Below are 56,585 nucleotides of genomic sequence, written 5' to 3' on the forward strand. Positions count from 1 at the left end.
TGCGCGCGCTACGCACCCGGTTGAGGGTGAAACCAAGCCAGGTGCCGATTACCATCTGCATGGCGAGCGCGAGTCCATAAAGCACCCATGTCAGAATGAAGGCGTTGTGAAATTCCCCGTCGGAAAGCAGCTCGAGATAATTCGCAAGACCGACGAAACGGTCGTCCATGCCGAGCGAGTTTTCGCGCAGCGAAAGCCAGATCGCATAAAGAATGGGGAAAACGATCATCAAGCCGACGAATGCTACGGCGGGCGCCATCATCCAGCGAAAGGAAAGAACGGTCTGGCCGGGGCCGGAGATGCGGGAAGGCATCGGAGCGGTCATCACACGGGGATCCCTCATGAAAATGATATTTGTGTCTGCAATTGCCTGCCCCAAGCCGCGCCAGACCGCTCGCCGTGAAACTGACCAGCGACCTGTGCAGCGATTGGGGAGAGCAATATTTCCCGCCGGGGATCCGGCTCCGGACTTTGCAGCACGGAACCGGATTTCCCGGGAGGAATTCCTGGAGCCGGCGAATTACTGCAGGGCGAGCAGGGCCTTGTCCGCCTCGCAGGCGCCATCCTTGATCGTATTGTTGCCGAGCAGGTAATCCTGAACCACCTTGCCGATGATCTCGCGGGTCTGCGGCACCTTGTCGGTCGGCGATGCGTAGTCGCCGGTGCCGGTTTTGCTGATCTGCCTGATGGCGTCGGCCCAGCTCTTGCGGATCGGCAATTCGTCAGTGAACTTTTTCATATCCGCACCGTCAAAGACCGAGCTGCGCGGCGGCGCGACACCGGCCTGAATGAGACGGGCCTCGATCTCCGGCGACGTTGCCCATTGCATGAACAGCCAGGTGGCCTCCTTGCGTTTGGAGAAATTCGACATCGAAAGCCCCCAGCCGAAGGCAACGGGCTTGGAAATGCCGGTCTCCTTGCCGGGCGGTAGTACCTTGATGGCAAGATCTTCAGCGCGGCCGGGGAATTTGACGATATTGGAGAATTCGTTGGAGGACTCATGCGTCATGGCAATCTTGCCCTGACCGAGAAGCTCGACGACCTGCGGGAAGGAATGGTTGGAAGCACCGACGGCGCCATAGGTTTTCAGAAGATCGCCATACATCTGCAGACCGGCTATGGTCTTTTCCTGGCACAGGCCCGGCTTGGTCTTGTCCGCGGACTTGAAGTCGCCGCCAAGATTGAAGACGAAAGACGCCATCGGATAGGGGATCGCGTTGCGCACGCCGCGCGCCGTCCAGGCGTTGACCGACTTGTCGCATTCCGAGATTGTTTTTGCCGCGGCGGGAATATCTTCGAGATATTGCGGTTCCGGAACATTGCACTTGGCGAAAATATCCTTGCGCCAGTAGAACAGCGGACCTTCGACATTGATCGGTACGCCGGTCAGCTTGCCATCGAAAATCTCGTTCTTGCGCAGCCCCTCGCCGAAATCCTCGAAATTGAAATCCGGCGAGGTCAGGCTCGCATCCTTCAGCAGCGGGTTGAGATCGGCATACCAGCCAGCCTTGTTGTAGACCGCGCCCTCACGGATTTTCAGCGAAATGAAGGCATCGACATCCGATGACCTGGCCTGCATGAGCGTCGACAGACGCGCGCGGATCGGGTCTTCGTTGAGAATCTCGACGCGAACCTTGATGCCGGTCTTTTCCGTGAATTCACTGGTCATATCCTTGATGGCGTTCGGCCAGGGATGGTTCGTGAACAGGACATTTATTGTCTGGCCTTCCTGTGAACGCCAGTTGAAATCGGCGGCTCCCGCAATCGAACCTGTAAAAACGACGCATGATGCAAGGGCTGCCATTTTTGACGCCGCCGCCAGACTGTTTCTGAAAAATTTCATGTCAATCATATCCTCCCAAATCTCGGTTATTTTCCTCAATGACGTATCGCCCCCGGATGAGAATGCGGGCGCATACCTCTCCCTCCCGGTCGGCGCGGATTTGCTGCGCGACCGCATCTCCTCCCTCAAGACAGACGGAAGCTAGCAGGAAAATTTCACTGCCGCAATAGCTAACATGTTACCTTGATTGATAGTGACATTCCACCTGCGGCGCCCTTATGCATTCGGCAGCGGTTTCATTTGACGTCACGCTCTGGGGTGGCTGCCCCAAGCATGGGAAAACGGCCCGGAAAGCCCGCCAGAAGGGCGGCTACCGTGCGATCGCGCGGTTTTTGGCATTGTGAATGTGCTGTTCCATCGCTGCTGCTGCAGCGGCCGGATCGCGTGAGGCAATCGCATCGAGAAGGTTCAGGTGATCGTACATCGTGGGCAGGACGAGCGGAGGATTGAGCTGTGTATGCGCCTGGCGGATCAGCCGGATTTTTATGGCGTTCACACGGTAGATATTGGTGAGGATCGAATTCTGCAGGGAATCGATCATGCCGTGATGAAATCGGGAATCCAGCTCCTGCGCCCTGTCCACAAGGGCTCTGGAAACGTGATTGGCGTCCGGCTCGGCATTGCAGGCATCGATGATATCCAGATGTTCCCGCCGGATAGCCTCCAGCGTCTCGTCGCTAACCAGCCGCGCGAATATCTGGACCGCCTCCTTTTCCAGAAACAGCCTGACCTGAAATGCATCCTGCACCAGATTGAGATCGACCTGGGCAATCTGCATACCACGCTGCGGAACCGTCACCAGCAGCCCTTCGGCCTCAAGGCGCGGGATCAGCTCACGGATCGCCGCAAGCGGCAACTGGGTAAGCTCGACCAATTGCCGTTGCGAAACAAATTGTCCGGGGCGGAGCTGGCGGGAAAGAAGGTGCTCCGTGAAACTGGAATAGGCGCGGTCTCTCTGATTGACGTGCCCCTCCGCATTTCTCAGGCTACGGCCATCCTTTTTCTTTTTCTCTACCAAAGAGCGAACCTCCAATGCATGTACCTAACATGTTAGTAAGGTTGCCAATGAGATTCAATCACGGTCAAAAACGAAATTCGAAAATAGGCCATTCAGGCTCGAGGGGACTGAAATGCCCGGGTGATCCGTCGCAGCACGGCGTTCGCGTGATCGCCGGTGACCGCCGAAATCATCACCACGTCCAGTTTTGAAAGCTGTGGGAGCAGGCCTTCCCTCACCTCCCGCAGACCGGCAGGCGCCACACTTCGCGCCAGCAGTGCGACGCCGATCCCTGCTTCGGCAGCCGCTCCCACCGCCGTTGCCCCGGTTCCGACGAATACCTCACGCCAGGCGATGTCCGCCGCCTCCAGCGCCCGAAGGGCCATGGCTCGCAAATTGCAGGGCTCCGGTTGAAGCACCAGCGGCACCGGCAGGTTCGAAGACAGATCGAAATCCGCGCTGCAGTACCAGCCGAAGCTTTCCTGAATCAGCAATTCGCCATCGCGGCGGATGTCGTCATGCCGCAACACGACGATCGCATCGAGCGCGCCGGCATCGTAGAGTTCAAGCAGCGTCCTGGTGCCGGCCGTGCGCAGATGAAGCGTAACGCTCGTCTCACGCTCGCTGATCACCCGGAGTATCCGGGGCAGGTCGGCCCCGATCAAATGATGCGTGAAACCGATCGCCAGGCGGGTCGGCTCCTGCCCAAAGACATCGAGCGCCCGACGACCAGCCGCAACATAAGCCCGCGCGGGCTCCAGAAAGCGTTCGCCGGCGGCCGTCAAACGCACGCGGCGCGGCGTCCGTTCGACGAGACGATGCCCCAACATGTCCTCAAGCCGGCGCAGGCGCAGCGATATCGCCGCCTGTGACGTGTTCATCACGCCTGCAACCCGTGTGAACGACTGCAATTCGGCAACGAGAAGGAAAGCCTCGACGGCCTCGGGATCCAATGAGCGCATGTTTTGCATAACAAGCTGTTATCGCTGAAATGCGCAAGCCCCTAATTCTATCGGTTTCTCGCGAGCGCTATTGCACGAAAACTCTCGATAGGAGCTTTTCGTGTCTTCACAGATTTCCTCCCTCGCTCACGCCAGCCGCCGACCGCCGGATCTGGGCAGTCCTTGCCGTCGCCGTCGCAACGCAAACCGCCGGCTCGTTCGTATCGCAGGGGATTTACATCCTCGTGCCCTTCTGGCGGGAAGCATTCGGCATCTCCCTCGCATCCGCGTCCCTTGCCGTGACCGTCATGAACGGTGTGCAGATCGTGACGATGTTCACACTCGGCCGCGCCATCGATATTCACGGTGAGCGCCGCATTGTCGGCATTGCCATGCTCGGCATGGCGCTCGCGATGGCCGGCGCGGCGTCATTCGCAAACAGCCTGCCCGCGCTGCTTTTGTGCATCGCGTTTCTGGGCGGCACCTATGCTGCGGTCCAACCGGGCGGCACGCGGGCGATCATGCGCTGGTTCCCGCCTGCCAAACGCGGCATAGCGACAGGGTTTCGGCAGGCCGCGGTTCCTTTCGGAACGATGATCGCCGCCGCCCTCCTCCCGTTCATGGCGGTTCGTTACGGATGGCATGCGGCAGCATGGCTCTGCGCCGGTGTTTCCGTCATGGGCGCCGCACTCTTCTGGGGTCTCTATCGCGAGGGAGGCGATGTGACCGCAAAAACCGAGCGCCCGCTTCCCCTGGCAAGACTCGCCCGTGAGGTAGGGCAGAATCCGAGCTTCTGGCCTGTATTGCGGCTTGGTATCGCCATGTCGGCATTTCAATTCACCCTCACCGCACACGTCATCGGCTTCATGGCGGATGGATTGGGCCTTGGCCTTTTGCCGCATCGTCCATGTTTGCCGCAACGCAGCTTGCAGGCATTCCTGGCCGGATTTTGTTGCCATGGCTCAGCGACCGTTTCCGACCCGGCCTTCGCACGCAATCCTTCGGCCTGGTATCCGTCATTGCCGCAGGCGCTGCCGCAATCCTCGCGGCTCTGCCCATCGGCGTTCCGGCACCTATTATCCTCGTCGTGCTTGTCGTGCTGGGAATATTCGGGATCGGGTGGTTTCCACTTTATCTTCTGCAGATCGCCGAAAGCGCACCGAAAGGTTCGATAGCGTCGACGATCGCCTTCGCTTCCACGATCTGCCTGGGTGTCATGGCAATCGGCCCCTATATATTCGGCCTTCTGGTCGATCATTTTGGCTACGGGGCAGCATGGTCCGCATTGATCGTGCCGGTGGTCGCAACGGCGCTACCCCTCGCAATCTCATCGCCGCGCCGGCAGAAAGCTCAGATCGGCTCTTCATGAAACGGGATAGGCGCGGCGACAATCGAAGACGTAAAAGTGACGGCGGTCGCTGGGGAAACCTATGCGGCTGCCACCTTCCGAGGAAAGCGAAGGGCAGCGCAATCTCTCCCGAAATCGCCGATTTCGGGAACTGATTTTCTATAAAATTAGTAGATATAGAATGACCGGTCTTCCTCTATACCGCTCGAAGGCCTTACGATCCGTTCCAGACTGCTTCTGAACCGCATCATGCCACCGTCCTCAATCGCCGCCCGCACCGACCGCCGAACCAATCAATAACCGAAATCCTCCGGAAAATCCGGGGCGTAAAAGACAGGACGAAAAACGACAGATGCCACGTTACGTTATCATTGGCGCCGGCGCGGTGGGCGCGAGCCTTGCAGCACAATTCGCACTTTCCGGCATTGACTATGCGCTTTTCGGACGGGGCGCCCAGATCAGCCATATCAGGCAGCATGGCCTCACTTTCCAGCGCCCCGCGGAGACGCGGCAGATCGATCTGAATGTTTTCGACCTGACGGATCTTCCGGAATTGACGCCGGACGATATCCTCCTGCTCACGGTGAAAGCTCAGGATGCCGTAAGCGCGCTCGCCTTCTGGTCCTGGCAAAGCGTCTCGAACACGACAACACCGGCAGCGGCAAACCTGCCTATCGTGACTTTTCAAAACGGACTGGCGACAGAAGCGAATGCCCTGAGAACATTTGCCCGGGTCTATGGTGCAAGCATTCTGACACCGGCGCGGTTCACCGAAACCGGCAAGGTGGTGGTGGGCGGCGAGCCGCAATTGGGCATCGTGACAGTCGGGCGCTTCCCGCTTGGACAGGATGACGTAACCGCGCAGGTCGCGGCGGACCTGAACAGCGCAGGATATCTTGCCGAGGCAAGCGACGATATTCGCCGCTGGAAAGCAGCGAAGCTCCTTCACAACGTTCGCAACGTCCTCGAACTTTTCGACGGTCCGACCGATCTGAACGACAGGGTCAGCGCGGCTCTGGTGGATGAGGCCCGCCGTGTGCTGGAAGCGGCAGGCTACACCCTAGCTTCGCCCTCCGAGCGAACCGTCGACATTTCGAACTGGCGGGTGGCGCCGAACAGCGGAATTCATCCGGGCCAGCAATCGACATGGCAGAGTTTCAGGCGCGGAGCCTCCAGCGAAGTGGATTTCCTCAACGGCGAAATCGTTCTGCTGGGCCGGCTTCACAATGTTCCGACGCCCTATAACGAAGCCGTTCAAACGCTTGCCGGAAAACTGGCGCATCAGGGCGGGTTTTCAAAGCCGCTGCCACTCGATGCAATCACCTTTCTCATCGCCGCCCCGGACCGGACGGCACATGCCAATCCCGCCGCTTCTTCATGAGCGGCGGCCTGTAGCAGTGCGACTTTTGAAACGACAGTGTGAAACGATAATGCGAGAAGCCATATCAGACCATATCCTCGCCGCCGCTGGCACGCTTTTCTATCGAGAGGGCATCCGGGCTGTCGGCATAGATCGGATCATCGAAGAGGCGAATGTTGCAAAGGCGACGCTCTACCGGCATTTCCCGTCGAAGGATCATCTCGTTGCGGCCTATCTGGAAGCGCGTCATGAGCGCGTGATCTATTCGCTTGAGAAAGTGCTGGATGCGGACATGGCTCCGAAAGAGCAGATCCGGTTGATCTTCGAGCAGCTCCACGAAAAGGCCGACAGCCCGGATTTTCGAGGCTGCGCCTTCGCTCTTGCGGTTGCGGAACATGGCGAATCCGAGCGCGTCGTGGTCGTTGCGCGTGCCCATAAGGCGAAGGTCAGGGACGTGTTTGCCGCTGTTCTGGCAAGAGCCGGCAGCACCGTGGAGATTGCCGCCGCTCATCTTTCGCTTCTCTACGAAGGGGCCTTAGCAACTGTTGCCGTCGGGCGCGATCCCAAAGCGGTGCTGATTGCGCGTGACTGTGCGCTCTCCGTCTTCGACACGGCCGCCTCCACCGATCAACCCAACTGAAAGCAGCAGACAATGACAAAGACGATCGATTATTTTTTCAGCATCGGCTCTCCCTGGGCCTTCATCGGTCTTGAACCGTTTGCTGCGCTGACGAAAGAACAGGGCGCCACGATCCGCCCCCATGTCATTCCGCTGATCGAGGAAAACGGCGGCATTTATTCCCGAAACCGGCCGGAGGCCAGACGCGCCTACTGGATCAGGGATTTGAAGCGCTGGGCGGCATTGCGCGGAAAAGTGCTGAATTTCGACAATCGCGCCGCTCTCTCGGATCCCTCACCGGCCGGCCTGATGGTTGCCGCGGCGATAGAAACGGGCGAGGACTGGCTGAAGCTGGCAGCTGCGCTTCAGGAAGCCTTCTGGGTTCGCGGGGAAGACATTGGCAAGGCGGACGTCCGCCGGGCGATTGCGACAGTCGCAGGCTTTGATAGTGCCGCGCTTGATGAGCACGGCCAAAGCGATGCGGTTGCGGCATTGCAAAAGGCCAGCTTTGAGGCGGCCAGGACAGCCGGTGTGTTCGGGGTGCCGACCTATCGCTATCAGGATGAGCTCTACTGGGGGCAGGACAGCCTTCCGTTCCTCGAGCGTCATCTCAGGGGCAAAAAGCTCGCCGCCTGATATCGCCGCCAGAAAGCGGAGACAGTCCCGGCGTTTTGCGGGGCGGGCGCTTCGCCTTCAATGTTTGAAGTCTGTTGCAGCATTCTGTTGCCAGATTCCCATGGAATTTTCTTATGCCTGACCTCTCACCTCCTCTCATTCAATCGCTGCGGAACCTCCTCGGGGAGCGTCTTTCAACGTCGCTGATACTGCGCGAGCAGCATGGGCGCGGCGAAGCGCATCATGCAGCCGTGTTTCCCGATGCGGTCGCTTTCGCTGAAACCACGTCGGAGGTATCCGAGATCGTGCGGCTATGCGCGGCGGAGGGGGTGCCCGTCATCGCTTTCGGCGCCGGCACTTCGCTTGAGGGGCATTTGACGGCTGTCAATGGCGGGGTCTCGATCGACCTTTCGCGCATGTCGAAGATCGCCCGTATCAGCAGTGAAGATCTGGATTGCACGGTTGAGGCCGGTGTCACGCGGGAGCAGTTGAACACATATCTGCGCGACATGGGATTGTTCTTTCCCATCGATCCCGGCGCAAACGCCTCGATTGGCGGTATGGCTGCAACCCGCGCTTCGGGAACCAATGCCGTCCGCTACGGAACGATGCGGGAAAACGTGCTCGGGCTGACCGTGGTGCTGCCGACCGGTCAGATCATCAAAACCGGCGGCCGCGCCAGAAAATCTTCCGCCGGATATGACCTGACGCGGCTGTTCGTGGGTTCGGAAGGAACGCTGGGAATCATCACCGAAATAACGCTTCGTCTCTACGGAATTCCGGAAACCATCTCGGCGGCGCTCTGCTCTTTCGAGAGCGTCGAACAGGCGGTGGCGGCTGCCATTCAGGTCGTGCAGCTTGGCATCCCGGTCGCCCGCATGGAGCTTATGGACCGTGGCCTGATCAGGGCCGTCAACGCCTATTCCGGACTGGACCTGAAGATAGAGGATACGTTGGCTTTCGAGTTTCACGGCTCGCCCGCCGGCGTTCAGGAGCAGGTCGACATGGTATCCGCCATCGTGGAAGAAAATGGCGGCAAGGATTTCGAGTGGGCCAATGCGCCTGAAGAGCGCAACCGTCTCTGGAAAGCGAGGCATAATGCGTTTTATGCTGTCGTATCGCAGAGGCCAAACGCCAAAGGCTGGTCATCGGATGTCTGTGTTCCGGTCTCGCAGCTCAGCAATTGCATATTAAAGACCCGCGAACTTCTGCAGGATTGCAGCGTACCGGCGGCTATCCTCGGCCATGTCGGCGACGGCAACTATCATGTCGTCTTCGCGGTTGATCCCGGCAATGCGGAAGAACTCGGCGAAGTGGCGGCGATCAACAAGAAGATGGTGCGATACGCGCTGTCCGTCGGCGGAACCTCGACCGGAGAACACGGCGTCGGCACCGGCAAGATCGCTTATCTGCGCGAGGAACATGGCGACGCGGTCGAGCTCATGGCGCTCATCAAACATGCGGTCGATCCTGCCGGCATCATGAATCCCGGGAAAATCCTGCCGAACTAGAATTGCCACTTTGCAGTCGATGATCGTGAGGCCATGCGATGAATTCCTTCAAGACTCACAGTTCCCACTGGGGCGCATTTTCCGGACGCTTTGCAAATGGGCGACTGGAGATAGAGCCTCACCCGGATGACCCTCACCCATCACCACTGCTTGGCAATCTTCCGGCGGTGGCCCATAGCCCGGTTCGTGTCCGGCGGCCTGCCGTCCGGCGGGGCTGGCTTGAACGCGAGACCGGCCACGCGCAGCGACGCGGCGCTGACGACTACGTCGAGGTCAGCTGGGCCGAAGCGACGAGGCTGGTCGCGAATGAGTTGAAGCGGGTCTATGACCATCATGGCCCGAGCGCGATATTCGGCGGCTCCTATGGCTGGTCGAGCGCTGGCCGGTTTCATCATGCACAGAGCCAGATTCACCGCTTTTTGAATGTTCTTGGCGGATATGTCCGGTCCGTCAACACGTATAGTTCCGGCGCGGCCATGGTCATAATTCCCCATGTGCTTGGGCCGTATGACAGCTTCGACCGCAAGAGCGTGACCTGGGATGCGATCGAACGCAGCAGCGAGCTGGTGCTTGCCTTCGGCGGGATGGCAATCAAGAATGCCGATGTCCACGGCGGAGGGATCAGTACGCACACGGTCCGGCAGAAACTGGCCGGCGCCAAGGCTCGCGGTGCGAGTTTCACATTAGTCAGCCCGCTGGCAGACGATTTTCCCGCTGATGCGGGTGCCGAGTGGCTTCCTATTATTCCCGGTACGGACGTGGCGATGATGCTCGGGCTTGCGCACGTCCTCGTCACGGAAGGACTGCACGACCGGACATTTCTGGAGCGTTACACGGTTGGATATGACCGGTTCGAAAACTATCTTCTTGGCAGGGAGGACGGCCAGCACAAAAGCCCGGAATGGGCGGCCGCGATCTGCAACATCGCTCCGGAGACGATCCGCAAGCTGGCGCGAAAGATGGCGAGTTCGAGAACCCTGATTACGGTCAGCCACTCGCTTCAGCGGGCCGATTATGGCGAACAGCCGGTGTGGATGGGCATTGTCCTTGCCGCCATGCTTGGCCAGATCGGATTGGACGGCGGCGGATTTTCCTATTCCCTCGGCGCGTTGGGCAATATCGGCAAGAACCTGCTCGCCGTTCCCTTGCCAACGCTGCAGCAATTCAAAAACCCCGTGCCGGACTATATTCCCTGCGCGCGCATCGCCGATATGCTGCTCAATCCCGGTGCCGAGTTCTATTACAACGGGCACGCGCTTCGTTATCCCGATATCCGGCTTGTCTATTGGGCGGGCGGCAATCCATTTCACCATCATCAGGATATCAACCGACTGCGGGCGGCTTTCAGGCGTCCCGAAACGATCATCGTCCACGAATCCGCCTGGACCTCCACCGCGCGACACGCCGATATCGTGCTACCCGCCACGACCACGCTTGAACGTAACGACATCGGCGCCGCCGATCGCGATCCGCTGATGATCGCCATGAAGCGGCTGATCGACCCCATCGGCGAAGCACGCGACGATTATGAGATATTCGGCGGGATTGCGCGGGAACTTGGCAGGTTCGATGCCTTTACCGAAAACCGCAGCAGCAGAGAATGGCTCGCCTTCCTGTACGAGACGACCGGTCAGGCGCTTGCGGCGGGCGGCCACGACGCACCGGACTTTGAGACCTTCTGGAAGCGAGGGGAGCTGCTCCTTCCAGTCAAGCCAGACGACGGTGGCCCGGCGCGCGCTTTCCTTCATGACTCCGGGACGAAGCCGCTGGCGACACCGTCAGGAAAAATCGAAATCTTTTCCGAGACTGTCGAGAGCTTCGGATATGATGACTGCAAAGGTCATCCGCGCTGGTATCCGCCAAGAATGGAGACGCCCGATGATGCCCGCCTCCATCCCCTGCATCTCGTCTGCAATCAGCCATATCAACGTCTGCACAGCCAGCTGGACTATGGCGATTTCAGCCGTTCGACCAAGATCAGGGATCGGGAGCCCGTCCGTATCCATCCGGCCGACGCTTTGACCCGCGGAATAGCTGACGGCGATGTCGTCAGGCTTTTTAACGCACGCGGCAGCTGTCTCGCTGGCGCCGTCATCAGTGAAGACGTCATGCCGGGCGTGATGCAGCTTGCCACCGGTGCATGGTTCGAGCCACAGGATCCCGCAGTGGACAATGCCATCTGCATCCATGGCAATCCCAATGTCCTGACCCGCGACATCGGCACTTCGAAACTGTCCCAGGGTTCGACCGGCCAGATTGCGAAGGTGGATATTGAGCTTTTCACCGGCGACTTGCCGCCCGTCAGGGTTTTCGAAGCCATGACATTTACGCCACGTGACAGAGCGTCTTCGTCGCCAGACCATCATCGACCGCCGGAGCGAGACGGCAATTCAAGGGCGTCTGAAACGCCAATCCAAACAGTCGGCAAAATGGCGATAAAATAATTCACTAAATCGATAGAAAAAGAATAACCAGTCTTTCTCCCTCACGCCCGGCTGCTAGTTTATGGGCAAGATAAACACGCAAGGAGGCACCGCGTCATGACTGGAATATGTAGAAGCGGGCGCGCTCCTCAGCCAAGCGAACTCCCACGAGCCGCTCGCTAACCCTCGCGACGCCCGACCCGACTGCCCAATGAATTCAAGCATTCTCCCGCTCGGCTGAAAGGCCGGCGCGGCAACGGTTTGACATGCCTGCTGCCAATGACGGTCGGCGCATGTGCGTCCGCAGGAGATGCCGAAATTGCAACGAAAAAACTTTGAATTTTTCAGGATCATATCATGACAAGACGTTCTTTCTCATTCTCCCTGTCGCGTCGCCGGCTGCTTTTCACGGCTTCGCTCGCAGTCTCCGCCTCGCTGTTTTTATCGACAGCAGCGCCTCTGAGCGCACTGGCTGCGGATACGCCGCGCGATGGCGGTGACATCACCTTTCTGATCGATTCACTGGGCGACACGTGGATCCCCAACAACAGCGCGATCTCCAGTTTCCAAGGCCACATATGGGGTCATGTCACGGATAAGCTGCTTTACGTCGATGCCGAAGGCAAGGTCAGCCCATGGATCGCCGAACGCTGGGAGCAGAACGACACCGCAACGGAATTCACCCTCCACCTCAAAAGCGGCGTGACTTTCTCGGATGGCGAACCGCTTGATGCGAAGGCCGTCGTCGCCAATCTCGACATCTGGTATGCTGGCCGCAAGAACGAGGGGATCAACCCGATCGGCCTCTTCCCCAAGACCTACGATCACGCCGAAGCCGTTGATGCGACGACGGTCAAGGTTTTCTTCAAGAAGCCGACGCTGGGTTTCATTCCAACGCTTGGCTATCACGGTTCCATCCTGATCTCTCCGAAGAGCATCGCCCAGCCTGCCGGCCAGCAGGCCGACCTCAGCAAGACCGCCGGCAGCGGACCTTACGTGGTGGAGTCCTGGAAAGAGGGCGACCATGTCACTCTGGTCAAGCGCAAGGACTATAATTGGGGTCCGGCCGCAGTCGGCCATACCGGACCCGCCTATCTCGATACCATCACCTACAAGCTGGTTTCGGAGCCATCCCTTCGCGTCGCTTCCGTTCAGTCCGGTCAGGCGGATGTCGCCTACAATGCCTCGCCCCAGGAGCTGAAATCGCTCAAGGAGGAAGGCTTCACCGTCGCGACCCCGCGTTACCTCGGCTTCGTCAACGGCTGGGCGGTCAACACCAAGCTTCAACCCTATGATGACGTGAAGGTGCGCCAAGCGCTCCAGGCAGGCATCAACCGTCAGGAAATCATCGACACCGTCTATACGCAGGACTGGAAGCTTGCGACGTCGTTCATCCAGAGCAACGTCCCCGGCGCTACGGATCACAGCGATCTCCTCGCCTATAACCCGGACAAGTCGCAGAAGCTTCTGGACGAAGCCGGATGGGTCAAGGGCGCGGATGGCGTTCGGGTGAAAGACGGCAGGCCGCTGGAATTGACGATCCATTCCAATCCTTATCTGGCAACTTCGAAATCCGTCGATGAGCTGATTGCCCAGCAGCTCGGCAGGCTTGGATGGAAGGTCAACATCAGGGCTTATGATGTCGTGACCTACGGCGAGAAGGTCAAATTCGGCGGCACCGCAGTTCCCGCATATGAAGTCACGCGCAGCTTCATCGACGCCGGCACGGTCGCCAGCATCCTGACCAACGCCAACAATGGCGAGAACTGGTTTGCGCTCGATGAGCGCGATGCGACGCTCAACGATCTGCGCGACAAAATCGCCGGTGCAGGTTCCGTTGAAGACCGAAAGCCGCTTCTGGACAGCCTGCAGAAATATCTGCTCGAACAGGGTTACTTCATACCGCGCACACAAATCGTCCAGCGCATTTACGTGCAATCGCCGAAGCTGAAGGGCGAAGTCTATAACGGCGTCGCTTACGCCAGCTATTACACAGCGTTCATTGCCGAATGACGCCAGCACCCACCGAGTAACGTCAAGGAGGTGACGGCATGAGCAATGCCTACCTAACCTATGCCGCAAAGCGGCTCGGCCAGGCGATCGTCGTCATCCTCCTGGCCTATGTCTTCACCTTCGTGGTCGTCAGCGTTTTGCCTGGCGACCCGATTACCAACGTTCTGCGCAACCCGCAGAACGGTTTCACCGAGCAGGAGATCGCCGAGATCATTGCTGCACAGGGGCTGGACAGGCCGATCGTCGTGCAGCTCTGGCACTCCCTGTCGGCATTCCTGACGGGCGACCTCGGTATTTCCATGCGCTCCAACCGACCGGTCTCGACACTCATTGCCGAGGTGCTGCCATCGACGCTGGTTTTGGCCTCCGCCGGGCTAACGGTCGCCTTGATCCTCGCCTTTGCGGTTGCCTATGGCACACAGGTCGTGCCGAAGCGATATGGGCAGGGGTTGCTGCGGGCCTTCCCCTCGCTGTTCCTGTCGACACCCAATTTCGTCATCGGCCTGTTTCTGATCCACCTCTTCGGTTTTCAGCTCAGGCTGTTCCGGGTCATCGAGCCCGACAGTTTCTGGGCAACGCTGTTTGCGGCGATCACCATCGGCATACCGTTTTCCGCACAGATCGCGGAAGTCCTGATTGCCAATCTCGATCATGAAGCGGAGCAGGATTACGCGGCGGTCGCCCGCAGCCGCGGCATCGGGCCAAAAAGGCTTTTCACGACACATCTGCTCAAGCCCGCGTCGCTACCGGTGGTAACCGTTATCGCCCTTACCGTGGGCGAACTTCTGGGCAACTCGCTGATCACGGAAACCGTGTTCGGCCGCACCGGCATCGGCAGTCTCGTACAGCGCTCCGTCAGCACGCAGGACTTGCCGGTCCTGCAGGCCATCGTCTCGCTGGGAGCCGTGGTCTTCGTCATCGTCAACCTCATCGCCGATCTTCTCTATCCGCTGCTCGATCCGCGGGTGAAAATTATCGTTGGCCGAAAACGTCGTCTGGCAACCGTCGACGACACGCCGCTTGGCCTTGAAACGGGGGCCAAACCATGAGCCTTATCTCCAGCCCGGTCTCCGGCAGCAATCCGTTCGAGAAGCTGAAAGCTCTCAACATCACCGCAACGGTTACCCTTTCCCTCCTCGTCATCGCGATCGTCGTCGCCTGGTCGATTGCACCGCAGCTCTTCACAAGTCTGAGCCCGATCAACGGCGTTCCGGCCGACAAGCTTCTTCCGCCAAGTTTTGCACACTGGTTCGGCACCGATCATCTGGGGCGCGATCTCTATACACGGGTCGTTTATGGCACGGCTTCATCCGTATCGAGCGCCCTGGTCGCTGTCGTCATCGGCGTCTTCATCGGTGGGTTGATCGGTTTGCTCGCCGGATTTTTCGGCGGCTGGGTGGATATCGTCTTTGCGCGTTTTGTCGACGTGCTGCTGTCCATCCCGAAGTTCCTGCTCGCGGTCATCATCGTCACGGCCATCGGCTTCGAAACGATCAATGCGGCGATTGCGACAGGCATATCGGCCATCGCCTTCTTCGCCCGCGTGGCTCGCTCCGAGGTCATCAAGACCCGTCAGGCGACTTTCGTGGAGGCATCTTTTCTCTCGGGTGGTTCGCGCCGCTACATCGTTCTGAGACACGTCCTTCCAAACGCATCCCGCTCGATGCTGCCGCTGGCCGTGCTGCAATTCGGCGAGTCCATTCTGGTCATCGCCAGCCTTGCCTTCCTTGGCTACGGCGACCCTCCGCCTTCCTCCGACTGGGGCCTGCTGATTTCAATCGGCAAGGACTACCTCAAATGGCCCTGGCTCGTTTATGCGCCCGCGTTCGTTACGATCGTGACCGTCCTCTCTGTCAACAGGATCAGCCGATGGCTTCGCAAATCGCACTGAAAACAGCGCCAATCCTTCCCGAGTTCGTGGCAGCGTCTCCACAACACGCAACGCCCCTCCTCGCGGTCGAAAATCTTGCCGTTTCCTACGGGAGGCAGGAGGTCGTCCATAATGTCGGTTTCGAAATCGGGCGCGGCGAAAGCCTTGCCCTCATCGGGGAATCCGGTTCTGGAAAATCAACAATCGCGAAGGCCGTGCTGCGGCTTCTTCCCAACGGTGCGAACGCTACGGGTCAGGTCGTTTTCGACAGGCAGAATATTCTGGCATTGCCGGAACGGCGCTTCAGGCCGTATCGCGGCCGCGAAATCGGCTTCGTGCCGCAGGATCCCGGCAACTCTCTCAATCCCGTGAGAACAATCGGCTCGCAGGCGCTGGAGGCCGCGGCGCTGACGGAAGAGGCCAACCCTTCGATCCGCAAGACACTTATTCTCGAAACATTCGCCAAGGTGGGTCTCGACAATCCGCAACGGGTCTACGATTCCTATCCACATCAACTGTCCGGCGGGATGCTGCAGCGCGTGCTGATCGCGCTCGCAATATTGCCGCGTCCTGCCCTGCTGGTGGCGGACGAGCCGACCTCGGCGCTGGACGTAACGATCCAGAAACGCATCCTCGATCTTCTCTCCCGCCTGCGGGATGAGCTGAACATCAGCCTGCTTCTCATTACCCACGATCTCGCAATAGCGGCGGAGAGGGCAGACAATCTCGTCGTGCTGAAGAACGGCGTCGTGCAGGAAGCAGGCAGGACGTCGGCCGTTTTTTCTTCCCCCTCCTCACCCTATGCCAAAAAGCTCCATGGCGACGTGCCCGCGCTCAACCCGGAGCGTTATGCCAAATCCCGCGATCCGGGGTTCAGCCTTCTCGAGAGCGACAAATCGCCAAAGATCGCCGTCAGCGGCGTCACCAAGCGTTTCACCGTCGATGGCAAAACCCTGACGGCGGTGGACGATATTTCGTTTACGGTTCCGGCAGGCACAACCCATGCCCTCGTCGGCGAATCCGGTTCCGGCAAGACGACGACGATCCGCCTGCTGCTGGGGCTCGAAGAGCCGGAAAGCGGCACGATCACGGTTGCCGACGAGACCGTCACGAGCAAAAGCCGGGCTTCGCTCCGGTCCGTCTGGCGGCATCTTCAGCTGGTTTACCAGAACCCGTTTACGTCACTCGACCCGACATGGAAGGTGGGGCAGCTTGTTCGTGAACCACTCGACCGGTTCGAGATCGGGACGCCGAAAGAGCGCTCCGAGCGGGTACGGGAAGCTCTCGCGAATGTCGGCTTGAGTGAGCATTTGCTGGAACGCAAACCGTCGGCCCTCTCCGGCGGGCAGCGTCAGCGTGTGGCAATCGCCCGCTCGCTAGTCCTCAAACCGGATGTGATCGTGCTGGACGAACCCACATCCGCTCTTGATGTCAGCGTTCAGGCTGACATCGTCGAGGTTCTGCTGTCGCTGCAGGCCAAGCTCGGCCTGACCTATGTCTTCGTTTCGCACGACCTCGCCCTGGTCCGGCAACTTGCGCATAGCGTTTCGGTGATGCAGCGGGGACGCATCGTCGAGCATGGAGCCGTCACCGAGATTTTCGGCAATCCGGGACACGAATATACCGCGTCGCTGCTGAACTCCATCCCGTCGGGCATTGCCGGGACAGTTCGCGTTCCCGCGGTCCGGCACGCTCTGCGTAAGGAGCAACTCGCATGAATATTGCAGCAGCTTCCCGCGACCTTCCCGCGTTGTTTCGACCGAAACAGCGGCTTGGCTTCAATACGCGGGTGTCGTTCAACGACGATGACGGTCCGGCACAGGGGTTGCGGCAGGGCATAGAATTGTTCAGGCAGGCGGAAAGGCTGGGTTATCAGTCAGGCTGGGCCTATCAGCGTCACTTCGACCATTATCTTTCTTCCCCGTTACCTTTCTTTGCGGCAGTCGGTCAGCATACGCGGCACATCACACTTGGCTCCGCCGTCATCCCGATGCGTTATCAGGACCCGATCCTATTGGCCGAGGCGGCGGGAACGACCGACCTATTGATCGACGGCCGGCTTGAGCTCGCCATTTCGACCGGAGCCAACGGCGCCTTCGATGCCGTTTTCGGAACCGTCGATACCGATGCCCGGACAGAGGCAAAACGGCGCCAGTCGCGCTTCCTCGCCGCCATTGCCGGCGATGTTCTGCACACTGTTACCGAGCGAGACATTGGCGCGCCTGCGGGAGCCGAGTTACGGGTAACGCCACATAGCCCCACCCTGCGCAGCCGTATCCGCCAGGGCTCCGCCAGCCTCGATTCAGCGATACAGGCCGCCGAACTCGGGATTGGCCTGATTTCAGGAACCGTCCTTCACGATCAGGCCGAAGGCGAAACTTTCGGTCAATATCAGGCGCGGATCATCGATGCCTATCGCACCCACTGGCTGCGCATCTGGAAAACGACGCCGCCGCCGGTCGCCGTTGCGGCTTCCGTTCTGGTCGGCACCACCCCGGAGCTGAGAGAGAAATACGCGGCCTACGATCTTGAGCGCCGCACGGCGGGAATTGCCGCCTCACGCCCGAAGGGTGCGCTGGCTCCTGCCGGCCAGCCGGTTGGCGCGCTGATTTCTCCGGTCTTTCAAGGCACACCGGATGCGGTCATAGAGGCGGTGTTGAGCGACCCGGGACTGGCAGCCGCAGATGAACTCGTCCTGTTTCTGCCTCCCGCTTTCGGATTGCCCGAAAACATAAGATTGCTCACCGATCTTGCGACAACGGTTGCCCCCTCTCTGGGGTGGAAACCCGCTTCCGATCAGCAAGGGCCGGAACAGGCGGCAATGCAGGGTTCTAGACCGCCAGCATAGTCAGGCAATATTTTCTACATTTTCCATAGAAATAGAAAGACCTGTCTTCCTCATATGCCATGCCGGCTTTAGCCTCTACCCGACACCCAGAAACACCAAGGAGCTCCCATGGCTGCGGAATTCATCAGCGTCAGCTTTCCCAACGCGTCCAATGATCTGAACCCCATCCCGGATGCTCCGGTCGATCCGCTCTTCCTGGAACGTTATGCGCGTGCGCTGGACGATTACGGGTTCAACTACACACTCATCCCCTATTCCTCTTCCTCATTCGATCCCTTCACACTGGGCGCAACGGTGCTTGCGCATACGAAGAACATCAAGATCATCGTCGCGCTCCGGCCCAACACCGTTTATCCGACGGTTGCGGCCAAGTCCCTCGCCACGCTCGACCAGTTGAGCGGCGGTCGCGTCGTCGTCCACTTCATCGCGGGCGGCAGCGACGAGGAGCAGGCGCGTGAGGGAGATTTCCTCAACAAGGAAGAGCGTTATGAACGCCAGGAAGAATATATCCGCATTCTCCGCCTTGCCTGGAGTTCGAACGAGCCCTTCGATTTCGACGGCAAATATTACCAGTTCAAGCAGTTTCGCAGCGCCGTGCGTCCCACCAACGGCCTGATCCCGATTTCGCTCGGCGGTTCGTCGGATGCCGCCTATCGTATCGGTGGCTCGCTATGCGATATTTTCGGCCTCTGGGGCGAACCGCTGGCTGAAACCAAGCAGCAGATCGATCGCATCTATGCCGAGGCCGCAAAAGCCGGCCGAACCGATCGCCCGCGCATCTGGGTTACCTTCCGGCCAATCGTGGCTGAAACGGATGAGCTGGCCTGGGAAAAGGCGCACAGGGTTCTCGACCGTCTGAACGAGAACCGTCAGAAGGGTCTTTCCCGCGCGCCGGTCAACGCAACACCACCCGCCAATATCGGCTCCCAGCGCCTGCTCGATATCGCCAAACGCGGCGATGTCCATGACCGCGCGCTCTGGTATCCGACGGTCACCGCGACCAATGCAAGCGGCGCGACAACCGCTCTGGTCGGATCACCCCGCACAATCGCCGACTCCATTCTCGACTATATTGATCTCGGCGCGGATCTGATTTCGATCCGTGGATACGACAATTATAACGATGCCGTCGACTACGGGCGATACATCCTGCCCCTCGTCCGCGAGGGCATTCGTGAACGCGAAGAGGCAAAGAAGAAGGCAGCCGCCTGATCACGGCGGTCCGGCCACGCCGTCGGACCCATCCACCTCTTCTTCCAGGCCGGGATCATCCACGCCCGCAACGGATGATCCCGCCCGCCGACCTTCAGAAAGCCGTTACCGCATGTCCTACGATCCCACCGCACTTGACGCCGCCGTGCGCGCCGTTTCCGAAGCCGCACCGGATGCGGATCAAACCGGTCAGTTTCCCTGGACCGGTATTCACGCCGTTCATCAGGCTGGACTTCTCGAAAGCACCGTGGCCACGCGTTACGGCGGCCCGGGAGGAACCTTGAGCACCGCGGCCCATATTGTGGCGGCGTTGGGACGCGGCGATCCCTCTGTGGCGCTCATCAGCGCGATGACGATCTTCACTCATCTGGGACAGGCCGCGAAGGATCATTGGCCCGACGGCCTTTACAGGGACCTTCTTTCCAGGGCCAAACACCAGCCGCTGCTGCTGAACGCCGCCCGTGTGGAGCCCGAGCTGGGCTCGCCGGCCCGTGGCGGATTGCCGGCCACGCGTGCGCACCGGACGGCGAATGGCTGGTCGATCACGGGCCGCAAGCGCTTCGTGACGGGCGCGCACGGCCTCACGCACTTCCTCGTCTGGGCGCACACCGACGAGGCTCAGGCTCGCGTCGGCACCTTCGTCGTGCCCAATGGCCTACCCGGCATCAAGATCATAGAGAACTGGAAGAGCCTCGGAATGCGGGCGACCGGTTCGCACGATGTCGAATATACCGACGTTGAAATCCCGGCAGAAAATGTGCTGGAACTCGTTGATCCCTCCGTTGCCCAGCAGGATAATCGCGGCCATGCGGCGATGACGCTTGCGCTGACCGCAATTTATCTGGGTGCGGCTGAGGCCGCCCAGGAAGCGTTCATTCGCTTCGCCCATGAACGCGTGCCCGCCAATCTCGGCCACCCCATTGCGCGGACAGAACGTTTCGTTACGCTTTCGGGCGAGATCGACCTTTTGGTCTCCGGCGCCCGGCAGATCATCTTTGGCGCGCTCGCAAACCATATCGGCGACGCCGAACACCTGATAAGGGCCCGGCTTCTCGCCGGCAGGCAAATCCGCGAGGCCGTCCAGATAGCCGTTCGCGGCATCGGCAATCCCGGCCTCAACGCCGATCTCGGCCTCGAGCGGCATTTCCGCGATATCCAGTCGGTTCTCGTCCATGCTCCCCAGGAGGACACCTCGATCGCCATTCTCGGACGCGCCGCCTTTGACCGCTGGAAAACGAGCGAGAATGACCGGTCGGCACCCAACCTGTCGATCCTGAAGACGGCTTGAAACGCGGTGACAAACCGCCTTTCATTCAGATCACGACGTCCAGCATATCGTTGCTTTTAGCCTCCATTGCGAATGGCGGGTTGAGATCACGTCCGGCAAAGGGTATCAGGTGCCACCCTCAGGCGGAGCTTCCGCAAGCAACAAGGCGCATCCTGACATGATCCCGGACTTCCTCGTCACCCATTCCGGTGGCTTCCATGCCGACGAACTGCTGTCGAGCGTCGTGCTGACCCGGCTTTTCCCGCAGGCACGCCTGATCCGCAGCAGGGCGCCCGAATGGATCGCACCCGGCGCAGACCGCATCGTCTATGACGTCGGCGGTGTTTATGACGCGGCGAAGGGCGCCTTCGATCACCACCAGCGCGGCGCACCGTTGCGGGAGGACGATCAGCCCTATAGTTCGTTCGGCTTGATCTGGAAGCATTTCGGCCGCGATTATCTCGCCGCCTTCGGCGTTCCTGAAGACCATATCGAAACCATTCACGCCTCTTTCGATGCCAGCTTCGTGCTGCCGGTCGATCTGGTCGACAATGGCGCGCTCAGCCCCTCCACCGCAGGGGCACTCGCCGGGCTGACACTGCCCGTCCTGCTCGAAACTCTGAAACCTGTTTTCGACGAGACAGATCCCGAAGCGGACAATCGCAGTTTCCACGCCGCGCTGGCCATCGCCCGCAGCTTCGTGGAGGCAAAGATTGCCAACAGCGCCGCGAAATTGCGGGCTGAAGCGCTCGTGAGCCGGGCTATCGTGGATGCCGGCGAGGGACATATTCTGGAACTGCCGATGGGAATGCCGTTTCGGCCCGCCATCAAGAAGGCGGGCGCCGACCATCTGCTCTTCGTCGTTCATCCACGCAACAACGACTGGTGCCTGACCGGCATCCGCCGCGCGGACGAAGGCTTTGAACTGCGGGCGGATCTGCCGGCGGCCTGGGCCGGTCTGACGGACAAAGATCTGGAAGCGGTTTGCGGCGTCGAAGGCGCGAGCTTCTGCCACAACGGCCGATTTGTCGCAGCGGCCAGAACCCGCGATGCCGCACTGGCCATGGCGGAGCTGGCAGTAAAAGAGGCGACCGCAGCCAAATAGTGACATGGCAGCCGACCGTGCGGGTGGCCTGCATCTTGCGGTTTAAACGGATTTGAACCGACGGCCGGTGTTCAGATGGGCTTCGCCTGGTGATCTTCTGGCAGGTGCAATCACGCATTTGGGCCGGCAGCGGGAGGCGAAATTAAGCCCCGATGCGGGTTTTGATCTCGCCCATACCCAGTTCTCGGTACGTCTCAGGAAATTCGCCGGCGCGCGCTCTTGAGCGTCAGGCCGCCGTGGTTATCCTGCCCGAATTATGGCGGTCACACACGTATTGAGGAGTACGCGGCCGCTTTCGGGGAGGATATCATGAAGTTTCTGTTGGCCGTTTCGCGCGCCATCGATGCCGCCAATTCAGCCATTGGCAAAGGCATTTCCTGGCTGCTTCTCGCGGCTATTTTCATCAGCGCCATCAATGCCGCCATGCGCAAGGCGTTTTCGATGAGCTCCAACGCCTGGCTTGAATCGCAGTGGTATTTGTTTTCCGCCGTGTTTCTGATCGCCGCCGCCTACACGCTTCTTAACAACGAGCATGTGAAGGTCGATCTGGTCTACGGAAATCTTCCGCGCAAAGGGCAGCTGTGGGTCGACATTCTCGGGACCATTTTCTTTCTCATGCCCTTCTGCCTCATCACGGTCTATCTCTCCTGGCCGGTGTTTCTGCAGAAGCTCGCTTCCGGTGAGGTTTCAAACAACACGGGCGGCCTCATTCAATGGCCCGTCTGGGCGCTGATACCGATTGGCTTCAGCCTCCTCGCCATTCAGGGCGTTTCGGAACTCATCAAGCGTGTCGCGATCCTGCGCGGCGATATCCCCGATCCGGTTGCCGAGGCTGACGCCGCGGCGGCAATGCTCTGATCGAAGGAAAAAACAATAATGGCATTCATTGCGGAAAATCTCGCGCCCATCATGTTTGCGGCGCTCATCATCGTGCTGTTGCTCGGTTATCCCGTGGCCTTCGCCCTGGCCTTCGTCGGCTTTTTCTTCGGCTTCATCGGGATCGAACTCGGCCTGCTGCCAGCCACGCTGTTCCAGGCCATTCCCGATCGCATATTCGGCCAGATGTCGAACGAAACGCTGCTGGCGATACCGTTCTTCACCTTCATGGGGCTCATTCTTGAAAAGAGCGGCATGGCGGAGGATTTGCTGGACACGATCGGCCAGCTGTTTGGACCGGTCCGCGGCGGCATCGCCTTCGCAGTCATCTTCGTCGGGGCAATTCTGGCCGCCACCACCGGCGTCGTCGCCGCCTCGGTTATCTCGATGGGCCTCATCTCGCTTCCCATCATGTTGCGCTATGGTTATGACCGCAAGGTCGCCGCCGGCACGATCGCGGCCTCCGGCACGCTGGCGCAGATCATCCCGCCCAGCCTCGTGTTGATCGTGCTGGCCGACCAGCTCGGCCGCTCGGTGGGCGACATGTACAAGGGCGCGCTCGTTCCGGGTCTCATGCTCGTGGCGGCCTATGCGCTTTATATCATCGTGACCTCGATCATCAGCCCCACGAAAGTCCCGGCCCTGCCGCTGGAGGCGCGGACCCTGCGCGGCACCAAGCTGCTGCTCAAGGTCATCACCTCACTGGTGCCGCCGCTCGTATTGATATTCCTCGTGCTCGGCACGATCTTCCTCGGGATCGCCACCCCCACGGAAGGCGGCGCCATGGGTGCCGTCGGCGCGCTCGCCCTTGCACTTGCCAACCGCAAGCTCAATTTCGGCCTGATCCAGCAGTCGCTGCACGCCACGGCAAAGCTGTCGTCCTTCGTGCTGCTCATCCTGCTCGGCGCGCGCGTCTTTTCCCTGACCTTCTATGGCGTGAACGGTCACGTCTGGGTCGAGCATCTGATGACATCGATCCCGGGCGGCGAGATCGGCTTCCTGATCGTCGCCAACCTGCTGGTCTTTTTCCTGGCCTTCTTCCTCGATTATTTCGAGCTGGCCTTCATCATCATCCCGCTGCTGGCGCCGGTCGCCGATGCGCTCGGCATCGACCTGATCTGGTTTGGCGTGATGCTGGCGGTCAACATGCAGACGTCGTTCATGCACCCGCCCTTCGGTTTCTCGCTGTTCTTCCTGCGATCCGTCGCACCGACGCGGGCCTATAAGGACCGGATCACGGGACAGACGATCCAGCCGGTCACCTCGTCCCAGATCTATCTGGGCGCCATTCCCTATCTGTTCATCCAGCTGACCATGGTCGTCATCATCATCGCCTTCCCCGGCATCGTGATGCACTACAAGTCAGGCGCCAAACAGGTCGACCCTTCCGCCGTCCATATCAATGTACCGATGCCCAGCATCGGCACGGACGCCGATCCCTTCGCCAATCCTTTCTCGGCACCCGGCAACAGCGCACCGAGCTTCGGAAAGCCGGCCACCCCATGACAATCGGCCGGGCGCAAAAGCGCCCGCCGCAACAAACATCGCTGACGTTCAATAGGAGGAGGTAATCTATGAAGGTCAACCCAGGTCGCAGACAACTTTTGTCGGGCGGCGTACTTGCAGGGGCGGCTGCGGCTGCTTCGGCACTTGCGACACCCGCCATAGCCCAGTCTTTGCCAACCGTTCGCTGGCGTCTCACGTCCGGCTTCCCGAACAATCTGGACACGATCTATGGCGGCGCCGTCGTCATGGCCAATGCGTTGAAGGCGATTACAGGCGGCAAGTTCGAAATCCAGGTCTTCCAGGCCGGTGAAATCGTTCCCGGCGCCCAGGCCATCGACGCCGTAAAAGCCAATACCGTCGAGATTTCCCATACCTGCGGCTATTATTTCACCGGGAAAGATCCGACATTCGCCATCGGTTCGACCATCCCCTTCGGCCTGAACGCCCGCCAGCAGAACGCATGGCTTTACCATGGCGGCGGCAACGAGGCTTACAACGAATTCCTTTCCGACTACGGCGTCATCGGCATTCCCGGTGGAGCGACGGGCGCCCAGATGGGCGGCTGGTATCGCAAGGAGATCAAGAGCATCGAGGATATCAAAGGCCTCAAGATGCGTATTGCCGGCGTCGCCGGACAGGTGCTCGCCAAGCTTGGCGCGGTGCCGCAGCAGCTTCCGGGCGGCGACATCTATCCGGCGCTGGAACGGGGCACCATAGATGCCGCGGAATGGGTCGGTCCCTATGACGACGAAAAGCTCGGCTTCTACCAGATCGCGCCTTATTACTATTATCCCGCGTTCTGGGAAGGTGGGCTGACGATCCACTTCTTCGTCAACAAGGACCAATATGCAGCATTGCCTGATGAGTACAAGGCAGCGCTCGACACCGCCTGCAAGGCCGCCAACATCAACATGCAGGCGCTGTACGACGTCAAGAACAAGGATGCGATCCGCTCGCTGGTTTCCAAGGGCACGCAGCTTCGCCCGCTGCCCCGCGATGTGCTCGACGCCGCCTATAAAGCAACCTTCGAGCTTTATGACGAGTACACGCAGAAGCATCCCGCATGGGCCAAGATCTATCCGGGCTGGAAGAAGTTCCGCGACGAGAGCTTCGAATGGTTCCGCGTTGCCGAATATACCTATGACAGCTACGGCTATGCCATGCAGACGGCCGGCAAATAAGCCGACATAGACTTTACCGAGGCCCCTGGATGGCGACATTCCGGGGCCTCGGGCCTCTAGCGGCTATTCTTTGATGAGCCCGTTATCGATCGCATAGCGGATGAGACCGGCAGTCGTCGCTATATCCAGTTTCCTCTTGATATTCTTGCGATGGGTTTCCATCGTGCGCTCGGCGATGTCGAGCGCCAGGGCAGCGTCGCGATTGCTCTTTCCGCGCGCGATCAGCAGCAGAACTTCCTGCTCGCGTGTCGTCAGCGCCTTCAGCCTGCCCGAAGACCCCTCCATCAACACATCGCGAACGCCAGAGGAAAAATAGGTGCCGCCGGCAGCCACGGTTTCGATTGCGGCGACTATTTCTTCGGTCGCCACGTCCTTCAGAATGTAACCGGCCGCACCATACATGACCGAGGTCGATATATATTCCCGGCTGTCGTGCATCGACAGCATCAGCACCCGGGCGGAAAGCTGTTTTTCCTTGAACAGCTCCAGGGCATCGATGCCATTGATCTGCGGCATGTTGATATCCATCAGCACCACATCGGGCCGCGTGGCGACAGCCGCGTCGATACCGGCCATGGCGGACAACGCGGTTCCAACGACTGCGAGATGCTCGTAAGTCTCGAGGACTGCCCTCAACCCATCCAGAACCAGAGGATGGTTGTCGATCAGCAGCACACGGATTGGATGAACGGTCACTCGGCGGCCTCCTGTAAGCCGCTATTGCGATCCTTCATGGCGGTGATGGGCAGCACCGCCCGCAGAACGGTTCCCCTGGCGGAGCTTTCGACATCCAGCCTGCCCCCGAAATGCGTCATGCGTTCCTGCATGTTTCTCAAACCGAGCCCCTTGCTTGCCGGCATCCCGTTTTCTGTCCGAACGGCCGGAAATCCACGGCCATTGTCGCTGACATCCATCTGGACCCGTTCATCGCGACTGGAAAACCGGATGGCGACCTGCGTCGCGCCGGCATGGCGCTCAATATTGGTCAGCGCCTCCTGCGCGACACGGTAAAGCGCAACCCGTGCCTCCGGGACAAGCATATGCTTGAAGGCCACGGATTCAAGCGTCGCCGCAATTCCCGTACGTTCGGAAAAACTCGAGATCAGGGATTCCAGAGCCGCCGTCAGCCCCAGATCGTCGAGAACACGCGGGCGAAGATCGTGCGAGATGCGGCGGACTTCCTTGATCGCTTCGTTCAGCGCAATGGCGCCTTTGCCGATTGCCTCGACAGCGCCGACATTATCCGGCGTGACCTTGCGCCGCGCTAGATCGATTGCAAAACGCACGCCGACGAGATTTTGGGAAATGCCGTCATGCAGCTCCCGGGCAATGCGCAGACGCTCCTCCTCCTGGGTATCGATGATCCTTTGCATCAATTCCTTGAGCCGGCCATCCGCCAGCCGCTGCTGGCGCAGATTGAGCAACATGCAGGTGGCAAAGACCAGCAATACGGCGGGAACCGCAAACAGGGCGACGATCAGGAAGTTCCAGGTGATCGAATGCCGCAACTCCTCCTTCGCCGCCGCCGTCGTCGCAAAAACGTCGTCGAGGTAAACGCCGGTACCGATCATCCAGCGCCATTTGTCGAGGCCGGCCGCAAAGGAAAGCTTGTCGGCCATTTTTTTGGTGGAGGGCTTTTCCCACTTGTACTGGACCAGCCCTCCCCCCTTTTTCGCCTCGACGATCAGATCGTAGATCACCCGGTTGCCATCGGGATCGTGGAGATCCAGCCAGTTGTTCCCCGGACGGAAATTCTGTCGCGGATGGACCACGTTCAGCCCGTCATAGTCATAGACGAAGAAATAGCCGTCAGTGCCGTAGTCGAGACCCGTCAGGATGCGCTTGACCTCTTCCTTCGCGGCCTCGTCATCAGGCCCTGCCCTGTCATAGACCGAGCGGATCGCCGAAAGGGCAAGATTGGTGAGGTTGAGGAGTTCAGCCTCCTTTGCAGCGAGCATGTTGCGTTCGAACGCATCGATGCTCGTGCGCGCCAGCGTCATGGACTGCCACGTAATCAGCGCTGTGATGACGATAATCGCAAGAACGAGAGGCCCGATGGCCAATGCGAGAATCTGGCTCCTGAGTTTCATGCGCCCCCCAACACATTCATCTTGCACACTCACTTCACAACACTTAATGCCGCAAATCGGCGACGTTGGAAAGCGAGCCGCACGACGCGACCGTGCGTGACCTATCCAGATTTGTAAGCTGAGGGCAGCGTTCAATCATTTCTGTGGCGCGTGGGGTAAGCCGCGTTCCCGTTTTCGTCAGGCCTGATCCAGAGCAAGGGTCAGGTCGGCGACAAGATCGTCGGGATGTTCGATGCCGATTGACAGCCGGATCGTGGAATCAAGCACACCGATGCGCTGGCGGACATCGGCAGGAACTCCCGAATGCGTCATCGTTGCGGGGTGAGACGCAAGAGACTCCGTGCCGCCGAGGCTTACCGCGAGTTTGAATATGTTGAGCGCATTGAGGAATTTGAAAGAGGCGGCCTGCCCGCCGACGATATCAAACGAGAAGGTCGATCCCGCGCCGGAGCATTGAGCGGCGAATACCCTGCCAACCGCGGATGCCGGGTCGCTGAACGGCAGGTAGTGGATTTTCTCGACCTTGGGATGCGCATTCAGGAATTCCGCCACGACCCTGGCATTGCTATCCGCCCGCTCCATCCGGATCTGCAGCGTCTCAAGGGAACGTCCGAGCATCCAGCACGAATGCGGATCCAGCTGCGTGCCGATTGCTCCACGCAACGCCTTCACCTGTTTCATGACATCCTTCCGGCCGAGCGCTGCCCCGGCAATGAGGTCGGAATGCCCGCCAACATATTTCGTCAGCGAATAGAGCGAGATGTCCGCACCGTATTCGATGGGCCGCTGGAACACCGGGCCGAGAAGCGTATTATCGCAGGCGATGATCGGCCTGTGCCCCTGCCTTTCGCCGATCACGTCGGCGACCCGGCTCATCATCGAAATGTCGACAATGCTGTTTGTCGGATTGGCGGGGGTCTCGATGAGGATGACGGAGACCCTGCCTCTCGCCATCGCCTCCTCTGCCGCAGCCATCACCGAGGTCTCGCTGACACCATCGGCGAACCCCACTGCCGAGACGCCGAAATTATGGAAGGTCTTGGCCAGCAGCGTCTCCGTGCCGCCATACAGCGGCTGGGAATGCAGCACGGTGTCACCGGGCCGGACAAAGGCGAAAAGTGTCGTTGAAATGGCGGACATGCCCGAGGAGAACAGCGCACAGCTCTCCGTGCGCTCATACACGGCAAGACGATCCTCGACGATTTCGCTGTTCGGATGGTTGAAGCGCGAATAGACGAGGCCGGCGCCCCTGCCCTCGGGCGGCTCCTTGCGGCCGGAGACGTAGTCGAAGAAGTCGCGCCCGTCTTCCGCCGACTTGAAAACGAAGGTCGATGTCAGGAACACGGGAGGCTTTACGGCGCCCTCCGACAATTCCGGATCATAACCGTAATTGAGCATCTGGGTTTCAGGATGGAGAGCGTGGTTGCCGATATGGGTTTTGGACGGATGCGGCGCGGTCATTTCCGATGATCCCTCAGCTGGCGTTGAACTACCTGCAGGTTACACGCAGTGAAACCAAAATACCTTGCATTCTGAAGCGTCGAGTTGTCTCATGAAGCAATATATTGCGGAGAACGATCATTTATGTCGCAAAAAATTGCGGACCCGATCGACAGGCGGATACTCAAGGAATTGTCTGCCGATGCGCGGATCACGAACAACGAACTTGCCGAGCGGGTCGGACTGTCGGCATCGGCGTGCCTGCGGCGGCTTTGACGCCTGGAGGAGATAGGCGCCATCAAAGGGTACTCCGCGATCATCAATCCGGCAATCGAGGGATGGACCATGACCGCGCTTGCGTCCGTCCGCCTCAGCCGCCAGCACGATGACGAAATCCGGATGTTCGAGGCGGCCGTTCTTGACTGGGACGAGGTTCTCGAATGTCATCTGGTCACGGGTCCGAGGGACTACATGCTCAAGGTCATGTGCGGTGGGCTGGAGGATTACGAGCGTTTCATCAAGGACAAGATCGCAAAGCTGAAATGCGTCGAGACCATCGAGACCAGCTTCGTCATGAACACGATCAAGGCGCGGCGCATCTGAGCTTCGCGGCCACGGCGACAATCCGCTTTCTCATCCGGCTCCGCAACGCTCGGCATTGCAGGGTTCTAGAGGTGCCTGGGCAGCACATGCCTGTTCCGGTCCGCCGCCCATCGGCGCTAATCGTTGCCGATTGCTTCAAGCCAGATGCTGACGGCGACCGCTCCCGCATCGGGATGTCCTATTGCCCGCTCACCAAGATAGCTTGCGCGCCCGAGCCGCGGCTTCATCGACGTCGTCGCCTCGGCGCCTGCGATGCCTGCCGCCGAGGCGGATCGCCAGGCCACGTCGGCCGAAGCTCCGCCTGCGAGCTTGTCCCGGAACGTTTCCGCAGCCGGATGAAGCGCATCTATCATCGTACGGTCCCCCGGTTTCGCGCCGCCGAGTTCCGAGACGGCGAGAACGGCAACCACGAACGCCTCCGCCATCTGTTGGGCCGTCGGCTTTTCGATCCCGTCAAGATGGCGCGAAGCGCGCATCAGGCCCGTGGCGTAAAACGGGCCCGAGCTTCCGCCGATTGCCTTCCGCATCGCATTCGCCATCGCCATCAAACCACTGGACACATCTGCGAAGCTCTCCCCGGGCAGCGCCAATATTGCTTCGGCGCCTCGCACCATGCTTGTTCCAAGGTCACCGTCGCCCGTAACACTGTCCAGCTGCGTCAGTATGGGCTCTGCGGCGATCAGGGCTCGGGCGATCCGCTCCGCCGCGGAACGCAGTCGTTCACCGGCGGCTGTTATTCTGGTTTCCGCAGTCACGCTCTTCTTAACGTCTGCCGAAGGCAAGACGCGGTTGCGGTTCACCGCACCGCCGCGCGGCCATGCGCCGGCATCGGTCGGCGCATCGATGAGGTTGACCATTGCGTCATCCACATGCATGACCGACAAAGAAAAGCCGGGCATGTCGAGGGCGGAGAGGAAGGTACCGGCCCATGCCCTTTCGACCACGACGCCCTTTGCTTCCAGGCGCGCGACGGCGGATCGCGCCACGACCGCAAGTTCCATTGGCGGCGTCGATCCCAGTCCGTTGACCAGAAGCGCAACCCTGTCTCCGCTCTTCAGCCTGCCATCGGCTTCGATCGTCTCGAGGACCAGCTTCACGAGCTCGTCCGCCGATGCGATGGACATCCGCCGGACGCCCTGCTCGCCATGGATGCCGAGCCCGACTTCGATTTCAGCGTCGCCAAGGACAAAGCCCGGCGTGCCGACGGCAGGGAGCGTGCAGGACCCCAGCGATATTCCCATGGAGGACAATTTTCCGGCGGCTTCCCGGGCGATGCGAGCCACCTCTTGAAGGGGGAGCCCCTGCTCCGCGGCCGCGCCGGCAAGCTTGTGCACAAGCACTGTGCCCGCAATACCCCGGCGGCGATCGTCGGGAACTGTGTCCTTCAAGGCGACATCATCGGCGACGACCACGATCTCGACCGGAATTCCTTCAGCCCGTGCCAGTTCGGCCGCCAATCCGAAATTCAGCCGATCGCCCGTGTAGTTCTTGACGATAACCAGAGCACCGGCGGGTCCGGCCGCAGCCCTGATGCCGGCAAGAACCGCATCGGTGCTTGGCGAGGTGAAGACATCGCCTGCCACCGCAACGGTGAGCATGCCCGCGCCGACATAACCCGCATGGGCTGGCTCATGGCCACTGCCTCCGCCCGACAGCACCGCCACCCTGCGCTTTTCCGGGACCAGAAGGCCAGACCGGATAACGACATTCTCATCCGCAAGCAGGATCGTCGCGGGGCTGAGGGCCACCACGCCTTCGAGCATGTCCCGCACAACGGTGGCTGGATCGTTGATGAGCTTCTTCATGCCTTACTCCTCGATGCAGTTCGTTGGCCGGCGGGGACACGCACGTACCCTGCTGACCGTGAACAAGCACGATCTTCCGACCAATTTCAAGTTCCGGGCATTCGCACTCGCGACATCGATTGAGGGCCCGCGAGGGAAACACAGGTGCATATCCACCATTGCCTCTCGCGGCGGAGGCGCTATCATGATGGCGCTGTAGGACGGTAAGCTTTGGGAGGAGCGATACGTGAGACGGATGTGGCCAGACGAATTTGCGTTTCTGCTGGACGGTGCAGAAGAGGTTGACCTACATATTCCATCGGCGGCGCATGATGATGGTTCGCCCGGAAAAACAATATCCAGAAAGGCCTTGAAAGCCCGGATCAGCCAGCAGGATTTTGAAAAAATCTGGCATCTCGCAGAGGCCCGCTACCGGCTGAACGGCAGGTTCTCTGACAAAGCGATTACACTGATCGCCAACAACCCCCATTACCAGAAATGGCACCCCTCCGACGGCGGCAGCATCGAAAGCGTCTCCGATAGCGGTCAGAAATACACGACGCGCTATGTGAACGTGCACTTTCTTCTGGATGATGTCAGCGAAGCTGTCGAAGCCTGAAGTTCGGGTGGCCGCGCGCTCGGTTCGTCGGAAAAGTTCAAGGAAGCCGTCAGGTCAAATCATCCCAGATCATCCTCTGGAATGCCTCCGGCGGCTCTGACTGCTTCGGGTGTATCTATGTCCATCTCGGCTGCATCGCCGATCTCCACATCAATCACCGAGAGTCCTGAACTCTGGATAAGGTGGCGGGCGCCGACATCTCCCTCCAGCTGATAGATGGCCGCGTATAGAGAACGGGGCAGGATAACGGGGTTTCCATTCTTGCCGCGTGCGACTGCGCGGATGACGGACAGGCCATCAGCATTTCGAAAGGCTGCGATCAGCCGGTTGAGAACTGCCGCAGTCACCCCAGGCATATCGGCAAGCATGACCAGGGCGCCGTCGACATCATTCGCCTCTAAAGCCGCAATTCCAACCCTCAATGAGCTTGCAATCCCGGTCGCATAGTCTGGATTGGCAACGATAGCCACAGGCAGACCGGCCAGCGCTCTGCGAATATCGTTTTGGCGGTGACCGACGACAACCGTTACCGAAGCGGCATCGCTATCCACCGCAGTGAAAGCCGAGCGGCGAACGAGCGGCACTCCATCGAACTCCGCCAATAGCTTGTGGTTTCTGTCCGATCCCATGCGCCGCGCCATACCGGCCGCCAGCAGGACTATTCCGACGATCGGTTTCACAATATCTCCTCTCAGGATGACGGAAGGCCGGCTCCGTCTACCCACCTCAGAAATTTCATCGAGGCTCGCGCACTATGAGAGTGCCACCGCAAGCCTCTATATACGCCCGTCCTGTGGAAAGGTTTTGCCACGAGTGGCATAGGTCCTCCGTTAAAGACCGCCCATGCAGATATATTTCATTTCAAGATAGTCCTCGACGCCGTGCCTGGACCCCTCACGTCCAAGACCCGATTGCTTGACGCCTCCGAACGGCGCGGTCTCGGTCGAGATGAGGCCGGTATTGACGCCGACCATGCCATATTCAAGAGCTTCCGCAACGCGCCAGATCTTTCCGATGTCCGAGGAAAAGAAATAAGCGGCAAGTCCGAACTCGGTGTCGTTGGACTGACGAATGACGTCATCCACATCTTCGAAGCGGAACAGCGGGGCAACTGGCCCGAAAGTTTCCTCCCGCGCCAGCTTCATGCTGCTATCCACGCCGGTCAGCACGGTCGGCGTGAAGAACGTACCCGTTCCATCACGGCGCTTGCCGCCCGTCACGACCCTGGCACCCTTGGAAAGGGCATCTTCGATGTGTTCTTCGACCTTGGCGATCGCCTGTTCATCAATCAGCGGCCCGATCACGACGCCCTTTTCGAACCCGTCTCCGACAGCCATTGCTTTCACCTTGGCAGCCAGTTTCGATGCGAACGCGTCATAAACCCCGGACTGCACATAGATGCGATTGGCGCAAACGCAAGTCTGACCGGCATTACGGTATTTCGAAGCGATGGCGCCTTCCACGGCCGCGTCAAGGTCGGCGTCGTCGAACACGATCAGCGGGGCGTTGCCACCCAATTCCAGGCTGACCTTCTTGATCTGGTCGGCGCATTGGCGCATCAAGATGCGGCCGACCTCGGTCGAGCCGGTGAAACTGACCTTGCGCACCTTGTCGTTGCCGCAAATCTCCTTGCCGATCGCCGGCCCGTCTTCGCCGACGATGATGTTGAAAACACCGGCCGGTACGCCGGCCTGCTCGGCGAGCTTGCCCAGCGCCAGGGCCGACAACGGCGTCTGTTCGGCAGGTTTGGACACGACCGCGCAGCCGACGGCAAGCGCGGGCGCCACTTTGCGGGCAATCATCGCGGCGGGAAAGTTCCAGGGCGTGATCGTGCCGACGACGCCGACCGGTTGGCGGATGACCAGCAGGCGCCGGTCACTGGCAGGGCCGGGAATCGTCTCGCCGTAAATGCGCTTGGCCTCCTCGGAAAACCATTCCACATAGGAGGCGGCATAAACGATTTCGCCGCGAGCCTCGGCCAATGGCTTGCCCATTTCGGCGGTGAGAATGGCGGCAAGCTGATCGGCGTTCTCGACCATCAGTTCGTACCATTTGCGCAGGATGGCTGCTCTCTCTTTCGCCGGGCGTGCAGCCCAGGCGGGTTGGGCCGAATGTGCGGCATCGATGGCAGCGCGCGTATCCGCCGCCCCCATGTCAGGCAGGGAAGCGATCACTTCGCCGGTCGCCGGATTGAGCACGTCGAATGTTTTTGTCGCCTGCCCGCCGGTCCATTCGCCGCCGATATAGCCTTTGTCCATCAAATAGGGGGAAGAAAGATCCACATGCCGCGCCAAAGCCGATGTAAATGCCATGGTCCTGTACTCCGGAATTGCTCAGTGGCCGCCAGAAACGGCGAGGATGGAGGTTTCGAGAATATCGAGCGCCTCGCTGAAAACGCTATCCTGAATGGTGATCGGCGCCAGGAAGCGGATGACATTCCCGTGCAGGCCGCAGGTCAGCAGGATCAGACCGCGCTCCAGGGCAGCGAGACGGACCCGATTGGCGAAATCCGCGCTCGGCAATTTCGTCGTCCGATCGTTGAATTCGACGGCATTCATGAAGCCGGGACCGCGAATATCGACGATTTCCGGCACGCTGTCGCGCAAGGCTTCCAGCCGCTGCTTCAGACGCCCCCAACTGGTCTGCGCGCTCGCATAGTTGCTCCTCCTCGATGACATCGAGGACGGCATGGGCGGCAGCGATGCCGATCGGGCTGCCGCCATAGGTGCCGCCCAGACCTCCCGGCGCCGGCGCGTCCATGATTTCGGCGCGGCCGGTGACGGCCGCCAGCGGAAAGCCGCCCGCGAGGCTCTTGGCCATGGTCATCAGGTCGGGCGCGACGTCATGGTGATCCATGGCGAACATCTTGCCGGTCCGAGCAAAGCCGGTCTGCACCTCGTCGGCGATCAACAGGATGCCATGAAGGTCGCAAAGGTCGCGCAAAGCCCGCATCAACGCCGCCGGCGCGGGATAGAACCCACCCTCGCCCTGAACGGGCTCGATAATGATCGCCGCAACCCGTTTCGGATCGACATCGGCGGCAAACAGCTTGTTGACGGCCGCAATCGACTGCTCAATCGAAACACCGTGCAGCTCGATCGGAAACGGCACATGGAAGACATCGCCGGGCATGGCGCCGAAACCGACCTTGTAGGGAATCACTTTGCCGGTCAGGGCCATGCCCATAAAGGTGCGCCCGTGAAAGCCGCCGCCGAAGGCGATCACTGCGGAGCGGCCGGTGGCGGAGCGGGCGATCTTGACGGCGTTCTCGACGGCTTCTGCGCCGGTCGTCACGAATATCGTTTTCTTGGCGAAATCGCCGGGCGTCGCGTCATTCAGGCGCTCGGCGAGTTGCACGTAGTTCTCGTAGGGCACGACCTGGTGGCAGGTATGGGTGAACCGGTCGAGCTGCGCCTTCACCGCCTCGATGACACGCGGGTGGCGGTGGCCGGTATTGAGAACCGCGATGCCTGCGGCGAAATCTATATAGCGCCGTCCGTCCTTGTCCCAGATTTCGGCGTTCTCCGCACGCTCGGCATAAATCTGTGTCGTCATACCAACACCGCGGGAAATGGCGGCGTTCTTACGGTCGGTCAGCGATATTGCACCCATGGATCGTGCTCCTCGATTGTTCGCCAGAAAATTTCTTACATTTATGCTGTAAGGTATTTTTGATATTTCCTACATTTATGCTGTAGGAAATCAAGCGGATTTTCTCGTGCCGTCGGATATTTTCTGCTAAGGCATGTCTCCGCGGGGTTTAACAAAGTTGGGCAAGACCGAAGAGCTGAAGCCCAACGCATGAATCCGGTTAAACCGGCGTACTTTGAATGGAATGACAACATGCGGGCAGTCACAGGGACCAGCCCCCACGGGGACAGATGTCTTTGCCGATGAGCAACAACGATCCGGTTCGCTATCGAGTTACGGAGGCCGCTCGACTTGCCGGGGTATCGGCCTCGACCCTGCGATTGTGGGAGCAGCAGGGGCTGCTCGTGCCGGAACGCACCGGCACCGGGCAACGGCAATATTCCGCCGACGATCTCGTGCGCCTGAAGAAGATTTCCTGGTTGCGGTCCGAGCGCGGACTGAACGCGGCCGCCATCCGCGATGCGCTGGAACAGGACGAACCTTCCCTGGAAACCGATGCGCCGTTCGAACTCGGCCGGCGGCTGCGCAGTCTGCGGCACGGTCTGGGGCGAACGCTCGAGCAGGTCGGCGACGACATCGGTATCACGGCTTCGACGCTGTCGAGCCTGGAACGCACCTCGCAGGGGGTCAGCTTCAAGACGCTGCATGACCTCGCCGAATACTACGGGACGACCGTGTCGCGGCTTTCCGGAGAAGTCCCGGAAACCGTGCCGACCCTGGTGAAGTCTGGTGGATGGCGCACCTGGCCGCAGACGACGCCGGGTGTGACCGTGCAACTGCTTGCCGAAGGGGGCGCATGATGGACTGCCACCGTTTCGTGCTGGCGCCCGGTGCAACCAGCGAAGGCGCCTACCGGCACGATGGCGAGGAGTTCATGCATGTCATCTCCGGCCATCTCGAAGTGGTCCTCGATGCCGACCAGTTCTTCGACCTCGGCCCTGGGGATTCTCTCTATTTCGAAAGCCGGCGCGCGCACTCCTGGCGTAACCGCCATGAGGGCGAGACCATCCTCTTGTGGATCAACACACCGCCGACCTTCTGACGCCCCTGTCATGCGGACCTCCTCCTCCGGTCCTCGTTAACGGGTATTGCCGATGGTGTTGTCCGACCACATGCGGCTGATATGCGGCAGGTCCAGAGGCTTCGCCTCGTTGATAATCAGGTCGAGGACACGCGGCGGCGTCAGCGGCAGGGAATGGACCGGCTTGTCGATTGCCCTTGATACGGCGCAGGCGATTGTCGCTCCGACGTTGAGGATCGGCACCTCGCCGGCCCCCTTCGTGCCGAGCGGCCCGATCGACGGCGCCCCTTCGTGCAACACGATCTCGACGGGAACGACGTCGAGCGCGAGCGGCAGACGGTAGGTTTCGAAACCGCTCTGCAATATGCGTCCATCCGGCCCGACCGACATGTCTTCATGCAGCGCATATCCCATGCCCTGCACCACGCCGCCCTGTATCTGGCTGTAGATCGCCCTCGGATTGAGCGCCCGGCCGACATCCTGCACGACGCGATAACTCAGCACTTCCACATGGCCGGTATCCGGATCGACGGCGACCTCGCAATCGTGCACGGCGAAAACCGGGATGTCGATCGCGTCGATGAAATGCCCCATGGCGCAACCGGCCATGGCATCGACACCCGGATTGGTGAATGCGCCGGAGCCGGATACGGGCCCCTCGGTCTTCTGGACATGGGATGCGACCGCGGCGATCGTCATGCCCGAACCCTTCTTTCCCTGGATTTCCACACGCCCGTTTCCGAGCGTAAGCTCCTCGACACCGGTCTGGAGCAGCTCACTGGCCGCGGCGAGTACCTTGCGACGGACCTCCTGCGATGCCGCCGTGCTGGCCGCGCCGATAGACACAGTGGTACGACCGCCGCCGACACCGAGATCGAAGCCGGCGGCATCGGTATCGGCCCCCTTGACGATCACCTCCTGCGGCGAGATGCCGAGCTGCGCCGCAACGATCTGCGGCAGCGACTGCGTCATGGTGCCGGAGCCGATCTCCACCCCGGAGGTGATCAGCGTCGCGCTACCGTCTGCATTCAGATTGACGGTGGCGGCGGAAGGGCCGACGAAGATGAACCAGGTCCCGACCGTCGTCGCCCGGCCGAAAAGCCGCCGGTCACCATGACGTTCGGGCTGCGGCGACGCCCCGCGAAGCCTGTCCATCTTCTCAAGCATCGGCCGCAGCACCTCGCCTTCGAAAACCTGGCCGGTCGAACCGAGATCGCCATCGCCGAGAACGTTGCGGCGGCGGAACTCCATCGGATGCATGCCGATGGCTTCGCAGATCTCGTCGGTGTGCCGCTCCAGCGCAAACGTATTGTAGACCCCGTTGCAGGCCCGGAATGCGCCGTTGGGCGCGGTATTGGTATAGACCGCGCGGCTCGAAAGCCGCACCGACCCCAGCTTGTAATTGCCGCCCAGCGTATGCGCCGTCATGGTGGTGAGAAATATCTGCTCGCCGCCATAGGCGCCGCAATCCATCAGAACCGTCGCTTCGCGGCCGACAATCTCGCCTTCAGGGGTGACGGCCGAACGAATGCGTATTTCGGCATTCTCCCGGCACAGGCAGGTCAGCATTTCCTCGCGCCGCGAATTGATGAGAGCGACCGGACGACCGGTCTTGCGCGCCAGGATTGCGGCGAAGGGCTCCAGCGAGCAGTCGAATTTGAGGCCGAAAGCGCCACCCACCGGCGGAACCGTGACACGGATCTGCGAGGCCGGGACACCGAGCGCCTTTGCCGTCATATTGCGCACCGTCCACGGCACCTGTGTCGATGTCTTTATATGGTAACGTCCATCCTCGAAGGTGGCGACGACGGCGCGCGGCTCGAAGGACACATGGTTCTGACGCCCGACGGTGAAGCAACTGTCGACGATCGTCACATCCGGCCTGGCGAAGGCGGCATCTGTATCCCCGCGCAGCACCTTCGCCTCCCAGGCGACATTGCCGCCACGGGCGGCACCTTCAAGCAGGACCTCGTAGTTCTTCCAGTCCTCATGGATCAGCGGCGCGCCTTCGCGAAGCGCTTCGGCCATGGTCAACAGAGCAGGCATTGGGGCGAGTTCGAGCTCGATGGCCGCCGCCGCCGCCTTCGCCTGCTCCAGCGTCTCGGCCGCGATCGCCGCAACCGGCTCGCCGTCGTAGCGGATGACCTCTCTGGCAAACAACGGGTGGTCAGCAATACCGATGCCGAAAAAACCCGGCGCATCCTCAGCGGTCGCGATGGCGCGCACGCCCGGCATCTTGCGGGCTTGCGACGTATCGATGCGCAAAATGCGAGCACTGGAGACTTCGGACCGTAGCAGGAAGGCATGCAGCGTGCCCGGCCTGACGTGGTCGATCGTATATTGTGTAAGCCCGCGCAGCTTGTCGCGCGCATCCCGGCGCGCAAGATTCATCACGGTGGAGCGCTCGATCTGCTCGTTCATGCGGAAATCTCCCCGGCGGAACCCATGGCAAGAACTGCATCGATAATCCGCTCATAGCCGGTACAGCGACAGATATTGCCGACCAGCGCGTGCTTCACCGCCTCCCGCGTCGGGTTAGGGTTGTCACGCAGGAACGGGGTCAGGGTCATCACCATGCCTGGAAAACACATGCCGCACTGCACGACGTCATGGTCTTCGAGAGCCAGTTGCAACGGGGTCATCCCTTCGTCGTCGATGCCGAGCCCCTCGATCGAGGTGATGTCGCAGCCGACGGCGAGCCCCGCCGGCTTGAGACAGGACGGGGTCGGGATGCCATCGATATGAACCGTGCAGGCGCCGCAGAAACCTTCCCGACACACGGCTTTGGCGCCGGTAAGCAGAGCGCTTTCGCGTAGCACATCGACGAGCGGTGTCATCGGATCGCCGTGGAACAATCGGTCTTCGCCATTGATGGTTAGGGTCAGTGTCATCTCAGCCTCCACACGTATCGGCAAGCAGGTCCAGGTCCGCAAAGGCTCGGCGAACGAGTTCGGGCAGTACCTTCACCCGATACCATCCCGGCGCCTCGACGCCGTCACGTCCCGAAAACTCGTCGATATGTTTTACCGACATCGCCGCAATCTCGCTTGCGTTCAGCCGGCGACCTGCAAGTTGCGCTTCGAGGCCCGGCCAGCGCCGTGCGGTCTGCTCGACGGAACCGACAGCGATGACTGCCTCCGCGATACGACCGTCCGGGTCGAGCGAGATCGACGCGCTGACGATCGCCACCGGGTAATCTCCCGCTTGCTTCAAAGGCAGTCGAGCATGTGCCGAATGGCGCTGTTGCTGCGGCACGACGATGCCAAGGAGAATTCCCGCGAAGGTGTCCCGCTCGGCAAGAAACTGCGCCAACGGCATGCGGACGATCTCGGCGCCGAGGGCAAGTTCCACGTCAGCCTCGAGACACAGGAGCGCAGGCGCCAGATCGGCGGCTGCGAAAGCGCGCGTACAGAGATTGCCGCCGATTGTCGCCATCTGGCGGATTGCCGGGTTTGCCGATTTTGCCGCCGCGCCCGACAGGGCTGCGAGAGCCGGCATTCCCTTTATGGCATCGGCAAGCGCGCCATGCGTTACGGCCGAGCCGATCGTGACCTCGCTTTCACTCACGGCAACGCCCGCCAGTTCCTTCCAGTCCGCCGATGGCGATGTAATGACGGTCATCAAACTCCTGACGCAGGTCGGCGCGCATGATCCACGTTCCGCCGGCGAAATATTCGGCAGACGGCCCCAAACGCTCCCGCATGCCGAGCGCTTCGGCAAGCGTCGACGGGATGTGAAGCTGACGTTTTGCGGGAGGCTTCATGGCGTTGGTCCTTGATAGGCGGAAATGACGGGGAGACGGGCAGTCCGGCGAGCGGCGTCGCGGGGAACCTCATCGAGCCGGTCGTCCCGGCCATGAGGGTCGAGCTGCACGATCTGGGAGAGAATGGACAGGGCAATGTCCGCAGCGCTCTTCGACCCGCCGAATATGCCGGCCGGCCCGTGGATACGGGCGATTGCGGCGTCAGCCAATCCACGTTCCTTAAGGTTTTGAACGCGCCGGTCATGGGTCTTGCGGCTGCCGATTGCGCCGATATAGAATGCGTCGCTGCCGAGTACGACCGGCAGCAATTCCTCTTCCCAGTCGTGGTCATGAAACAGGAATGCCACGGCGCTACGTCTATCGATCCGCAAATCGGGCAGCCGCCTCGGACTCGATAGCAACGCGCCTGCAGCCCCAGCCTCGCGGCCGAAAATCAGGGTGGGCTCGTCATTCGTGAACAGCTCGACCTCGAAGCCCGCGGCTGACGCCAGCCGACAGAGGAGAACCGCGACGGGACCGGTTCCGAGCACGATCAGACGCCTGCGCGGCAGGTAACCGATACGGAAGCAAATATCGGATGCGGTTTTCTCGTCCCTGTCCTCGAAAGCCAGAACCGCCTCGTGACGTTCAGCCAAAGCCGCCTGAACGGTTTCCAGATCCTGCCGGCCCTGCTCTACATCGAAATAGAGTTCGAGGGCGCTGCCGCAGGGCAGCTGAATATCGAAATAGGGCGAACCCTCGCCGAAACGGAGCCTGCGGCTGCGCCCCGCCTCTATTGTATTGATCGCCTCAGTCACGATGGTACGTTCAAGGCAACCGCCGGAGAGATAGCCAACCCATTCACCATCCTCGGTAACCGCCATCTGCGCGCCAAGCGCGCGGGGAGAGGCGCCCTCGATGCGCACCAGCGTGACGAGCGCGAACCTCTTTCCGGCCGTTGCCGCCTCGAGTGCAAAGTCTACGACGTAGTCGTCGAATTTTTCCCAGGAGCCTTGAGCGGTTTTCATGACATCCCCTCCCACGTCGCGAAGATCAGCGGCGAGACAGCAGCATTCGGTAGCGGAGCTGATCGATGATCACCGCCAGGATCAGAAGGCTGCCGAGAAGAACCATCTGCATGTAGGAGCCGATCTGCATCACATTCATGCCATTCTGCACGAGCACGATGAAGAAGGCGCCGAGCACGACGTTTTCGACGCGACCGATACCGCCACGCAGAGACACGCCGGCGATAACGCAGGCCGCGATCGATTCCAGACCGATGGTGCCGCCGAGGTTTGTTTCACCGCTTTCAACACGCGCCGTCAGCAGGATGCCGGCAAGCGAGGCGAGGAGCGAACAGACCACGTAAGCGATGAAGAGTGTTCGGCCCGTATTGATGCCCGACAGATGCGCCGCCTTGATATTCCCGCCGACCGCATAAATCTGCGCGCCTATCCTCAGGCGGTTCATCATCACCCACATGACGACGATCGCAACGAGCGCGATCATGACGGGTACGGGAACCCCCGCAATGCGGCCGAAGCCGAAGAAATCACCAAATTCGAACGGTAGGTTGCCGATCGGAACACCGCCGGTCAGGAACAGCGCCGTGCCGGCACCGACGGATTGCACACCGAGCGTCATGATGAAGGGCGACACACCGAACACCGAGATACCGAGGCCGTTGACCAGCCCGACTGCGAGAGCGACACCGAAGCCTGCGGCAAGCCCAAGCGAAATGATCAGCCAGACACTGTCGGGAAAAACGGTTGCCGCAGCCACCATGGCCGAGGCTGACACCACGGAGGTCAACGCAATCGCGGTGCCGACCGACAGGTCGAAACCGCCGGTGATCAGCACCAGCATCTGGCCGAGCGAAACCAGTACCAGATAGACCGACTGGCGGGCGACGTTGGTGAGGTTCTGGACCGTCAGGAACTGCGCGGAAGCCAGCGAAAAGACGATGATCGCGATGACCAGGAAGAAAGGCAGCACGCCGGAGCGCAGAAAGAGCTGCCGGATGATATGCGCAGGCGTCAATCCGCGACCGGCTTCGGTGTGGTTAAGCATTTCAGTCCTGCCGGTCATGCGGCTTCCCCTTCTGTATTGAAGAATGCTTGGAGCACGTTGTTTTCGTTTATGTCCGCACCGCTCAATTCGGCGCTGATCCGGCCATTGGCAAAGACCACGAGCCGATGTGCGAGATTCATCGCTTCGGGCAGATCGGATGAGATCACCACGACCGCCTTGCCGGCCTCCGCCAGTTCCTTGATCAGCCTGTAGAGAGCGGCACGCGTACCCATGTCGACGCCGACGGTCGGCTCGTCGAAGATGTAGATTTTGTAGTCCCCGCCAAAACCCTTGCCGAACAGCGCCTTCTGCTGGTTGCCGCCGGACAGGTTGGCGACTGGCCGCGCCATGAACGCATCGGTAAGATCGACCTTACGGCCTATCTCGGACGACAGGAGATTTTGCCGCCGGCTGGAAATGCCGGTCGGTGTGGAGATTTCGTCACGGAACAGCAGGCCGAGATTGATGTTGTTGCGCGCCGTGGCGCTCAGCATCAGCCCTTCGTTCTTGCGGTCCGGCGGCAGGTAGAAAACCCCCTCGCGCAGCAAACGCCGGGTCGGCGATCCTGTCATATCCTTGCCGTTCACAACGACGTTTCCGGACCTGACAGGTGAAAGCCCAAGGGCTGCCCTGAAGGAACGCGATTTGCCGCTGCCCACCAGACCGGCGACGCCCAGCACTTCGCCGGCGCGGATGTCGATATCGACCCCGTCGACGCCGGTGGCGTGAAGTCCGCGAATGGACAGAAGCGTTTCCGGCTCCGCCGCCCGCGTGATCGCCGGGTAGATCTGGCCGATGGCACGACCCGTCATCATCTCGACCAGCTTTTCGGGGGTCGTATACTGCATGCCGACCGTACCGATCAGCTTGCCGTCACGCAGGACCGTGACACGATCCGCAATGATCGAGAACTCCTGGATACGGTGAGAGATGTAAACGATGCCGACCCCTCTTACCTTTGCCTCCCGAATAATGCGGAACAGCGTTTCAGTCTCACGTTCGGTGAGCGAAGCGGTCGGTTCGTCGAGAATCAGCACGCGGGCGTTGGAATGGATCGCTTTGGCGATCTCCGTCATCTGCTGTTCGGCACGCGACAGGGACACGACGGAAGCCCGCACGTCGATGTGGAAACCAAGATCGGAAAACAGTTTCTTCGCCTCGCGCTCCATGCGCCGGCGGTCTATGAAAGGTCCGATCATCGGCTCCGCACCGAGAAAGATGTTCTTGGCGACGCTGAGTGTCGGCACCAGCGAAAACTCCTGGAACACCGCCGATACGCCTTTCGCCTTGGCCTCTGCCACGGAGGCGAATGCAACGTCTTCCCCGTTCAGCCGGACCGTTCCCGAACTTTGCGGATAGACGCCGGACAGAATGGAAATCAGCGTCGATTTTCCGGCGCCGTTCTCACCGAAGAGGACATGCACCTCGCCGGGCATAAGTTGGAAATTGACGTCATCGAGAGCCGTCACGCCGGGGAATGTACGGCAGACATGCGTCATCTCGACGAGCGGTGTGGTTGCGCTCTGCATGACAAATTCTCCATGTCCCGCTCCGGCAAGGATTTGCCGGAGCGCGTTTCAGTGATTTCAGCCTCAGTTCACGCTGAACACGGGCTTGAAATCATTGGGAGGGAGAATGGCGTCCTTCTTGACGGAACCGACATTGCTGCCGTCGAGCACGAAGATTTTCGGGCCCACGTGTTTGACGAAATCTTTCTTCTCCAGCGCTCTCACAGCCTGGTCGACCGCAATGCGCCCCTGGATGACCATCGAGTCGGCCGGAGAAGCGGTGATCAGGCCCCGCTTGATGCCGTCATAGACGCCAGGGGTCATGTAGAAGGACAGAAGCTCGACCTGACCTTTAAGACCGCGTTCGCGGATCAGCCCCTGAGCGGCTTCGGCTGTTACCGCCGTGCCGGCGATATATTTCACATCCGGCTCGGCCTGCAGCACGTCCTCGACCAGCTTGAGCTGCACCTCCTTGCCCGTATCGCCGAACTTCGGATCGAGGATTTTGAGCGACGATCCCTTCACGGCTTCCTGAAAGCCCTCGTTGGCCGCCTCCACCCAGCCGGCGCCGGCCGGTCCCGGAAACCAGCCGACCTTGACCGGTGGGCTGCCGGCAGGATGCTTCTTGGCAAGATAGGAACCGGTCTCGTAACCCATCGTATAAAACGATACGAGCGATTTGGCGGTGACATTAGGCGATGAGATGCCGTTGATGACATCGACCACCGGCACGCCCTTCTTGGTGATCTCGGCGACGAGATTGTTGAGACCATCGAACGAGATGGCCCCGATAACGACGGCCTGCGCCCCGCTGGCGACACAGTCCTCGATTTGGGAGATTTGCTTGGCCAGCTCGGTATAACCGCCGGCCTCGACGACGTTGAGTTTGACGCCAAGGTCCTTGGCCTGCTCGACGACGCCGTAGTCGACCCCGAGCCAATAGGCATCCTTCATATGGGGAAAGGAGACGCAGATTTTCCAAGGCTGTTCAGCCTTTGGCAAAGGCGTGTACTCGACATCGGCCGGCTTGCCGTCCGCGGCGAAAGGCGGCTCGATCTTCTGGGCGGGATAAGGATACCAGCTTTCGGCATTTGCTGTGCCAGCGAGCCCCATGACGACTGCCGTGCAGGCAGCAAGATACATTCCCAGTTTATTAGGCATTGTTATTCCCCCTTTTTTGGTATGCGTTAATCTTAGCTGAAGCTTGTCCGGAGCCGCTCCAGGAGCGCACGCCTCACCTTTCGTGCCGCCAGCGCCTCTTCCATCGTCACTTCAACGAAACGCGTCGGCGTATGTGGCTGCAATTGTCCGATCAGATCCATATCGGCGGAGATGACCGTGCCGACCATGAAATAGCCGCCGCCGGAAACCGCATCGCGATGCAAGATGATCGGCTCCGTGCCGCTCGGTATCTGGATCGAACCGTAGGGATAGCAGCTGTCGACGATGTTGGAGGGGTCGGACCCCGCGCCGAACGACTGCTTGCGTTCTACGAACTCGATTTTTCGGCCGCCTTTGAAACGATACCCCATGCGGTCCGCCTCCGGCGCCACTTTCCAGGTATCGGCAAAGAAGTTCTGCTTGGCAGCATCGGTCAGCCGGTCCCAGTAAAGTCCCGGCAGCACCCGCAATTCAACGGGGGTGCCGGGCTTGCGGCGCAAATCCTCACCGACTGCGCGGCCTTCGGTGGCAAACGAACCCTCGCCGAGGGGCAGTTCGTCGCCGATCGCAAGCGCCCTGCCCTTGTAGCCGCCGAGCGCGCCGATCGGATAGGTCGAACGGCTGCCGAGCGCAACGGGAACATCGATGCCGCCAGCCACCGCGATGCAGATGCGCGCACCGGATTTCAGAAAATCGAAGGAGAGAACCTGCCCGGCCTTGACCTTGAAAGCCGACCAGCCCGGAACCGCCTCGCCATCGACCTTGGCCGGCATGTCGGCGCCGGTCACGGCGACCAGAGCGTCCCGCATGAATTCAAGTTTCGGACCCATGAAGACCGCCTCGAGACCGGCTGCACCTTCATCGTTGCCGACCAGAATATTTGCCGCCCGCATGGCGTAGCGGTCCATGGCTCCTCCCATCGGGATGCCGAGATGAAAATAACCCGGGCGACCGAGATCCTGGACGCTGGTGGCGACGCCGTGATGAAGAACTTTAATGGCCATGGAGCATATCCTCCAGCGTCCTGTTATAACCGTCGATGTCGTTCTGGAATTCGCGAAGATCGAAATTTACTTCGCGGCTCTGCGGCGTGAAGTGCCCCTTGTCGACTTCCTCGACGGTGCGGTCGTATTCGTCGCGGCCGATGGGCTTGAACTTGACGATATCGCCCGGGCGGAAGAACACCATGAAATCGCGAAGATAACTGGTCGTCTGGCTGGCGTCGAAGATCGGCATGGGCGTTATCCCGAACATCTGGTAGCCGCCGGCGCCGCGTACCGAATAGATGGCGCCGAAACAGCCGCCGTGTCCGACAGTCAAGCGCGGCGTATCGGTTCGCGGCCGCAGATATTTCGGCACCTCGATCTGCCGCTGACGCTCGACCATCTGATACATGAACGGCAGGCCCGCAACGAAGCCGACCATCGAAACGAACCAGGGTGAACCGTGGTGGGCGCCGATGAAGCTTTCGACATCGGCATAACCGTTAATCTTTGCCGCATAATCGAGATCGGTGCCTTCCGGCTCCTGATGACGTTCGCGGAAGCGCATCAGCGTCTCGTGAGTCCAGGGATCGCTGTAGAAGACAGGAATTTCGACGATCCGGGTCTTGATCACCGGCTCAGCCATATCGGCCGCACCCTCGATCCGCTGGACCTCCTTGAGAATGTCGTCCGGCTTGATGATGTCCGGGTTGAACTTGACCTGGAAAGAGGCGTTGGCAGGGCAGATTTCGGTTACGCCCTTGATCTGGCTTTCACGCACGCCCGTCGCCATCGACAGGCTCTTGAAGAAAGCTTCCAGCGACATCTCATCGCTGCATTCGACGAACAGATGTTCGTCGCCTCCGAATGAATAGCGCGCTGGCATCAGGCCACCTCCGACTTAGGCTGATCCCGGACGAAATCCGTTTCCAGCCAACCTTCAAGGAAACGCGTATGGAATGCCCCTTCCTCAACGGCGCCGGCATCGGCGAGCGCCTGATGCAATGGGATCGTCGTGGCGAGACCATCGATGGTCAGGGTTTCAAGCGTTTGGCGAAGCCGCTCCAGGCATTCGCCACGGGTTTCGCCCCACACGATCAGCTTGCCGAGCAATGAGTCATAAAATGGCGGGATCGCATAACCTTCGTACAGCATCGTATCGAAGCGGATGCCCTCTCCCGTGGGAACGGTAAGCTTGCGGACGGTTCCGGGCGCAGGCGCAAACCCGTTGAACGGATCCTCGGCATTGATGCGGCATTCGATGGCATGCCCGCGGGGGTGGATATCGCTTTGAGCGACCGACAGGGCAGCGCCGCCGGCAACCTTCAGCATCTCCTGGACGAGATCGAAACCGGTGATCATCTCGGTAACGGGATGCTCGACCTGAATACGCGTATTCACTTCGATGAAATAGAATTCATGGGTCTCGTCGTCATAGAGGTATTCGACCGTGCCTGCGCCCTTGTAGCGAACCTCGCGGGCAAGCGCGACCGCACTTTCGCAAAGCTTCTGACGGACCGCCGGCGGCAGCTGGAAAGCTGGGGCCTCTTCCCAGACCTTCTGGCGGCGGCGCTGCAGGGAGCATTCGCGCTCGTAAAAATGAACGAAATTTTCGCCGTCGCCAAAGATCTGGACCTCCACGTGGCGTGCCTTCGTTATGACCTTCTCGATATACAGCCCACCGTCGCCGAAGGCAGCCGCAGCCTCCGCTGAGGCGAGCGGGAACTGCTTGTCGAGTTCGGCAAGGCTGTCAACGATACGGATGCCTCGACCGCCGCCGCCGGCAGCCGCCTTGATCATCAACGGGAACCCGGTGCGTTCGGCGATCTCGTGAGCCTGCGCAAGATCGAGGACACGGCCGCCGCTACCGGGCACCGTTGGCACGCCAGCCTTAGCGGCCACTTCGCGGGCGGCGACCTTGTCGCCAAGCAGACGAATAGCGTCACCGCTCGGCCCGACGAACACCATGCCCGCAGCGACCACCGCGTCGGCGAAAGCACCATTCTCCGAAAGGAACCCATAACCGGGATGCACCGCGTCCACACCGGCGGCTTTTGCCGCTGCAATGACAGCCTCGATGTTGAGATAGGATTTCTTTGGCGCAGGCGGACCGATATCGACGGCTTCGTCTGCGAGCCTGACTGCGAGCATATCGGCATCGGCGGCGCTATGGACCTGAACGGTGCGGATGCCCAGCTCCCTGGCCGCTTTGATGATGCGAACCGCAATCTCCCCGCGGTTTGCGATCAGGACGGATTGAATGCTCATCCCTCGACCTCCGCAATGACCTGGCCCGCCATGACCGGTTCTTCGTTTTCCGCCAGGAAAACAATGTTTTTTCCGGTGACGCCGGCAGGCACTTCATGAAACGTCTTCATGACTTCGATGACGCCGATAATGTCCGCATCTGTGACATCCTGGCCATCAGTCTTGAATGCCGGAACGTCCGGAGACGATGCGCGGTAAAAAGTGCCCGGAAGCGGTGCTCTGATCTCGATCTTGCTCATGACGTTCCCTTTTTATTGATATTGCTGCTGATGCGACGGTGGAGCGATGAGAATCCCCTCCGCAGTCAACGCCTCACGCATTTCTCCGACGATTTCCAAGGCTCCGAGCGTGTCGGAATGGAAGCAGATCGACTCGAATTCGATGCCAACGTCGTTGCCATTCACCGATCGCACCTTGCCTTCTGCGCAGGCACGTACAACCTTTCTCGCAATGGCCTTCGGATCCGGCCGTCCGACATCGCGGGTAAAAACGATCGAGCCAGTGTCATCATAGTCCCGGTCAGCATAAAATTCCCGGACCACCGGATGACCGAGTGTCTTCGCTACCCGATAAGTAGCCGATACCCCCATGCACAGGACCGGCACGGTGGGGGCTGCTGCCCGCATATATTCGATGAAACCTATGGAGAGGTCGATATTCGCGGCAAGTTCCATGTAGAGCGCGCCATGAGGCTTGACATGCTGGATACTGGTGCCATGCCGGCGGCAAAACTCTCGCAACGCCCCAACCTGGTAGACGATGTCGTTGACAATTTCCTTGTTGCTGCCGGCAATCTTGCGGCGGCCGAACCCCTGAAGATCGTTGAAACCGGGATGGGCGCCGATCGCTACCCCATGCTGATTGGAAAGCCTGACCGTATCGTCGATGAGGTTCGGGTCCCCCGCATGAAAGCCGGCGGCGATATTGGCGGAACTGATATGTGCAATGAGGTGGGCGTCGGTGGTATCACCGATCCGCCAACGGCCAAAAGCCTCCCCCATATCGCAGTTGATATCGACAGTCGCTTTCAACGTGTTCTCCCTTGCGCGGGGCGCATGCATCTTATTTGCGCTCGCCAGTCCCTGATTGTGAGCGTCAGCGTAAGTGCCATTTCAGCTCTTGAAAAATAGATTCTTTTGCGCTCTATTATCTGTATTTTAGATAGTTAAGCCTCGAACACGAACAAAAATTATCAATAATAAACAAAGACTTATGATAATCGCACAAAAATTGTACTCAGATATGGCGCTTTATTGCTCCGCATTATTTGCTTTTGCAATGCAACATTTGGAAAATCAGGGAAATTTGCGCCTATGGCACTCAGCATCCGGCAACTTCGATATTTCGTCGCCACAGCGGAATTCGGTCAGGTTTCACAGGCCGCGATAAACCAGAACATTTCGCAATCGGCGATCACGGCCGCTGTCAAGGATCTTGAGCAGATCGTCGGCGTGCCGTTGTTCAATCGCACGAGCCAGGGGATGGAATTGACGCCGCCCGGACGCGAATTCCTTTCTCACGCCTATGAGATATTGTCCAAGATTGACGAGGCAATGCATCTCAACTTCATCAACAGCGACATTGAAGGCGAACTGGTCGTCGCGGCCACCTACACGGTCATCGGCTATTTTCTGCCGCTGCACATCGAACGCATGCGCAGGCTGTTCCCGAAGATTCGCGTGCAGCTTTATGAAATGAACCGTGATGCCATCGAGGAAGGTTTGCTGACGAACCGCTATGACATGTCGGTTTTGCTGACATCGAACATCGTAAATCCGCTGCTGACGACAGAAACGCTGATGAGTTCGGCCCGACGATTGTGGGTGTCGGCGCAGCATCACCTGCTACAGCATACAATCGTGAGCTTACAGGACGTATCCAGAGAACCCTATATCATGCTCACGGTCGATGAAGCGGCGCAGTCCGCCTTGAGATATTGGAGCGGGACACCTTATCAGCCGAACGTGATTCTCCGCACGTCTTCGGTCGAAGCCGTGCGATCGATGGTTGCCAACAACCAGGGTATCGCCATTTTATCGGACATGGTTCATCGGCCCTGGTCGCTCGAGGGCCGGCGTATCGAGACCATCAACATTCAAGAGCAAATACCGGCGATGGACATCGGTCTTGCCTGGCGGACGGGGTCGACCTTGACACCTGCGATGCTCGCATTTCGCAGCTATTTCCAGCAGGCGCTCGGGCTCCCCGGAGCCAGATCCAGTAAGCATATTCAGGTTGGGTAGAGCCGTTAAAAACGAAAATACGGGCGCGCATCGCAGCCTTCCATTTACAAGCGGAGGGACGCAGAACATGAAAAACCGATCTCACATCTTCGGGAACATCGTTTGACCACTGTAGTTAGGGGCGCTTCAACCAAGAGGAGAAGCACGATGCCCCGTGGCGACAAGTCTTCCTATACGGACAAACAGAAGCGCAAGGCCGAGCATATCGAAGAAGGATATGAGGATCGCGGCGTTGGCGAGAAAGAGGCCGAGCGGCGTGCCTGGGCCACCGTGAACAAGGAAAGCGGCGGCGGCAAGAAATCCGGCTCCGGTCGCGGTCATGCCGAGAACCACGCCTCTTCCGAAAAGGGTGGCCGCAAAGGTGGCGAGGCCGCTGCTGCAAGACCGAAGGCAGAGCGATCCGCTTCCGCCAAAAAGGCCGCCGCCACCCGCAAGCGCAATGAGCAGCACGCCCAGCACTAAGCGGGTGTGCAGCAAGGATTTACCGTCAGAAGGAGTTACCGCGATGAAAGTCCAGGAAGTCATGACGCATGATGTGCGTGTCGTGAATGCGGAAGAAACCATTCAGGAAGCAGCCCGCATCATGGCGGAAATCGATGCCGGTGTGCTGCCGGTCGGCAAGGAAGGAAAACTGGTAGGAATGCTGACCGACCGCGATATCGCAATTCGCGCGGTTGCCGAAGGCAAAGGTCCGGACACAAAAGCGAGCGACATCATGTCCAGAGAAGTGAAATATTGCTTCGATGACGAGGATGTGGAAGATGTCTGCGGCAATCTCGGCGATCAGCAGATCCGCCGTATTCCCGTCCTCGACCGCAACAAGCAGCTGGTGGGAATCCTGTCCCTCGGCGATGTTGCCGTGGAAACCGACGGCAACGGCGTGGGTGAGGCATTGGCGGCGATCTCCCGTCCCGGCGGCACCCACAGCCAGTCCGGCGTGCAGCCGAATTAAACCGATGGCCCCGGGGGCTGTTTTGACAGTCCCCGCCGATTAGATCTTCACCGGTGAGGGCTGCAATCCTCCCCGGGCAAGTCGCTGCACGGCAACGGGAGCACCAGATGGACGACGATCACGGCACCCCTCGTCAAAGGAAAGCCCACACCGCCAGCCATCCCTATGCGGCTTTCGCCCTTAACATGGTCCTCAGCCTGGTGGTCATGTACCTCGTCATGTTCTCCATGATCGATGGCTGGGGCGACTTCCGGAACAATCTCAACATGGTCTACATGGCGCTGACCATGGTTGCGCCGATGGGCATCCTCATGCTCGCGACGATGGGCGGGATGTATCCGAACAAGCGGTTGAACCTTTTTCTCCATGCCGGTCTCGCCCTCCTCTTCGTGGCGGCCTTCACCGGGACGCGTAGCCAGACCCTGATCGGCGACCGGCAATTCATTGCTTCGATGGTTCCCCATCATTCCGGCGCCATTCTCATGTGCCGGAAAGCGGCGATCACTGACCCGGAACTGATGGCGCTCTGTTCGGAAATTTCCCGCGGCCAGCGGATCGAAATCGAGCGAATGAACGCAATCGACGAACGCCTCAGCGCAAGGGTTGGCGGCGCGCAGAGATGATTGCTCCGCCATGTCTCTGCCGCGTCGGGCAGCTGATATGGCTGCCGGTTATCACGGGTCAGCTTTTGAATAAAACAAGGAAATCCCCACGACGCGCGCGGGGATTCCCAGTTTGTCAGCGTTAGGAGTTTTTGTGGCTCTGCTGACCCGCCTTCACATGTTGCTCATGTGTGCCACCGCGGGTCTTGCCATTGTCGCCATTATTGGAGGCCGATGCGGACTGCGAACGCTTGTCGCTGTTCTTGTGGCTCTGCTGGCCGGCCTTCACGTGCTGTTCGTGCGTACCACCTTGATTTGGCATGATATGTCACTCCTTCATATGGTGATTTTTCACTTGCGCGCCTTGTGGCCCGCCCTAGACCAACCATGCCGCGCCACGGGAGTTCCGAGATTTAATATTTCGTGAGGAGCGATTTTTTACGGAACGGCCCCGAGCCCGGCTTGGCGTCGAGCAATAGGGGCGAAAGGCAAGCGTACATGCGTCTATCGCGATTTGCCGAATTCCTTGCGCAGCGCATCCTTCGCATCTTCCAGCACTTCCCTGCGTTTTCCGGGCAACGTCCGGCCAGCACGGTTGATGTAAAACACCAGCATCGACATTGCCGACCGGAAGGGGCTGGTCTTGCGCCTGGAAGATTGTTCCGCCGAGGCTTTCAGCGACCGTGCGATCTGCGAGGGATCGTCCTTGGTGAACACCTCCTTCTCAAGATCGAGCGCATCGCTTTCCCTCGTCACCTTCTGTGACCACTTCTTTTTCTTTTTGCCTTTTTCATCGTTCTTCTCCCGGCCGATCATTATTTCCGTTCGGGGTCATGGGTGTGGTGGCTGTCACGTTCACCCCCTCCGCCGGAAACCCTGCTCTTCGAACGCTTGTCATTGTCTGCCGCAGGTTTCTTGATCTCCAGGGGCGCCTTTGCGTTTTCATGCGAAGAGCCCGGCCCGCCCTGCCGGATGCTTGCCGGTGTTTTCGTCGAGGTGGACATTTATTCCTCCTGTCGTTGGGTGGCAGCGGATAAACCGCTGGCCTATTGGTCGTCGCGAGTTTTCATCGCATCGGAAACACGCTTCTTCCGTGGGTTCTTGAGGTTTTCACCCACAGCGTCCCGATCGTGCTCGGGGTCGTCGGTGGGTTTCATGTAGCCTCTGGGTCGGCTTTCCTTCGGCCCCTCCCAGCGCGGTGATTGGTCTGTGGTGCCGGGAGCGCCGTCTCTTGGAGAATTATTGGTCATGATTGCCTCCGGTTGGGTTTCAACGCTCCCCAACCACTTTGCTAGGGCAATGTTCCGCAAAGACCGGGAAGCAAAAGGGGATTTTTTTCGAAACAATTGCGCTCCCCCGGTTAGGCGGACCAGACATTCAATCCGAGGGACAGACGATGACCGACAAACCCGGCAAATCTGATCGCATCTCCAGAATTGCGTATGAGCAGCAGCAGGACTTTCTCAGGCGCTCGTCGCTGCAATTTCTGGAATGCGCGATCCATTTATGCGCGACAAATATGAGCATTTCCGAACTTGCCACACGGCTTGAGAAACAGGCCCAATATCTGCGGCAGTTCGGCTGAGGAACAGCCGTTGCGAGCGCCAGCGGCGAACAAGTCATTTCTTGGGAATAATCGCCATGCCAAGATTTTTCTTCACTGTGATCAGCGGCAAAAGCGTCCTTGATGACCAGGAGGGGAGCGACCTACCCTCACTGGACCGGGCGATTGAAGAGGCGCTCAAGGACGCGCGCGCCTTGATGAGCGAGGCGATCCTGCAAGGGCGCGACATTTCCGAAGGTTCCATCATCATCCAGGACAAGCAGCGCGAGGTGCTGAAAGTCGTCCGCTTCTCCGAGGCTCTAGACAGAAAAGACTGACGGCGCGGCAATATCCGACTGCATACGGGCCATCAGTGTTTCGTATTCTCTTTCCGGAACGCCATAGGTCATGTCGGCGACATCTTCCAATATCCCGCGGTTGACGATCCGGACGTTTCCGCGGCTGGCGCGGATGGCATGAATGCCTTCGAGAACATGCAGCTCGTTGGTGATGCCCGGCCGCCGCACCCCCAGAACCGTGGAGAGAAATTCATGGGTAATGGGCAAATCATCCGTATCGAGCCGGTCATGACACATCAGCAGCCAGCGTGCGAGCCTTTCCCGCAGACTATATTGCCCATTTGCAAGCACAAGCTGGCCAACCTGAAGCACGCAGACATTGATATAGCCCAGCAAAAGCTCTCGCAGGCGCGCGTCCTCCTCCATTTCCCGCCGTATTTCAAAAGCCGGGATCAGAAAACCGCGACCGCCCACGCCCATGATGGTTTCATCCGGCGTGGTTTCCGCGCCCAGCAGAACGGGCCAGCCGGTGATGCCCTCCCGCCCGACAAGCACGGTTTCAATGCTTTTACCGCCGTCATCATGAACAACGGTCGATGCAAGGCCGGTTTCGATAAAACAGAGATGAGAAATGGGCTTGCCAGCGGCAACGAGCTGATGCCCCGCCGGCAGATCCACGGGCTCCAGCCGGGACGCAAGCTGCGACAGCCGTTCTGTGCCGAGGGTCTTCAACAATCGGTTATAAACAAGAAAATCTGATCCAAGCATAGCGGTTCGCCGGTTCGCCCCTCTGCTCGAAAACATCAACCTGCAGCAGTCATATTAGCAGCGGAAAATCACATGAAAACAGTGAGTACGTTTCCGTACCATTTTGTAGAACGGATCGTTCCTGCGCCGCGGAATGGCCGCAACTCCAAATTTTGGCCCATTTTTCAGGCAGCATCATACACCGAAACCCGGTCATTGGGTATGTCGCCCCCGCACCGTCACGGAAATCGGGGCGATGGCCGTAACAGCGGGAGCCACCGCCTTGGCTAGAAGCACGCGCAGAAACCGTCCACCACCCGCCTTCCAGCCCGACAGCGCCGGCGCGCCCTCGCTCCGCGCCTTACATGAGGAGGCGGAAAGCTGCGAAAGATGTGACCTCTACAGGCACGCCACCCAACTGGTTTTTGGTGACGGCGACAGCCGGGCGCGCGTGGTCCTCGTTGGCGAACAGCCCGGCAATGAAGAAGACCTGAAGGGCCGGCCTTTCGTCGGCCCGGCAGGCCTTCTGCTCGACGAATGCCTCAGGGAAGCCGAGATAGATCGTTCGCAATGTTATGTGACCAACGCTGTAAAACATTTCAAATTCGAGCAGCGTGGGAAACGACGGCTGCATGCCCGCCCGAACAGCGGGGAAGTGCAGCGCTGCGCCTGGTGGCTGGGTGCAGAACTGCGCCTTATCGATCCGGATCTTATCGTGGCCATGGGCGCCACGGCCTTTTATGCGCTGACGGGACGCACGAGCGGTGTGACGAAGGAACGCGGGCATGTTCTTTTGACGCCGGGCGGCACACGCCTTCTCGTCACCATCCATCCCTCTTATCTGCTGCGCCTTCGCGACCGGCAGGAGGCGGAGCGACAGCAGCGCGCCTTTGTCTCCGACCTGCACAAAATAGGCGAAATCCTTGGCGAGATGACCTAGCGAAACCGACCTGCATTCGCCTGCAATGTCAGGAACAAGCTTTTCCCATCGTGGTTAGGGGCGACCGAACCGGGAGGCTTGAACACCATGGACAAGAAAATCGAATACCAGATCATCGCGCATGAAAATGGGTGGGCAGTTGTCGTTTCTGACGTCGTGAGGGCTGTTTACCCCAGCCACCATCTGGCTTTGGCGGCTGCAAAGCTGCTGGAGAGCGATGTGGTCCCGACGCAAGAGGCGGAACGCCTTGCCGCAACCACCTATCTGACCCTGACCGACACCACGGCGCCGAACCGGTTGCGCACCTCCCTGCAGGTGATGGTGGCTGTGCCCTATCAGGTGGATATTCCCTTGCGGCGAAGAAGCGAAGAAGTCAGCTGTCCATCGATCGGCGGCCTCAATCTCGCAGCCGGCAAAATATAGACCGGATGGCGGAGCCGGCTTCATCTCAAGCCGGGCGGCCTGGATGCGTTCCTGTCAGAAAAGAGAGCGCAATCGCAACAGCGAGCGCGAATATGACCAGCGTGTAGACCATCATGGTTTTCCACGTCCGTTTGCCCCCGCGAAAATCGCCGTCATCTATGCCGACGGGCGAGAATTTCGAATCGAGCCTTTCGCTCAATGGTCTGTTCATGTCTTGCTCGGGCCTGATGCTTTCCCGCGGCGCATCGGCCATGTCCTCATTTTTGGCGTGCATCGGATACTCCCTCATGTGCCACAGCGCCTAACCCCATCCATCCGCAATTGTTCCGCAGCAGGACGCTTGCAACATCAGGTCATT

54 protein-coding genes and 4 pseudogenes (1 of these 58 only partly in view) are annotated in these 56,585 nt (G+C 59.9%); 28 read left to right on the plus strand and 30 right to left on the minus strand.

The window, feature by feature from the left end; translation table 11 throughout:
- The 4 genes from O3W47_RS02355 to O3W47_RS02370 all read right to left on the minus strand — a co-directional run.
- Positions 1–325, minus strand: partial view of a carbohydrate ABC transporter permease gene (locus O3W47_RS02355; RefSeq protein WP_020812375.1) — the beginning only. The gene continues 569 nt to the left of window position 1, outside the view; 325 of the gene's 894 nt are visible here — the first part of the coding sequence; the start codon lies at positions 323–325; its stop codon lies beyond the left edge, outside the window.
- A gap of 195 nt (positions 326–520) precedes the next feature.
- Entirely contained in the window at positions 521–1,843 is a 1,323-nt protein-coding gene (locus O3W47_RS02360; protein WP_269312863.1) for an ABC transporter substrate-binding protein, read from the minus strand.
- Positions 1,844–2,153: 310 nt separating this feature from the next.
- Entirely contained in the window at positions 2,154–2,861 is a 708-nt protein-coding gene (locus tag O3W47_RS02365) for a GntR family transcriptional regulator (RefSeq protein WP_137454396.1), read from the minus strand.
- A 92-nt stretch (positions 2,862–2,953) separates the two neighbouring features.
- Positions 2,954–3,811, minus strand: coding sequence for a LysR family transcriptional regulator (locus O3W47_RS02370; RefSeq protein ID WP_137454397.1), 858 nt, complete (start codon positions 3,809–3,811; stop codon positions 2,954–2,956).
- A gap of 20 nt (positions 3,812–3,831) precedes the next feature.
- Between O3W47_RS02370 and O3W47_RS02375 the strand changes: the two are divergent.
- The 17 genes and pseudogenes from O3W47_RS02375 (at position 3,832) to O3W47_RS02455 (ending at position 25,535) form a co-directional block, all read left to right on the plus strand.
- Positions 3,832–5,150: pseudogene (locus tag O3W47_RS02375) on the plus strand (MFS transporter).
- Positions 5,151–5,481: 331 nt separating this feature from the next.
- Positions 5,482–6,510 (plus strand): ketopantoate reductase family protein, encoded by a 1,029-nt coding sequence (locus O3W47_RS02380; RefSeq protein ID WP_137454399.1) that lies wholly within the window; start codon positions 5,482–5,484, stop codon positions 6,508–6,510.
- Positions 6,511–6,559: 49 nt separating this feature from the next.
- A complete protein-coding gene (locus tag O3W47_RS02385; protein ID WP_137454400.1) occupies positions 6,560–7,129 on the plus strand; it encodes a TetR/AcrR family transcriptional regulator in 570 nt (189 codons plus the stop codon).
- A 12-nt stretch (positions 7,130–7,141) separates the two neighbouring features.
- Complete coding sequence (locus tag O3W47_RS02390; protein WP_137454401.1) at positions 7,142–7,744, plus strand: 2-hydroxychromene-2-carboxylate isomerase; 603 nt, start codon at positions 7,142–7,144, stop codon at positions 7,742–7,744.
- Positions 7,745–7,857: 113 nt separating this feature from the next.
- On the plus strand, positions 7,858–9,234 hold the full coding sequence (locus O3W47_RS02395) for an FAD-binding oxidoreductase (RefSeq protein ID WP_269312865.1): 1,377 nt from the start codon (positions 7,858–7,860) through the stop codon (positions 9,232–9,234).
- Positions 9,235–9,272: 38 nt separating this feature from the next.
- A complete protein-coding gene (locus O3W47_RS02400) occupies positions 9,273–11,678 on the plus strand; it encodes a molybdopterin-dependent oxidoreductase (protein WP_269312866.1) in 2,406 nt (801 codons plus the stop codon).
- 336 nt (positions 11,679–12,014) lie between these two features.
- Complete coding sequence (locus O3W47_RS02405) at positions 12,015–13,670, plus strand: ABC transporter substrate-binding protein (protein WP_269312867.1); 1,656 nt, start codon at positions 12,015–12,017, stop codon at positions 13,668–13,670.
- 38 nt (positions 13,671–13,708) lie between these two features.
- Positions 13,709–14,719: an ABC transporter permease gene (locus O3W47_RS02410; protein WP_269312868.1), complete on the plus strand. Its 1,011-nt coding sequence runs from the start codon at positions 13,709–13,711 to the stop codon at positions 14,717–14,719.
- Positions 14,716–15,561: an ABC transporter permease gene (locus O3W47_RS02415; protein WP_137454406.1), complete on the plus strand. Its 846-nt coding sequence runs from the start codon at positions 14,716–14,718 to the stop codon at positions 15,559–15,561. The genes O3W47_RS02410 and O3W47_RS02415 overlap by 4 nt, the downstream gene beginning before the upstream one ends.
- On the plus strand, positions 15,540–17,258 hold the full coding sequence (locus O3W47_RS02420) for a dipeptide ABC transporter ATP-binding protein (RefSeq protein ID WP_269312869.1): 1,719 nt from the start codon (positions 15,540–15,542) through the stop codon (positions 17,256–17,258). The genes O3W47_RS02415 and O3W47_RS02420 overlap by 22 nt, the downstream gene beginning before the upstream one ends.
- The gene (locus O3W47_RS02425) at positions 17,255–18,388 is read left to right on the plus strand and encodes an LLM class flavin-dependent oxidoreductase (protein ID WP_137454408.1); all 1,134 of its coding nucleotides are present in this window, start codon (positions 17,255–17,257) and stop codon (positions 18,386–18,388) included. The genes O3W47_RS02420 and O3W47_RS02425 overlap by 4 nt, the downstream gene beginning before the upstream one ends.
- 108 nt (positions 18,389–18,496) lie before the next feature.
- Positions 18,497–19,600, plus strand: a complete 1,104-nt coding sequence (locus O3W47_RS02430) for an LLM class flavin-dependent oxidoreductase (protein ID WP_269312870.1) — start codon at positions 18,497–18,499, stop codon at positions 19,598–19,600.
- A gap of 112 nt (positions 19,601–19,712) precedes the next feature.
- Positions 19,713–20,888, plus strand: a complete 1,176-nt coding sequence (locus tag O3W47_RS02435; protein ID WP_269312871.1) for an acyl-CoA dehydrogenase family protein — start codon at positions 19,713–19,715, stop codon at positions 20,886–20,888.
- Between the two features lie 157 nt (positions 20,889–21,045).
- Positions 21,046–21,972, plus strand: a complete 927-nt coding sequence (locus O3W47_RS02440) for an MYG1 family protein (protein WP_269312872.1) — start codon at positions 21,046–21,048, stop codon at positions 21,970–21,972.
- Between the two features lie 309 nt (positions 21,973–22,281).
- On the plus strand, positions 22,282–22,830 hold the full coding sequence (locus tag O3W47_RS02445) for a TRAP transporter small permease subunit (RefSeq protein WP_080820225.1): 549 nt from the start codon (positions 22,282–22,284) through the stop codon (positions 22,828–22,830).
- Positions 22,831–22,845: 15 nt separating this feature from the next.
- Complete coding sequence (locus tag O3W47_RS02450) at positions 22,846–24,354, plus strand: TRAP transporter large permease (RefSeq protein WP_167857108.1); 1,509 nt, start codon at positions 22,846–22,848, stop codon at positions 24,352–24,354.
- Positions 24,355–24,422: 68 nt separating this feature from the next.
- Positions 24,423–25,535 (plus strand): TRAP transporter substrate-binding protein, encoded by a 1,113-nt coding sequence (locus O3W47_RS02455; RefSeq protein ID WP_020809088.1) that lies wholly within the window; start codon positions 24,423–24,425, stop codon positions 25,533–25,535.
- Between the two features lie 63 nt (positions 25,536–25,598).
- On the opposite strand, the gene O3W47_RS02460 is transcribed toward O3W47_RS02455, so the two are convergent.
- From O3W47_RS02460 to O3W47_RS02470, 3 genes are all read right to left on the minus strand, one after another.
- Positions 25,599–26,231 carry a response regulator gene (locus O3W47_RS02460; RefSeq protein WP_046802201.1) on the minus strand — a complete coding sequence of 211 codons (633 nt, stop codon included), beginning with the start codon at positions 26,229–26,231 and terminating at the stop codon, positions 25,599–25,601.
- Entirely contained in the window at positions 26,228–27,625 is a 1,398-nt protein-coding gene (locus O3W47_RS02465) for a cache domain-containing protein (protein ID WP_020809086.1), read from the minus strand. The genes O3W47_RS02460 and O3W47_RS02465 overlap by 4 nt, the downstream gene beginning before the upstream one ends.
- A 177-nt stretch (positions 27,626–27,802) precedes the next feature.
- Complete coding sequence (locus tag O3W47_RS02470) at positions 27,803–29,086, minus strand: cystathionine gamma-synthase family protein (RefSeq protein ID WP_135398191.1); 1,284 nt, start codon at positions 29,084–29,086, stop codon at positions 27,803–27,805.
- 123 nt (positions 29,087–29,209) lie between these two features.
- On the opposite strand from O3W47_RS02470, the pseudogene O3W47_RS02475 reads away from it, so the two are divergent.
- Positions 29,210–29,668 (plus strand): annotated as a pseudogene (locus O3W47_RS02475) (Lrp/AsnC family transcriptional regulator).
- Between the two features lie 116 nt (positions 29,669–29,784).
- On the opposite strand, the gene O3W47_RS02480 reads toward O3W47_RS02475, so the two are convergent.
- Complete coding sequence (locus tag O3W47_RS02480; protein ID WP_269312873.1) at positions 29,785–31,473, minus strand: dihydroxyacetone kinase family protein; 1,689 nt, start codon at positions 31,471–31,473, stop codon at positions 29,785–29,787.
- Positions 31,474–31,708: 235 nt separating this feature from the next.
- Here O3W47_RS02480 and O3W47_RS02485 point away from each other — a divergent pair, with 235 nt between their 5' ends.
- Entirely contained in the window at positions 31,709–32,071 is a 363-nt protein-coding gene (locus tag O3W47_RS02485; RefSeq protein ID WP_137005948.1) for a hypothetical protein, read from the plus strand.
- Between the two features lie 59 nt (positions 32,072–32,130).
- Here the strand turns inward: O3W47_RS02485 and O3W47_RS02490 are convergent, their stop codons facing one another.
- From O3W47_RS02490 to O3W47_RS02500, 3 genes and pseudogenes are all read right to left on the minus strand, one after another.
- Positions 32,131–32,751, minus strand: a complete 621-nt coding sequence (locus O3W47_RS02490) for a nucleotidyltransferase family protein (RefSeq protein WP_137454416.1) — start codon at positions 32,749–32,751, stop codon at positions 32,131–32,133.
- A gap of 150 nt (positions 32,752–32,901) precedes the next feature.
- Positions 32,902–34,383, minus strand: a complete 1,482-nt coding sequence (locus tag O3W47_RS02495) for an NAD-dependent succinate-semialdehyde dehydrogenase (RefSeq protein WP_137454417.1) — start codon at positions 34,381–34,383, stop codon at positions 32,902–32,904.
- Between the two features lie 21 nt (positions 34,384–34,404).
- A pseudogene (locus O3W47_RS02500) lies at positions 34,405–35,683 on the minus strand (4-aminobutyrate--2-oxoglutarate transaminase).
- A gap of 281 nt (positions 35,684–35,964) precedes the next feature.
- On the opposite strand from O3W47_RS02500, the pseudogene O3W47_RS02505 reads away from it, so the two are divergent.
- Positions 35,965–36,764: pseudogene (locus O3W47_RS02505) on the plus strand (MerR family transcriptional regulator).
- A gap of 36 nt (positions 36,765–36,800) precedes the next feature.
- Here the strand turns inward: O3W47_RS02505 and O3W47_RS02510 are convergent.
- The 13 genes from O3W47_RS02510 to O3W47_RS02570 form a co-directional block, all read right to left on the minus strand.
- Positions 36,801–39,164: a xanthine dehydrogenase family protein molybdopterin-binding subunit gene (locus tag O3W47_RS02510; RefSeq protein ID WP_269312874.1), complete on the minus strand. Its 2,364-nt coding sequence runs from the start codon at positions 39,162–39,164 to the stop codon at positions 36,801–36,803.
- Positions 39,161–39,634 carry a (2Fe-2S)-binding protein gene (locus tag O3W47_RS02515; RefSeq protein WP_174023034.1) on the minus strand — a complete coding sequence of 158 codons (474 nt, stop codon included), beginning with the start codon at positions 39,632–39,634 and terminating at the stop codon, positions 39,161–39,163. Before O3W47_RS02515 ends, O3W47_RS02510 begins: the two co-directional genes overlap by 4 nt.
- A 1-nt stretch (position 39,635) precedes the next feature.
- Entirely contained in the window at positions 39,636–40,364 is a 729-nt protein-coding gene (locus O3W47_RS02520) for an FAD binding domain-containing protein (RefSeq protein WP_269312875.1), read from the minus strand.
- Positions 40,303–40,506, minus strand: coding sequence for a hypothetical protein (locus O3W47_RS02525; RefSeq protein ID WP_269312876.1), 204 nt, complete (start codon positions 40,504–40,506; stop codon positions 40,303–40,305). Before O3W47_RS02525 ends, O3W47_RS02520 begins: the two co-directional genes overlap by 62 nt.
- On the minus strand, positions 40,503–41,513 hold the full coding sequence (locus O3W47_RS02530) for an XdhC family protein (RefSeq protein WP_269312877.1): 1,011 nt from the start codon (positions 41,511–41,513) through the stop codon (positions 40,503–40,505). Before O3W47_RS02530 ends, O3W47_RS02525 begins: the two co-directional genes overlap by 4 nt.
- A gap of 25 nt (positions 41,514–41,538) precedes the next feature.
- Positions 41,539–42,558 (minus strand): ABC transporter permease, encoded by a 1,020-nt coding sequence (locus O3W47_RS02535; protein WP_269313702.1) that lies wholly within the window; start codon positions 42,556–42,558, stop codon positions 41,539–41,541.
- A 14-nt stretch (positions 42,559–42,572) separates the two neighbouring features.
- Positions 42,573–44,087, minus strand: coding sequence for a sugar ABC transporter ATP-binding protein (locus O3W47_RS02540; RefSeq protein WP_269312878.1), 1,515 nt, complete (start codon positions 44,085–44,087; stop codon positions 42,573–42,575).
- Positions 44,088–44,150: 63 nt separating this feature from the next.
- Positions 44,151–45,227 carry a TMAO reductase system periplasmic protein TorT gene (torT, locus tag O3W47_RS02545; RefSeq protein ID WP_269312879.1) on the minus strand — a complete coding sequence of 359 codons (1,077 nt, stop codon included), beginning with the start codon at positions 45,225–45,227 and terminating at the stop codon, positions 44,151–44,153.
- A gap of 32 nt (positions 45,228–45,259) precedes the next feature.
- Entirely contained in the window at positions 45,260–46,231 is a 972-nt protein-coding gene (locus tag O3W47_RS02550; protein ID WP_269312880.1) for a biotin-dependent carboxyltransferase family protein, read from the minus strand.
- A complete protein-coding gene (locus tag O3W47_RS02555; RefSeq protein WP_137454426.1) occupies positions 46,221–47,096 on the minus strand; it encodes a 5-oxoprolinase subunit B family protein in 876 nt (291 codons plus the stop codon). The genes O3W47_RS02550 and O3W47_RS02555 overlap by 11 nt, the downstream gene beginning before the upstream one ends.
- Complete coding sequence (locus O3W47_RS02560) at positions 47,096–48,478, minus strand: acetyl-CoA carboxylase biotin carboxylase subunit (protein WP_269312881.1); 1,383 nt, start codon at positions 48,476–48,478, stop codon at positions 47,096–47,098. The genes O3W47_RS02555 and O3W47_RS02560 overlap by 1 nt, the downstream gene beginning before the upstream one ends.
- Positions 48,475–48,717 carry an acetyl-CoA carboxylase gene (locus tag O3W47_RS02565; protein WP_137454428.1) on the minus strand — a complete coding sequence of 81 codons (243 nt, stop codon included), beginning with the start codon at positions 48,715–48,717 and terminating at the stop codon, positions 48,475–48,477. Before O3W47_RS02565 ends, O3W47_RS02560 begins: the two co-directional genes overlap by 4 nt.
- Before the next feature lie 12 nt (positions 48,718–48,729).
- Complete coding sequence (locus O3W47_RS02570; RefSeq protein WP_137454429.1) at positions 48,730–49,509, minus strand: 5-oxoprolinase subunit PxpA; 780 nt, start codon at positions 49,507–49,509, stop codon at positions 48,730–48,732.
- Positions 49,510–49,791: 282 nt separating this feature from the next.
- Here O3W47_RS02570 and O3W47_RS02575 point away from each other — a divergent pair, with 282 nt between their 5' ends.
- The 4 genes from O3W47_RS02575 (at position 49,792) to O3W47_RS02590 (ending at position 52,296) form a co-directional block, all read left to right on the plus strand.
- The gene (locus tag O3W47_RS02575; RefSeq protein WP_174023044.1) at positions 49,792–50,721 is read left to right on the plus strand and encodes a LysR family transcriptional regulator; all 930 of its coding nucleotides are present in this window, start codon (positions 49,792–49,794) and stop codon (positions 50,719–50,721) included.
- A 147-nt stretch (positions 50,722–50,868) separates the two neighbouring features.
- The gene (locus O3W47_RS02580; protein WP_137454431.1) at positions 50,869–51,183 is read left to right on the plus strand and encodes a plasmid stabilization protein; all 315 of its coding nucleotides are present in this window, start codon (positions 50,869–50,871) and stop codon (positions 51,181–51,183) included.
- A gap of 43 nt (positions 51,184–51,226) precedes the next feature.
- The gene (locus O3W47_RS02585) at positions 51,227–51,673 is read left to right on the plus strand and encodes a CBS domain-containing protein (RefSeq protein ID WP_269312882.1); all 447 of its coding nucleotides are present in this window, start codon (positions 51,227–51,229) and stop codon (positions 51,671–51,673) included.
- 107 nt (positions 51,674–51,780) lie between these two features.
- Positions 51,781–52,296, plus strand: coding sequence for a DUF305 domain-containing protein (locus tag O3W47_RS02590; RefSeq protein WP_269312883.1), 516 nt, complete (start codon positions 51,781–51,783; stop codon positions 52,294–52,296).
- A 121-nt stretch (positions 52,297–52,417) separates the two neighbouring features.
- Here O3W47_RS02590 and O3W47_RS02595 read toward each other — a convergent pair whose 3' ends face one another.
- The 4 genes from O3W47_RS02595 to O3W47_RS02610 form a co-directional block, all read right to left on the minus strand.
- A complete protein-coding gene (locus O3W47_RS02595; RefSeq protein WP_080820202.1) occupies positions 52,418–52,597 on the minus strand; it encodes a hypothetical protein in 180 nt (59 codons plus the stop codon).
- A 182-nt stretch (positions 52,598–52,779) separates the two neighbouring features.
- Positions 52,780–53,091: a DUF3175 domain-containing protein gene (locus O3W47_RS02600; RefSeq protein ID WP_269312884.1), complete on the minus strand. Its 312-nt coding sequence runs from the start codon at positions 53,089–53,091 to the stop codon at positions 52,780–52,782.
- On the minus strand, positions 53,091–53,279 hold the full coding sequence (locus O3W47_RS02605; protein ID WP_078051594.1) for a hypothetical protein: 189 nt from the start codon (positions 53,277–53,279) through the stop codon (positions 53,091–53,093). The genes O3W47_RS02600 and O3W47_RS02605 overlap by 1 nt, the downstream gene beginning before the upstream one ends.
- 42 nt (positions 53,280–53,321) lie before the next feature.
- Positions 53,322–53,525, minus strand: a complete 204-nt coding sequence (locus O3W47_RS02610) for a hypothetical protein (RefSeq protein WP_269312885.1) — start codon at positions 53,523–53,525, stop codon at positions 53,322–53,324.
- Between the two features lie 146 nt (positions 53,526–53,671).
- Between O3W47_RS02610 and O3W47_RS02615 the strand changes: the two genes are divergently transcribed.
- Together O3W47_RS02615 and O3W47_RS02620 are read left to right on the plus strand one after the other, a co-directional pair.
- Positions 53,672–53,860 (plus strand): hypothetical protein, encoded by a 189-nt coding sequence (locus O3W47_RS02615; RefSeq protein ID WP_080820199.1) that lies wholly within the window; start codon positions 53,672–53,674, stop codon positions 53,858–53,860.
- 56 nt (positions 53,861–53,916) lie between these two features.
- Positions 53,917–54,156 (plus strand): DUF6894 family protein, encoded by a 240-nt coding sequence (locus tag O3W47_RS02620; RefSeq protein WP_137454472.1) that lies wholly within the window; start codon positions 53,917–53,919, stop codon positions 54,154–54,156.
- Here O3W47_RS02620 and O3W47_RS02625 read toward each other — a convergent pair.
- Positions 54,139–54,885, minus strand: coding sequence for a Crp/Fnr family transcriptional regulator (locus tag O3W47_RS02625; protein WP_269312886.1), 747 nt, complete (start codon positions 54,883–54,885; stop codon positions 54,139–54,141). The genes O3W47_RS02620 and O3W47_RS02625 overlap by 18 nt on opposite strands.
- A gap of 235 nt (positions 54,886–55,120) precedes the next feature.
- On the opposite strand from O3W47_RS02625, the gene O3W47_RS02630 reads away from it, so the two are divergent.
- Together O3W47_RS02630 and O3W47_RS02635 are read left to right on the plus strand one after the other, a co-directional pair.
- The gene (locus O3W47_RS02630; protein ID WP_442864601.1) at positions 55,121–55,804 is read left to right on the plus strand and encodes a UdgX family uracil-DNA binding protein; all 684 of its coding nucleotides are present in this window, start codon (positions 55,121–55,123) and stop codon (positions 55,802–55,804) included.
- 87 nt (positions 55,805–55,891) lie between these two features.
- Complete coding sequence (locus tag O3W47_RS02635; RefSeq protein WP_269312888.1) at positions 55,892–56,227, plus strand: hypothetical protein; 336 nt, start codon at positions 55,892–55,894, stop codon at positions 56,225–56,227.
- 25 nt (positions 56,228–56,252) lie between these two features.
- Here the strand turns inward: O3W47_RS02635 and O3W47_RS02640 are convergent, their stop codons facing one another.
- A complete protein-coding gene (locus tag O3W47_RS02640; RefSeq protein WP_269312889.1) occupies positions 56,253–56,480 on the minus strand; it encodes a hypothetical protein in 228 nt (75 codons plus the stop codon).
- Positions 56,481–56,585: the final 105 nt, after the last annotated feature.

This window comes from Agrobacterium sp. LMR679, assembly GCF_027157905.1.
Lineage (GTDB): Bacteria > Pseudomonadota > Alphaproteobacteria > Rhizobiales > Rhizobiaceae > Agrobacterium > Agrobacterium leguminum.

What these genes read in the sequence shown, in the direction of transcription:
- O3W47_RS02360 (WP_269312863.1), bottom strand. Translation starts at nt 1,843, where the DNA reads ATGAAATTTTTCAGAAACAGTCTGGCGGCGGCGTCAAAAATGGCAGCC.
- O3W47_RS02370 (WP_137454397.1), bottom strand. Translation starts at nt 3,811, where the DNA reads ATGCAAAACATGCGCTCATTGGATCCCGAGGCCGTCGAGGCTTTCCTT.
- O3W47_RS02380 (WP_137454399.1), top strand. Translation starts at nt 5,482, where the DNA reads ATGCCACGTTACGTTATCATTGGCGCCGGCGCGGTGGGCGCGAGCCTT.
- O3W47_RS02385 (WP_137454400.1), top strand. Translation starts at nt 6,560, where the DNA reads ATGCGAGAAGCCATATCAGACCATATCCTCGCCGCCGCTGGCACGCTT.
- O3W47_RS02390 (WP_137454401.1), top strand. Translation starts at nt 7,142, where the DNA reads ATGACAAAGACGATCGATTATTTTTTCAGCATCGGCTCTCCCTGGGCC.
- O3W47_RS02395 (WP_269312865.1), top strand. Translation starts at nt 7,858, where the DNA reads ATGCCTGACCTCTCACCTCCTCTCATTCAATCGCTGCGGAACCTCCTC.
- O3W47_RS02400 (WP_269312866.1), top strand. Translation starts at nt 9,273, where the DNA reads ATGAATTCCTTCAAGACTCACAGTTCCCACTGGGGCGCATTTTCCGGA.
- O3W47_RS02405 (WP_269312867.1), top strand. Translation starts at nt 12,015, where the DNA reads ATGACAAGACGTTCTTTCTCATTCTCCCTGTCGCGTCGCCGGCTGCTT.
- O3W47_RS02410 (WP_269312868.1), top strand. Translation starts at nt 13,709, where the DNA reads ATGAGCAATGCCTACCTAACCTATGCCGCAAAGCGGCTCGGCCAGGCG.
- O3W47_RS02415 (WP_137454406.1), top strand. Translation starts at nt 14,716, where the DNA reads ATGAGCCTTATCTCCAGCCCGGTCTCCGGCAGCAATCCGTTCGAGAAG.
- O3W47_RS02420 (WP_269312869.1), top strand. Translation starts at nt 15,540, where the DNA reads ATGGCTTCGCAAATCGCACTGAAAACAGCGCCAATCCTTCCCGAGTTC.
- O3W47_RS02425 (WP_137454408.1), top strand. Translation starts at nt 17,255, where the DNA reads ATGAATATTGCAGCAGCTTCCCGCGACCTTCCCGCGTTGTTTCGACCG.
- O3W47_RS02430 (WP_269312870.1), top strand. Translation starts at nt 18,497, where the DNA reads ATGGCTGCGGAATTCATCAGCGTCAGCTTTCCCAACGCGTCCAATGAT.
- O3W47_RS02435 (WP_269312871.1), top strand. Translation starts at nt 19,713, where the DNA reads ATGTCCTACGATCCCACCGCACTTGACGCCGCCGTGCGCGCCGTTTCC.
- O3W47_RS02440 (WP_269312872.1), top strand. Translation starts at nt 21,046, where the DNA reads ATGATCCCGGACTTCCTCGTCACCCATTCCGGTGGCTTCCATGCCGAC.
- O3W47_RS02445 (WP_080820225.1), top strand. Translation starts at nt 22,282, where the DNA reads ATGAAGTTTCTGTTGGCCGTTTCGCGCGCCATCGATGCCGCCAATTCA.
- O3W47_RS02455 (WP_020809088.1), top strand. Translation starts at nt 24,423, where the DNA reads ATGAAGGTCAACCCAGGTCGCAGACAACTTTTGTCGGGCGGCGTACTT.
- O3W47_RS02465 (WP_020809086.1), bottom strand. Translation starts at nt 27,625, where the DNA reads ATGAAACTCAGGAGCCAGATTCTCGCATTGGCCATCGGGCCTCTCGTT.
- O3W47_RS02470 (WP_135398191.1), bottom strand. Translation starts at nt 29,086, where the DNA reads ATGACCGCGCCGCATCCGTCCAAAACCCATATCGGCAACCACGCTCTC.
- O3W47_RS02480 (WP_269312873.1), bottom strand. Translation starts at nt 31,473, where the DNA reads ATGAAGAAGCTCATCAACGATCCAGCCACCGTTGTGCGGGACATGCTC.
- O3W47_RS02485 (WP_137005948.1), top strand. Translation starts at nt 31,709, where the DNA reads ATGTGGCCAGACGAATTTGCGTTTCTGCTGGACGGTGCAGAAGAGGTT.
- O3W47_RS02495 (WP_137454417.1), bottom strand. Translation starts at nt 34,383, where the DNA reads ATGGCATTTACATCGGCTTTGGCGCGGCATGTGGATCTTTCTTCCCCC.
- O3W47_RS02510 (WP_269312874.1), bottom strand. Translation starts at nt 39,164, where the DNA reads ATGAACGAGCAGATCGAGCGCTCCACCGTGATGAATCTTGCGCGCCGG.
- O3W47_RS02515 (WP_174023034.1), bottom strand. Translation starts at nt 39,634, where the DNA reads ATGACACTGACCCTAACCATCAATGGCGAAGACCGATTGTTCCACGGC.
- O3W47_RS02520 (WP_269312875.1), bottom strand. Translation starts at nt 40,364, where the DNA reads ATGACCGTCATTACATCGCCATCGGCGGACTGGAAGGAACTGGCGGGC.
- O3W47_RS02525 (WP_269312876.1), bottom strand. Translation starts at nt 40,506, where the DNA reads ATGAAGCCTCCCGCAAAACGTCAGCTTCACATCCCGTCGACGCTTGCC.
- O3W47_RS02530 (WP_269312877.1), bottom strand. Translation starts at nt 41,513, where the DNA reads ATGAAAACCGCTCAAGGCTCCTGGGAAAAATTCGACGACTACGTCGTA.
- O3W47_RS02535 (WP_269313702.1), bottom strand. Translation starts at nt 42,558, where the DNA reads ATGCTTAACCACACCGAAGCCGGTCGCGGATTGACGCCTGCGCATATC.
- O3W47_RS02540 (WP_269312878.1), bottom strand. Translation starts at nt 44,087, where the DNA reads ATGCAGAGCGCAACCACACCGCTCGTCGAGATGACGCATGTCTGCCGT.
- torT (WP_269312879.1), bottom strand. Translation starts at nt 45,227, where the DNA reads ATGCCTAATAAACTGGGAATGTATCTTGCTGCCTGCACGGCAGTCGTC.
- O3W47_RS02550 (WP_269312880.1), bottom strand. Translation starts at nt 46,231, where the DNA reads ATGGCCATTAAAGTTCTTCATCACGGCGTCGCCACCAGCGTCCAGGAT.
- O3W47_RS02555 (WP_137454426.1), bottom strand. Translation starts at nt 47,096, where the DNA reads ATGCCAGCGCGCTATTCATTCGGAGGCGACGAACATCTGTTCGTCGAA.
- O3W47_RS02560 (WP_269312881.1), bottom strand. Translation starts at nt 48,478, where the DNA reads ATGAGCATTCAATCCGTCCTGATCGCAAACCGCGGGGAGATTGCGGTT.
- O3W47_RS02565 (WP_137454428.1), bottom strand. Translation starts at nt 48,717, where the DNA reads ATGAGCAAGATCGAGATCAGAGCACCGCTTCCGGGCACTTTTTACCGC.
- O3W47_RS02575 (WP_174023044.1), top strand. Translation starts at nt 49,792, where the DNA reads ATGGCACTCAGCATCCGGCAACTTCGATATTTCGTCGCCACAGCGGAA.
- O3W47_RS02580 (WP_137454431.1), top strand. Translation starts at nt 50,869, where the DNA reads ATGCCCCGTGGCGACAAGTCTTCCTATACGGACAAACAGAAGCGCAAG.
- O3W47_RS02585 (WP_269312882.1), top strand. Translation starts at nt 51,227, where the DNA reads ATGAAAGTCCAGGAAGTCATGACGCATGATGTGCGTGTCGTGAATGCG.
- O3W47_RS02590 (WP_269312883.1), top strand. Translation starts at nt 51,781, where the DNA reads ATGGACGACGATCACGGCACCCCTCGTCAAAGGAAAGCCCACACCGCC.
- O3W47_RS02595 (WP_080820202.1), bottom strand. Translation starts at nt 52,597, where the DNA reads ATGCCAAATCAAGGTGGTACGCACGAACAGCACGTGAAGGCCGGCCAG.
- O3W47_RS02600 (WP_269312884.1), bottom strand. Translation starts at nt 53,091, where the DNA reads ATGATCGGCCGGGAGAAGAACGATGAAAAAGGCAAAAAGAAAAAGAAG.
- O3W47_RS02605 (WP_078051594.1), bottom strand. Translation starts at nt 53,279, where the DNA reads ATGTCCACCTCGACGAAAACACCGGCAAGCATCCGGCAGGGCGGGCCG.
- O3W47_RS02610 (WP_269312885.1), bottom strand. Translation starts at nt 53,525, where the DNA reads ATGACCAATAATTCTCCAAGAGACGGCGCTCCCGGCACCACAGACCAA.
- O3W47_RS02615 (WP_080820199.1), top strand. Translation starts at nt 53,672, where the DNA reads ATGACCGACAAACCCGGCAAATCTGATCGCATCTCCAGAATTGCGTAT.
- O3W47_RS02620 (WP_137454472.1), top strand. Translation starts at nt 53,917, where the DNA reads ATGCCAAGATTTTTCTTCACTGTGATCAGCGGCAAAAGCGTCCTTGAT.
- O3W47_RS02625 (WP_269312886.1), bottom strand. Translation starts at nt 54,885, where the DNA reads ATGCTTGGATCAGATTTTCTTGTTTATAACCGATTGTTGAAGACCCTC.
- O3W47_RS02630 (WP_442864601.1), top strand. Translation starts at nt 55,121, where the DNA reads ATGGCCGTAACAGCGGGAGCCACCGCCTTGGCTAGAAGCACGCGCAGA.
- O3W47_RS02635 (WP_269312888.1), top strand. Translation starts at nt 55,892, where the DNA reads ATGGACAAGAAAATCGAATACCAGATCATCGCGCATGAAAATGGGTGG.
- O3W47_RS02640 (WP_269312889.1), bottom strand. Translation starts at nt 56,480, where the DNA reads ATGGCCGATGCGCCGCGGGAAAGCATCAGGCCCGAGCAAGACATGAAC.